This is a genomic window from Streptomyces sp. CB01201 (assembly GCF_002803085.1).
Taxonomy (GTDB): domain Bacteria; phylum Actinomycetota; class Actinomycetes; order Streptomycetales; family Streptomycetaceae; genus Streptomyces; species Streptomyces hundungensis.
The window spans coordinates 170,552-228,222 of record NZ_NNBJ01000006.1; the positions used below are offsets into that span (position 1 = coordinate 170,552).

Sequence of the window (57,671 nt, forward strand, 5' to 3'; positions counted from 1 at the left end):
ACCGGCCCCGGCAGGGCCACCGCCGACGCGTAGGTGTCCTTCTCGCCGTCCAGAATCAGCTGGAAATAGAGCTTGCCACCGGGCTTGATGACCGACCTATAGGCGGTGTCGGCCAGCAACACGGGCCCCTCGGTGTTCCGGGCACCCCCCTTGACGTCCCGTACCCCATCGGGAAACCGGTACGAAGGGGACGGCCCCGCCGCGTGCGCGAGGCCCGGCGCCGCCAGGAGTGCGCCCAGCGCGGCGACCGCCGCCCCGATCCTTCGTGCCGTCGCCCCGGCCCTGCCCTGCCTCGTCCTCACTTCGCCCCGCCCCACCTTTGCCCTCGCAAGTCAGCTATTCGCTCACGTGAACTCGCCGGCGCCCGGGGCCGCCCCCGGGACAGCACGAAGCCCCGGCCACCTCAGTGGCCGGGGCTTCGCAACCGGGTCTTTCGGTCTCACACACCCGAACCTGCGGGCACGGAGTCGGTCGCCTCCGTCCACAGATCCTGCTCGGCGCGATCCGCCTGGATCTGGCGGTACACGAGGAGCCCGCCGATGGCGGCCAGTGCGACCAGGAGGAGCTTCTTCACCGCGCGACCTCGTCTTTCCTTGACGTAAGGGACCTCTGCCGCCCGACTATACACACCGATCGATATCAATCGGTGATGCTCCATCCGTGTGTAGTTCATCGGAAGATCCGCCGATACGGTGCGTCGCTCCTCGCTTCGTCCGCACCCCCCGCACATCATCGGATACAACGCAATTCGGGCAACCCAACAGCACGTACTGCTTACGGAAGAAGCGAGGAAGTCATGGCTACGAGCAAGATCACGACCTGGTGGACCGCACTCATCGGCGCGCTGGTCGCCCTCCTCGCCTCGCTCGGCCTGGCCGGCCAGGCCACGGCCGCCGCCCCCACGGCTTCCGTACCGCAGCACGACACGACGTACAACCGCAGCGAACCGGCCACCTCCCTTGCGCCGAGCGTGCAATGGGCTCTTCCCGCCGCGTCCGCCCTGCCCCCCACGATGAAGCAGCGCATCCGCGCCGAGGCCCACGGCTCTTCCCCCTCCTCCCGCCACCGCGCCGACGTACGGGACGCGGCCGACGACCCGGCGCAGGGCGCCGACGCCGCTGCCGGGGATTCGACCCAGGGCGACGCCGGAGCCGCCGAGGACCCGACGCAGGACCCGGCCGAGGCCCCTTCCCCCTGACCCACCCCCGCTCTGCCCGAGCTGCGAGCCCGGCAACTCCCCCGAGTTGCCGGGCTCTTCGGCGTCCCGGCACCGGTCCGGTGCCCCAGGACCCGTCCCGAGGCCGGCCCCGGTACTCCCCGCGTCACCCTGGCGAAAGCCCGTGAGCCCTGTTGAGGCATCGGCCCCGCGTACGCCCTGAGCCGGATCGACCGCCCGAATCAACCCCGTACGCCCGGGCGGCATCCGACCGCACGAATCAACCCCGTACGCCATGAGCCCGCGCCCCCGTGGAGGACCAAGCCTCCACGACAGACACTCGGCGGCCCGGCCGCCGGCCCGCCGTCGCCCGCCCGCAACCATCCGCACACCCCGAGCCCGCGCACCCCGGAAACGCCGAAGACCCCCGGGCTCTCGCCTCGGGGGTCTTCGTCACTGTGGGGCTAACAGGATTTGAACCTGTGGCCTCATCCTTATCAGGTCGATCGCGGGCCCGCTGGGATCCGCAATGACCCTAGCTTGGACCCGGCGCACTGACCGCTGAGGGTCGCTCTCGTCCGGCTCTGTCCGCCGCTGTTGGTGTCAGCTGTTGGTGTCAGACATCAGTCGGGGACTTGACAGGCAAATGTAGTCGCTTCGCGGGAAGGACCGACCTGCTACGAGCGACGTGCACGAGTACGGGTCTGCGACTTCCAGAGGATGCCAGATCGCTTCCGTTGGCTGAGTGATCTCTTTCGAACGCCTCTGATCGACATCTATGCTCTGGAGGAATCGGCGTACGGGGAGGCCAGCGGGTGCACCGCAAGCAACTGGCGACAGGTGTGCGGATGTCGGCGATGTTGATCGCAGTGGGGCTGTCGATGGTTGGCTGTGGCGGCAGTGACACGGCACCGATCAGCAAGGTGACCAGCTCGCACGCGGCGACTCCCGATTTGGCAACGCCTCTCAACTTTGCCCAGATCAAGCAAGTTGTCGAACTGCAGAGCATGCCCATCGGCTGGAAGCCCGGCGCGCAGCCCCTCTCCGGCCGTGACGTGCCCAAGGACGCACCATGCCGCAAACCCTCGGGGGTCTGCGCGGGGGAGACGAGCACTGTGGTTGTGCAGTACAACAACGCGGACAACACGGGCAACGTCTACTTGGAGGTCCACGCTTACGAGGACAGGGAGGCCGCTCGCGCGGGGTACCAGAGCCGAAGCGCCTCGAGCAACGACAAGAGTGACCGTCAGATCTCTATGCCCACGGTCGGCAATGCCAGCGTGGCGCGTACTGGGGTCAACGTAGCGACCGGAGATCCGTTCACTGCCATTGTGATGCGGGTCGGTACCGTGGCCGCTCTGGTGGTTTACACCCACGAGGGCAAGGTCGATCCGCCCATGCTTTTGTCCCTGGCGCGCCTGGAGGCAGAGCGGATCCAGCAGGTCCAGAGGGGCGGGAAGCCCACCGCTACACTCTCGAATCAGGAAGGCTGAAGTCCTCCCGTAGTCACCCGGTGCCTGGAAGCGCGAGCACGGATACTTGCGTCCTCGCCTGCGCTGGTAAGCATCGGGCTCCCGCACCGTCGTACCACCTTCACCCACCACCCTCCCCAGCTCCCATCCCGTACGCCGTCGACCCACACACCGTGGAGCGGGCGTGGTTCATGGCGTCCAGGTGGAGCGCGCCACTGTACGAACGACCTGGACGCCATGGGCCGCGTCTGCTCGGCTCTGCCTGGGTCGATGGCGTACGGGATGGGAGCACCCCGCGCACGCCACTACGGACCCGCGGACAGGAACGGCGCCCTCTCCCCCCGGTGCCGGCCGATCCCCCGCCGGAGGCATCGTCTTGACCGTGGGCCGCGCTCTGCGGTGATCGCCTCATGGCCTCCGGCCCCATCCACATATGGGCGCGCGTCGGTGCAGCGTGCGCGGAGCGGGCCGAAGGCAGGAGCGCAGCGCGCAGCGGAGCCGGGAGCGCGCCCGGCGGAGCGGAGCGCAGCCGGGGCTTGATGAGGTAGAGAAACCTGTAACGGATCAGGCTCCAGAGAGAAGGAGTGCTAGTAGCTCTGGTCGGCGAGCAGCGCGTCTGAGATGGAGCGCATGTCGTCCGTGATCGCGTTTGCCCTCAGTTCAGCGAAGGCTTCAGCTTTGTGGAGCTTGTTGGCGTAGCCGATGACAGTGGCGCCAGCAGCATGGGCAGCCTGGATGTCAGTGACGGAATCACCGATGAGCGTGCAGGCTGTCACGTCAACGTGCAACAGCTCGGCCGCCTGGATCAAAGGGTGCGGGTTCGGCTTCATCAAGTGTGGCTGCTCGGTCGGTCGCCCCACGATGTCCATCACGTAATCACTCAGCTCGTGCAATGCCAGGAACTCCCGCACACACTCGGCAGAGTTGTTACTCACCACCGCGACGGGCTTCCCTACCTCACGCGTCGCTGCAAGCATGTCGACCGACCCGGAAGTTGGCTTGCCAGCCAGAGCCACCGCTCGTACCTCGGCAGCCGTAAGCGCTCGTTCGACTTCCTGCCCGAGGGCCGAGTCCGCCTCATGCACGATGCGCAGCACCTCGATCGGATCGTCCGTGGCGGCTGCCTTGGCTCCGAGCCCTTCGTCCCTGGTACCTACGAGCTGAGCCAGCTCTCTTGCCACCTTCGAGGCAGGCAACCCCGCGAACACGTCGCAGACAGGGCCATCGAAATCCAAGAGGACAGCTCGGGCCTCGGCCAAGGTCTCAGCCAGCGCATCAGTGCGCATCGAGATCGAAGTCCCTTCCGATGGTGTCCCAGACGCTGTCGAACCACATTCGAGCCTGCTGTACCTGCTGGGCTCCACCGGAGGACTCTCCGTCATTGATGGAGTGATGGAAGAGCGTCGTGTCTTTGCCGACCAGGTCGTAGATCTCGATCGTCTCGCCCTGAGCGACAACCTTGTTCGCCTTGATCGGGTAGTACCCGAAGAAGGCATCCTCGTTGTTGATGATGTAGAGCTTGAAGAACTGCGTGCCGCTGTGGACGCGTACGTCGACCCTCGTCTCGGTCACCAATCCGAGGTGACCAAGCTCAGCGATGGCGTCCCGAATGCTCCGCGTGTAGCCGACCATGATGTCGTGCATCCGGTCGCGCAGCCGCTTGTCATCCGCGCCATCCTTCAGTCGGACCGGTGCAGCCTGCGGTACGGCCATGTCCGGAACGAGTATCCGCATGGTGATGCTCGATGGAGTCAGCCTGCCGACACGGATCTTGTCGAGCGGTTCTTGCAGGGCACCGTGCAGCGTCTCGCTGGAGAACCCGGCGAAGTCAATGGTGACGGCACTCTTCGAGAAGGCCTGCTCAACGTACGGGCGCAGTCCCGCCGGCCGTTCGGTCCGGTTGCGTACGTAGACCCCGCTGCCCTTGCGGGACACGACGAGGCCTTCATCTTCAAGGTCCCGTAGCGCGCGTTGGATGGTCGCCCGCGCGAAGCCGTACAGCTCGGTCAGTTCCTTATGCGAGGGGATTTTCTCCCCAGGCCCGAGCCTCCTTGTCCGAATTGCCGCGCCCAAGTTGCTCGCTACCTGCTCGAAGGGCGGGCGCTCGTCGTCTGGGTCCAAGGGCTCGGGAACGAAGGTCATGGCTTGAGGATATTCGATGGAACGAGCGGATAGCTAGCCAAGTCGGTCAGGCTATTGACATGGCTAGCCAGGTTCCTTACTTTAGAGATGTGACCAACCAGGCTAGCCAAGTTGGTCATCTGTCCCGGGACGGCGTTCCTACCGCCAAGCAGACGCGCCGCCCCTCTACCTCAAGGGAGATCGCATGTTCGGCAGGTCGAAGAGTTCTGGTGAGTCGGGTGGACCGGCCCGCGCTGTGAAGAACGACGAGAAGACCACGTCGTCTGACGTGCGGAGTTGGACGCCTCGGCGTGACTGGCACAGCCCGAGCGGGAAGTACGAGACGCGTTGTGATGCGGACGGCTACAGCCTCAAGGGCCTGCCCCGCAGGAAGGACGCGGAAGCGTTCGCCGAGATCCACAACGCCGAGCGGCACGGCCACTGACCTGATCTCAGTCCAGCCGGGGGCGGCGTTCCTACCGCCAAGCAGACACGCCGCCCCCTCTACCCCTTGAAGGGGAGCCTCCATCATGCCTGCCTCTGCCGTACCCGTGTCGGTCGTCGGCTTACCTTCCGCCAAGCGGGAGCGGATTGTGGTCCGCTCGTCGCGCGGTTGTCCGTCGTGTGGCGAATGGACCTGCGCCGACCCGGATGACTGCCTGCACCTGCTGATGTCCCTCCCGTGGGGTGACTGCGACTTCTGCGCTGGCTCCGGATGGGGCGGAGAGGACACTCCGTCGATCTTCTGCGAGTGGTGCGCCGGTTCAGGCCTGCAAGAGTTCACACTCGGCGACACCCCGCCGCTCTGCACTCGTGCCGCTGAGCGGCTGGCAGCACACATCGACCGCCTGCGGGCCCTGACGGCGGTGGCCGCGTGAGCTACTTCGAGGACCCCCTGCACGCGGCCGAAGCCGCCGACGAAGACCGCACCCGTGCGATCGCCACGTACCTGGACCGGCACGATGTCCGGCCGCACACCGAGTTCTTCACCGTGGTGGATGACGCGATCTACGCGGAGGACTGGGCCAAGCTTCGCGGCCAGTACCCGCCCCTCGGACACGACTACCCGAGGGAGGACGACGCGTAACGGTCTTCCCCGTCGCCCCTGAGGCCGTGGCCGGTGTCGCGGCCTCGATGGGCACCGACCCGATCACCCTCGCCGATCTCCTGCGCGTCGCGAACTCGCCGGGCTTCGACCGCTGGCAGGAACAAGTCCGGCGTACCGGCGGCTGCTCGCACCCGATTCGTCTCCAGGGCCAGACCGTAACCCGAGACCGCGCCAGCGGGGACGTCCTGTACTCGTACTCCACTGCGGACGAGCCCGGCGGCACGCTCCGGGTCGCGTGCGGTAACCGCCGTGCCTCGCGCTGCCCCTCCTGCGCCTGGACCTACGCGGGGGATGTCTATCACCTGATCCGGGCCGGGATCACCGGCGACTCCCGCATGGGTATCCCCGGCGAGATCCGGCACCACCCCGGCGTGTTCGCGACCCTGACCGCGCCTTCGTTCGGTCCGGTCCACAACCAGCCCGACACCGGCCGCTGCCGCTGCGGTGCCCAACACCCCGATGATGATCCGGCGTTGGGTACGGCCCTTCACCCGGAGCGGTACGACTACGCGGGGGCGGTGCTGTGGAACAACCACGCCGGGGACCTGTGGCGCCGCTTCACCATCTACCTGCGCCGTGAAGTCGCCGCCCGCGCGGGCCTGACCCAGACCGCCCTCAAAGAGGCCTGCAGGGTCTCCTTCGGCAAGGTCGCAGAGTTTCAGAAACGCGGCGCCGTGCACTTCCACGCCGTGGTCCGCCTCGACGGACCCGACGGGCCCGACTCCCCGCCCCCGGCCTGGGCGACCATCGCGCTCCTGGACGCTGCCATCAAAGCCGCTGCCGCTCGGGTCGCCGTGCCGGTCGAAGCTAAAGGCGACTTCGCCGCCCGGGTTCTGCGCTGGGGCTCGCAAGTCGATGTCCAGGCGATCGGCGGGTTGGCCGGCGTCGAGCTGACGGATCAGGCCGTGGCGTCATACGTCGCGAAGTACGCCACGAAAGCCGCTGAGGCCACCGAGACGGTGGACCGGCGGATCGGGGAGCTCTGCGAACTCGACAAGCTGCGGCTGCCCGCCCATACCCGCCGGTTGATCGAAGCCTGCTGGCTCCTCGATGACGCCTACCCGGAGCGGATGCTGGCGCGCTGGGCTCACATGCTCGGCTTCCGGGGCCACTTCATGACCAAATCCCGCGCCTACTCCTCGACCCTGACCGAACGGCGCCAAGTCCGCGCGGACTACCGGGCCCGACAGGAACGCCGCGAACGTGGACTCCCCGAAGACCTCGACGACGCGGACTGGTCCACGCTCACCCTCGCCCACTGGACCTACGCCGGACAAGGCCACACCCCCGGCGAATCCTGGCTCGCCGCCACCATCGCCCGCGACATCAAGACCAACCGCGACACCGCACGCGAAGCACTCGCAGACCTGCCCGACATCGACGACATGGAGGTGTGGGCATGAGTGACGACTTCCTGACCGTGCCCGACGTGATGGGCAAGCTCAAGGTCGGCCGGACGGCTGTCTATAACTTGATCCGCACGAAGCGGCTTCCGTCGATCAAGGTCGGTAGCAGCCGCCGCATCCCGCTGGACGGCTACCGGGCCTACGTCGCTTCGCGGCTTGAGTTCGAGGAGGCGGCCTGATGGCGAAGCGTCGCCCCAATGGCGGAGGCACCATCACCAAGCGTGCGGACGGCAGGTACCAGGGGGCCGCGTACGTCACGAACACGGAAGGTCATCGGGTCCGGAAGTACGTGTACGGCAAGACGTACGACGAGACCGCCGAGAAGCTGGGCAATCTCCAGGACCAAGAGCGCAACGGCGTTCCCGTGCCCTCGCGCGCCTGGACACTCGGGGAGTGGCTGAGCTACTGGCTTGAGCACATCGTCCGGGAGAACCTGGAGTTCAACACGTACGCCAAGTACGAGTCGAAGGTTCGGCTGTACGTGGTGCCGCACCTGGGCAAGAAGCCGTTGCCCAAGCTCACCGCTGCTCAGGTCCGCTCGCTCATGGCAGTTCTGAAGAGTGATCAGGTTCCTGCTGCCACCCGGTTCGAAGTGCTGCGGGTTCTGCGGAACGCTCTCAACCGGGCGATCAAGGAAGAGATCCTGACGCGCAACGTCGCCCGCTTGGTCGACATGCCGAAGGTCAGCAAGGGCGATGCCAAGCCCTGGAACGCTCGGGAGGCGGTGACCTTCCTGCACTCGGTGCGGGCTCACCGGCTGTACGCGGCCTGCGTCCTGGTGCTCGTCCTCGGACTGCGGCGAAGTGAGGTCCTGGGGCTGCGCTGGCAGGACATCGACTTCGAGGGCCGCCAGTTCACGCCGGTCAAGCAGGTGCAGCGGGAGCGTGGACAGCTCGTTCTGAAGGATCTCAAGACCGAGTCGTCTCAGGCGGTACTGCCCCTGCCTGAGCTGTGCGCGCGTGCCCTCGAAGAGCGCCGGTACCTGCAAGGGCTGGAACGAAAGATCGCGGGAGAGCACTGGGAGCAGGGACCTGGTGCTGATCTCATCTTCTCGGAACGGCACGGCGGCCCGATCGAGCCGCGCGGCTTCTCCCGCTCCTTTGCCGCCCTCATCAAGCGGGCCGGCGTCCGCACCATCACGGTCCGGCTGGCTCGGCACACCTGCGGCACGCTGCTGGCGTTCCTGAAGGTGCATCCCAAGGTCGCCCAGACGATCCTCCGGCACAGCCAGATCAGCATGACCATGGACGTGTACACCCATGTGGTCGGCAGTGATCAGCGCGAGGCTACGGATCTGCTGGCCGAGCTGCTGGAAGATCCACTCATCGGCTGATGTCAGCCGGAGATGTCAAAGACCCCCAACCATGATCGGTTGGGGGTCTTTGTACTGGTGGGGCTAACAGGATTTGAACCTGTGGCCTCATCCTTATCAGGGATGCGCTCTAACCAACTGAGCTATAGCCCCGCCGCGTCTTGCGGGATGTCCCGCGCGCCGACCTCTGAAGATTAGCGCACGGGACGGCCAGTCCCAAAATCGATAGCCGGACGGCTGTGAACTGCGGCTACTCGTCCTCGGCCAGCGTGAGCTCAACACCGCCCACGAAGCCCGCCGAGAGGTTGTAGATGAACGCCCCCAGCGTCGCCAGCGCCGTGGCCAGCACCACGTCGATCACCGCGATGATCGACGTGAAGAGCAGCACCCGCGGCAGCGACAGGAACGACTGGAGGTCGAAGCCATTGGACTCGTTCGAGCCGGTGGCCTCGCTGATCGTGCCGCCGACCGTGGAGAACACGCCCATCGCGTCCATGACCATCCACAGCACCGCCGCCGCGACGACCGTGCAGAGGCCGAGCGCGATGGACAGCAGGAAGCTGACCTTCATCACCGACCACGGGTCGGCCTTGGCCACCCGCAGCCGCGCCTTGCGCGTACGGGGCGTCGTGCGTGCCCCGGTGCGCGGCCGGCGCACGCCCTCGGCGCCGCGCTGCGGCGCCGGGTAGGCCTGCGGCGGGTGGTAGGGCTGCTGACCGCCGTGCGCCGGCTTCTCGCGCTCGCCGGGCAGAGCCCCGCTCTCATACTCCGCGCGGCCCTGTGGGCCCCGGGTTTCCGTCACCGTTACCCCCTGGGAGTCCGCGGCAGGGCCACGGGCACCGTTCGCTCCGGAAGCGGCCGCTCCGGCGCCCGTGGCTCCACTCACGCTTTACTCCTCGTGCTCCCCGGCCGAAGGCTGGACGCCCTCGGCAGCAGCCTCGGCAGTAGCGCCCTCGGCGTCATCGGCCCCGTCGACCTCTACGGCCTCGCTGCCCGCCTCGGCGTTACGGGCGATACCGACGACGGCATCGCGCTTGCCCAGGTTGATCAGTTGGACGCCCATGGTGTCACGGCCCGTCTCCCTGACCTCGTTGACTCGCGTACGAATCACACCGCCGCCGAGAGTGATGGCGAGGATTTCGTCCGTTTCCTCGACCACCAGCGCGCCGACCAGCGAGCCGCGGTCCTCCACGATCTTGGCGGCCTTGATGCCGAGGCCGCCGCGGCCCTGGACGCGGTACTCGTCGACGGGGGTGCGCTTCGCGTACCCGCCATCGGTTGCGGTGAAGACGAACGTACCGGGCCTGACGACATTCATCGAGAGCAGTTCGTCTCCCTCACGGAAACTCATGCCCTTGACGCCGGACGTGGCACGCCCCATGGGGCGCAGCGCGTCGTCGGTCGCCGTGAAGCGGATGGACTGCGCCTTCTTGCTGACGAGGAGCAGATCGTCGTCCGCCGACACCAGCTCCGCGCCGATCAGTTCGTCGTCTCCGCCGTCCGCGGTCTCGCGCAGATTGATGGCGATGACACCACCCGAACGGGGCGAGTCGTAATCCTTGAGCGACGTCTTCTTCACCAGACCGGCCTTGGTGGCCAGGATCAGGTAGGGCGCCGCGTCGTAGTCGCGGATCGCGAGGATCTGGGCGATCTTCTCGTCCGGCTGGAAGGCCAGGAGGTTGGCGACGTGCTGGCCGCGCGCGTCCCGCCCGGCGTCCGGCAGCTCGTACGCCTTGGCCCGGTAGACCCGGCCCTTGTTGGTGAAGAACAGCAGCCAGTGGTGCGTGGTGGACACGAAGAAGTGGTCGACGATGTCGTCCTGCTTCAGCTTGGTGCCCCGCACGCCCTTGCCGCCGCGCTTCTGCGAGCGGTAGTCCTCGGTCTTGGTGCGCTTGACGTAGCCGCCGTTGGTGATGGTGACGACGATGTCCTCTTCGGCGATCAGGTCCTCGATGGACATGTCGCCGTCGAACGGCACCAGGGCCGAGCGGCGGTCGTCGCCGAACTTGTCGACGATCGCGGCCAGTTCCTCACTGACGATCCCGCGCTGCTTCTCGGGCGAGGCGAGGATCGCGTTGTACTCGTTGATCTTCGCCTGGAGCTCGTCGTGCTCGGCGACGATCTTCTGGCGCTCCAGGGCGGCGAGCCGGCGCAGCTGCATCTCCAGGATGGCGTTGGCCTGGATCTCGTCGATGGACAGCAGGCCCATCAGGCCCTCGCGCGCCACGTCGACCGTGTCACTGCGCCGGATCAGCGCGATGACCTCGTCGATCGCGTCCAGCGCCTTGAGCAGGCCGCGCAGGATGTGGGCCCGCTCCTCGGCCTTGCGCAGCCGGAACTTCGTACGCCGGACGATGACCTCGATCTGGTGCGTCACCCAGTGGCGGATGAACGCGTCGATCGAGAGCGTGCGCGGTACGCCGTCGACCAGCGCCAGCATGTTGGCGCCGAAGTTGGTCTGGAGATCGGTGTGCTTGTACAGGTTGTTCAGAACGACCTTGGCGACCGCGTCCCGCTTCAGGACGATCACCAGGCGCTGACCGGTGCGCGAGGAGGTCTCGTCGCGGACGTCCGCGATGCCGCCGACCTTGCCGTCCTTGACGAGGTCGGCGATCTTCTGCGCGAGGTTGTCCGGGTTGGTCTGGTACGGCAGCTCCGTGACCACCAGGCACTGGCGGTTCTGGATCTCCTCGACGGCGACGACCGCGCGCATCGTGATGGAGCCGCGACCGGTGCGGTACGCCTCCTCGATGCCCTTGCGGCCCACGACCAGCGCGCCGGTGGGGAAGTCGGGGCCCTTGATGCGCTCCATCAGCGCGTCCAGGAGCTCCTCGTGCGAGGCCTCCGGGTTCGCCAGGTACCACTGGGCGCCCTCGGCGACCTCGCGCAGGTTGTGCGGCGGGATGTTGGTCGCCATGCCGACCGCGATGCCGGCCGAGCCGTTGACCAGGAGGTTCGGGAAGCGCGCCGGCAGGACCGTCGGCTCCTGGTTGCGGCCGTCGTAGTTGTCCGTGAAGTCGACGGTCTCCTCGTCGATGTCCCGGACCATCTCCATGGCCAGCGGCATGAGCTTGCACTCGGTGTACCGCATGGCGGCGGCCGGGTCGTTGCCCGGGGAGCCGAAGTTTCCGTTGGAGTCCACCAGCGGCATGCGCATCGACCAGTGCTGGGCGAGGCGCACCAGGGCGTCGTAGATCGAGGAGTCGCCGTGCGGGTGGTAGGTACCCATGACGTCACCGACGACGCGGGCACACTTGTAGAAGCCCTTCTCGGGCCGGTATCCGCCGTCGTACATGGCGTACAGGACGCGGCGGTGGACGGGCTTCAGACCGTCCCGTACGTCCGGCAGCGCACGCGAGACGATGACGGACATCGCGTAGTCGAGGTAGGAGCGCTGCATCTCCGTTTCGAGCCCGACGGGCTCGATGCGCAGGGCGAGGGCTTCCTCGGCGGCGGCTTCGGCCGCCGCGGCTTCAGTGGGCGTGGGAGTGTTCTCGTCGGCCATTGCTGGTTCTCAAGTCCTTTCGAAGCGGTCAGCGACAGACCGAGTCAGATGTCGAGGAAGCGGACGTCCCGCGCGTTGCGCTGGATGAAGGAGCGCCGGGCCTCGACGTCCTCACCCATCAGCACCGAGAACAGGTCGTCGGCCTGGGCCGCGTCGTCCAGGGTGACCTGGCCGAGCACGCGGTGCTCGACGTCCATGGTCGTGATGCGCAGCTCCTCGGCGTTCATCTCGCCCAGACCCTTGAAGCGCTGGATCGAGTCCTCGCGGATCCGCTTGCCGTTCTGCTTGCCGAGCTCCACGAGCGCGTCGCGCTCACGGTCCGAGTACGCGTACTCGAAGTCGTCCCGGCCCCACTTGATCTTGTAGAGCGGGGGACGCGACAGGTACACGTGCCCGGCCTCGACCAGCGGCCGCATGAAGCGGAACAGGAAGGTCAGCAGCAGGGTGTTGATGTGCTGGCCGTCGACGTCGGCGTCCGCCATCAGGATGATCTTGTGATAGCGGAGCTTCTCGATGTCGAAGTCCTCGTGGACCCCGGTACCGAACGCCGAGATCAGCGCCTGGACCTCGGTGTTCTGGAGGATCTTGTCGATCCGCGCCTTCTCGACGTTCAGGATCTTGCCTCGGATGGGCAGGATCGCCTGGTACATCGGGTTGCGGCCGGACTTCGCCGAACCACCGGCGGAGTCACCCTCGACGATGAAGATCTCGCACTTGGTGGGGTCGTTGGACTGGCAGTCCGAGAGCTTGCCGGGCAGCGACGCCGACTCAAGCAGGCCCTTGCGACGCGTCAGGTCGCGCGCCTTGCGGGCGGCGACGCGGGCCGTCTGCGCCTGGATGGACTTGCGGATGATGTCCGCGGCCTCGACGGGGTTGCGGTCGAACCAGTCGGTGAGGTGCTCGTGCACCACCTTCTGGACGAACGTCTTCGCCTCGGTGTTGCCCAGCTTGGTCTTGGTCTGACCCTCGAACTGCGGCTCGCCCAGCTTGACGGAGATGATCGCCGTCAGACCCTCGCGGATATCCTCGCCCGAGAGGTTGTCGTCCTTCTCGCGCAGCAGCTTCTTGTCCCGGGCGTACCGGTTGACCAGGCCCGTGAGCGCGGCGCGGAATCCCTCCTCATGCGTACCCCCCTCATGCGTGTGGATGGTGTTCGCAAAGGAGTAAACGCCCTCGCTGTACTGAGAGTTCCACTGCATCGCGATCTCGGCCGAGAGGAGTCGCTCCTTGTCCTCGGCCTCGATGTCGATCACGGTGGGGTGGATCAGCTCGCCCTTGCGCGAGTTGAGGTACTTCACGAAGTCGACGATGCCGCCCTCGTAGTAGTACGTCACCGAGAGGGGCTGCTGCTCCTCGCCCTCCTCCGCGGAGTCCGCGCCCGAGACCGCCTTGGCCGACTCGCGCTCGTCGGTGAGCGTCAGAGTCAGGCCCTTGTTGAGGAAGGCCATCTCCTGGAAGCGCCGCGACAGCGTCTCGAAGGAGTACTCGGTGGTCTCGAAGATGTCGCCGTCGGCCCAGAAGGTGACCGACGTGCCGGTCTCCTCCACGGCTTCGTTCTTGGCGAGGGGGGCCGTCGGGACACCGAGCTTGTAGTCCTGGGTCCAGCGGTAGCCCTCCGTCCGGACCTCGACCGCGACCTTGTAGGACAGGGCGTTCACGACGGACACACCGACACCGTGCAGACCGCCGGAGACGGCGTAACCGCCGCCGCCGAACTTGCCGCCCGCGTGCAGGACGGTGAGGACGACCTCGACGGCGGGCTTGCCCTCGGAGGGGATGATGCCCACGGGAATGCCACGGCCGTTGTCGATCACTCGTACGCCGCCGTCCGCGAGGATGGTGACGTCGATCGTGTCCGCGTGTCCGGCCAGAGCCTCGTCGACGGAGTTGTCGACCACCTCGTACACGAGGTGATGAAGACCACGCTCACCGGTCGAGCCGATGTACATGCCGGGGCGCTTGCGGACCGCGTCCAGACCTTCGAGGACGGTAATCGCGCTGGCGTCGTACGAGGCGGTGACCTCGCCGTTCTCGCCGACGGCAGTGGACGGGGTGTTCTCGTTGGGGTTGCCGGAATCGGCCACGAAGCGCCCTTTCTGGCACAGCACAAGCCTTCCCCTGTACAGGCCAAGGGCGGCTGCGTCGTTCAGCGATGGTCGGCGCCGGGCGCTGCCCCAGGGCAAGCGTCCGGCCGCGTCTTTCGGTGGGTCCCGCGAGGACGGCGGGATTATTGACCAGTCTACCGGTAGCGCCGACATGAATGGGGGTTTGCCGGTACCTGAGTCCGCATGTGCCGCCCTGGGCGGGCGCCTTCCGACTCCCCATATCCGGGGAGGGGCCCCAAGAGCCTCACACGGGCATTCAGCGCTTCGGCCTGTCAACCTCCGACTACGGTGAGGGACACCTCATGCCGCACACCCGTCACCGGAGCCCTCTGGAGCCTCGTTTTCGCACGTCACAGGGGGTACGTGCCGGGCCCACGCGGAGGCGGGCAGGCGGGCCTCGGCCCGGCGGCCGGCTCAGCCGTAGGTGTCGCCGGGCCCGGTGCTCCCGGGGGCGCGCAGCCTGCCGTAGCGCTGGGGCGGTCCGCTCGGGCCGTAGACCTTGATCAGCCGGACCGTGCCATGGCCGAGATCGGCGTTGATGCGCGCGACCAGCTGGGGCGCGAGCAGCCGCAGCTGGGTCGCCCAGGACGTCGAGTCGCAGCGCACGACGAGGACCTTGTCCTCCTTGTCGTACGGACCCGGAACCGTGTGGTTGGCGAGCTCCTCGCCGACGATCTCCGGCCAGCGGCCGAGCACCCCGGCCACCGCCGTCGGCGTCTCCCAGCCGCTCTCGCTGATCAGCCGGTTGATGGCGGCGCCGAGCGGCAGCGGATCGCGCCCGTCCGCACGCGCGCCGGACCGCAGCCCGCCGCCCCGGCGCGCCTGGTGCCGCTGCTGTGCGGCCTCGCCGCGCGCCCTGGCCTGCTCCCGGGCCGCGCGCAGCGCGACCCGCGCCAGGTCGATGCCGGACGCCTCCGGCACCTTCGGCTGCTCGGCGCCCGACGATGCCTCGCTCATACCCGTGCCACCTCGCCCGCCGCGACCTCGTACCGGGCGCCCGCGAGGATCCCCGGCACGTCGTCGTCCACCGCGGCCGTCACCAGGACCTGCTCACCCGGAGCGACCAGTTCCGCGAGGCGGTCGCGCCGCTTGGCGTCCAGCTCGGCGAACACGTCGTCGAGCACCAGGACCGGCTCGTTGCCCTCGGCGCGCAGCAGGTCGTACGAGGCGAGCCGCAGCGACAGCGCGTACGACCAGGACTCGCCGTGGCTCGCGTAGCCCTTGGCCGGCAGGTCGCCCAGGCGCAGCAGCAGGTCATCGCGGTGCGGCCCGGCCAGCGTCACCCCGCGCTCGATCTCCTGCTTGCGCACCTCCGCGAAGGCCGCGATGAGCTGTTCGTACAGCTCCTCGCGGGTGTGCCCGGTGCCGGGCGCGGACGGCTTGTACTCCAGGGCCAACGGGCCGCCGCCCGGCGCCAGTTGCTCGTACGCCTTGTCGGCCAGTGGCTGGAGCGCGGCGATCAGGTCGAGGCGCTGGGCGAGCAGCTCGGCGCCGGCCTGGGCGAGGTGCTGGTCCCAGACGTCGAGCGTGGACAGGTCCATGCCACGGCCGCCGTGCCGACGGGCCATCGCGGCCGACTTCAGGAGGGTGTTGCGCTGCTTGAGGACGCGCTCGTAGTCGGACCGTACGGCCGCCATCCGGGGCGAGCGTGCGGTGATCAGCTCGTCGAGGAAGCGGCGCCGCTCGCCCGGGTCGCCCTTGACCAGCGCCAGATCCTCGGGGGCGAACAGGACGGTCCGCACAATCCCCAGCACATCACGGGGTCTGACCTGCGAGGACCTGTTGATACGGGCCCGGTTGGCGCGGCCCGGGTTCAGTTCGAGCTCGATCAGCTGGGAGCGCTCGCCCTGGGTCACGGCCGCGCGGATCACGGCCCGCTCGGCGCCCATCCGCACCAGCGGCGCGTCCGAGGAGACCCGGTGGCTGCCGAGCGAGGCGAGATAGCCGACGGCCTCGACCAGATTGGTCTTGCCCTGGCCGTTGGCGCCCACGAAAGCGGTGACGCCCGGGTCGAGCGGAACCTCGACCCGGGCGTACGAGCGGAAGTCGGCCAGCGAGAGATGGGTGACGTGCATGGTGTCGCCGACCTCCCCCGGCTTACCTACTGCTCGGTGCGGCTACTTGGACTCGACCGCGTGGCCGCCGAACTGGTTGCGCAGCGCGGCGATCATCTTCATCTGCGGGGAGTCGTCCTGACGGGACGCGAAACGGGCGAACAGCGACGCGGTGATGGCGGGCAGCGGCACGGCGTTGTCGATGGCTGCCTCCACCGTCCACCGGCCCTCGCCGGAGTCCTGCGCGAAGCCCTTGAGCTTGTCGAGGTGCTCGTCGTCGTCCAGGGCGTTGACCGCGAGGTCGAGCAGCCAGGAACGGATGACCGTGCCCTCCTGCCAGCTGCGGAACACCTCACGGACGTCGGTGACGGAGTCGACCTTCTCCAGGAGCTCCCAGCCCTCGGCGTAGGCCTGCATCATGGCGTACTCGATGCCGTTGTGGACCATCTTCGAGAAGTGGCCGGCGCCGACCTTGCCCGCGTGCACCGCGCCGAAGTCGCCCTCGGGCTTCAGCGCGTCGAAGACCGGCTGGACCTTCGCGATGTTCTCGGCGGTGCCGCCGTACATCAGCGCGTAGCCGTTCTCCAGGCCCCAGACGCCGCCGGAGACACCGCAGTCGACGAAGCCGATGTCCTTGATGCCCAGCTCGACGGCGTGCTTCTCGTCGTCCGTCCAGCGGGAGTTGCCGCCGTCCACGACGACATCGCCGGGGGACAGGAGCTCGCCGAGTTCATCGATCGTGGACTGCGTCGCGGCGCCGGCGGGGACCATCACCCACACCACGCGCGGTCCCTTGAGACTGTCCACAAGCTCCTTGAGGCTGTGGACATCAGCGACGTCCGGGTTGCGGTCGTAACCGATGACGGTGTGGCCTGCGCGGCGGATGCGCTCGCGCATGTTGCCGCCCATCTTGCCGAGGCCGACGAGACCGAGCTCCATCACATGATCCTTTGACGTTGTGGCGTTTCGTACCCACGTCCGAGCCTACGCCGGGACCCTGGTACACACCTGCGGGGTCAGCCGCTCAGACGTACGCCCCGGGTGCCCGGGACGCACGTCCTCAAGCCACTCAGCCGGACAGGCGCACCGGCATGATCAGGTACTTGTACGCGTCGTCCGCCTCGGCGTCCAGGGCGGGCTTGCCGCTCAGCAGGGCCGGCTTGGTCGAGGTGGTGAAGGCGAGCTGGGCGACCGGCGAGTCGATGGCGCTCAGGCCGTCGAGCAGGAAGGTCGGGTTGAAGGCGATCGAGATGTCGTCGCCCTCCAGGTTGGCGTCGACCCTTTCCACAGCCTGTGCGTCGTCGCTGGAACCGGCCTCCAGGATGAGGACGCCCTGCTCGAAGCTGAGCCGCACCGGGGTGTTGCGCTCGGCCACCAGGGCCACGCGCTTGACGGCCTCGACGAACGGCGCGGTCTCGATCACCGCGACCGAGTTGAACTCGGTGGGGAAAAGAGTCCGGTACTTCGGCAGGTCGCCTTCGAGAAGACGTGTGGTCGTGCGGCGGCCGGCGCCTTCGAAACCGATCAGACCCTCACCGGCGCCGGAGCCCGAGAGCGCCAGCGTGACCGTGTCGCCGCTCGTGAGCGCCTTGGCGGTGTCCAGGAGCGTCTTGGCGGGGACCAGGGCGACCGCTGAGGCGTCCGGGTTCTCCGGCTTCCACAGGAACTCGCGGACCGCGAAGCGGTAGCGGTCGGTGGAGGCGAGGGTGACCGTGTCGCCCTCGATCTCGATGCGCACACCGGTGAGCACCGGCAGGGTGTCGTCCCGGCCGGCCGCGATGGCCACCTGGGCGGCGGCGGAGGCGAAGACCTCACCGGGAACGGTGCCCGTGGCGGTCGGCATCTGCGGCAGCGCCGGGTACTCCTCCACCGGAAGGGTGTGGAGGGTGAAGCGGGAGGAGCCGCAGACCACGGTCGCCCGTACACCGTCTGTGGAGATCTCCACCGGCCGGTTGGGCAGGGCGCGGCAGATGTCGGCGAGCAGACGGCCGGAGACGAGCACCGTGCCGTCCTCGTCGACCTCGGCGTCGACCGAGACCCGCGCCGAGACCTCGTAGTCGAAGCTGGAGAAGCTGAGCGCGCCGTCCTCCGCCTTCAGAAGAAGGCCCGCGAGTACGGGCGCGGGCGGACGGGCCGGGAGGCTGCGGGCCACCCAGGCCACCGCCTCCGCGAGTACATCGCGCTCCACCCGGATCTTCACCGGAACCGCCTCCTGCTGTTGCTGGCTCGCCCTGCTGGCTTTCGTCGTCGGCTGTATCGCCGGGGACCAGTCTGACGTACGCCGCTGACAGTCGGTGCGCGTCGGGGTCAAGTCGCGTCGAGCGGCGTCCGGAGCTCCGGCGGCCAGTTGTGCACAGGCCCCACTTCCAAACGGATTCCCAGCTAACTCTAAGTGGGAGTAGTAGTAGGGCCTGTGGAAACCGTGGATAACCCTGTTTGCGCAGGTCAAGCCCGCTTTTTTGTCCACTGCCCCTGTGGGCGGCACCGGTGGACAACTCGGGGTTTCTGTGGACGCCCGAAAGTTCTGCACATCCCGTGCACAGGACAGGGGTAGTTCTCCCCAGCCCTGTCCCCAGCTTTACCCCGGTTCCCCACAGCCCAACCCGTCTCCTTCGTGTGACGGCTTTCACTCGCCCCGGTGACCCCGGGCGTTTCGTTGCCGAACAGTGGACAGGGCTGTGGAGAAGCTGGGGACAACCGATCAAGAGCTGTGGGCCGCCGGTGGACAACTCAATGCACAGGCTGTGGACAGAGGATTCGTCCACAAGCTGTGGAGCAGCGATGCCCACAAATCCACAGGCTGTTGACCTGGGGTGATGGAGTATCAGCCGCCGAGCCTGTGGAAGCAATCTGGACAACTTCGCGGTCCCCAGGGTGTGGACGGAAGAAAGTCCCCAGATCTGTGGAGAACCCCCTCTGACCAGCCGGTATTCGAACACCGGAGTCGTCGTGGACGTCGTACGCACGCTCCCCTGGCCGTCGTACGCGCGGATTCCGGGGCCCCGCGGAGCCCTCTCCGAGCCGTTCCGGCGGCCTCAGGAGGTTCCCCACAAGCCCCGAGCGGGGCCCGGGAACGCCGAAGGGCGCCCGGAGAATCGATCCCCGGGCGCCCTTGAGGGGTGGCCGTGCCGGCCGCGTCAGCCGTTCTTGATGCGGTTCGTGAGTTCGGTGACCTGGTTGTAGATGGAGCGGCGCTCCGCCATCAGGGCGCGGATCTTGCGGTCGGCGTGCATCACCGTCGTGTGGTCGCGGCCGCCGAACTGCGCCCCGATCTTGGGCAGCGAGAGATCGGTGAGTTCCCGGCACAGATACATCGCGATCTGGCGGGCCGTCACCAGGACGCGGCTGCGCGAGGATCCGCAGAGGTCCTCCACCGTCAGACCGAAGTAGTCGGCGGTCGCCGCCATGATGGCGCTCGCGGTGATCTCCGGGGCCGCGTCCTCACCGCCGGGGATCAGGTCCTTGAGGACGATCTCGGTGAGCCCCAGGTCGACGGGCTGCCGGTTCAGCGAGGCGAACGCGGTGACCCGGATCAGCGCGCCCTCCAGCTCACGGATGTTCCGCGAGATCCGGGACGCGATGAACTCCAGCACCTCCGGCGGGGCGTTGAGCTGCTCCTGCACCGCCTTCTTGCGGAGGATCGCGATGCGCGTCTCCAGCTCGGGCGGCTGCACATCGGTGGTCAGGCCCCACTCGAAGCGGTTGCGCAGCCGGTCCTCCAGGGTCATCAGCTGCTTGGGCGGCCGGTCCGAGGACAGCACGATCTGCTTGTTGGCGTTGTGCAGCGTGTTGAAGGTGTGGAAGAACTCCTCCTGCGTCGACTCCTTGCTCGCCAGGAACTGGATGTCGTCCACCAGAAGGATGTCGACATCGCGGTACCGCTTGCGAAAGGTGTCGCCCTTGCCGTCGCGGATCGAGTTGATGAACTCGTTGGTGAACTCCTCGGAGCTCACGTACCGCACCCGCGTGCCGGGATAGAGGCTGCGCGCGTAGTGCCCGATCGCGTGCAGCAGGTGCGTCTTGCCGAGGCCCGACTCCCCATAGATGAAGAGGGGGTTGTACGCCTTGGCCGGCGCCTCGGCGACCGCGACGGCCGCGGCGTGCGCGAACCGGTTCGACGAGCCGATGACGAAGGTGTCGAAGAGGTACTTCGGGTTCAGCCGCGCGTGCGGCTCGCCGGGACCGCCCTGCGCGGGCGCCTGGCCGGACGGCGACGGCGCGAGGTGGCCGGAGCCGCCGCGCTGCGGGGGCTGCCCGTCCGGCAGCTCACGCCGCTCGGAGCGCTGCTCGTGCCGCTGCTGCTCGTACGGCTGCGGCTTGGGCTGCTCGTAGGAGCCCCGGCCCTGGTCGTACGGGTTGTGGTCCTGGTCGTACTGGCCGCGCTCGGGCGGCGGGGGCGAGCGGTAGTCGTGCTGGGGCTGCTGCGGGCGGCCACCGCCGTAGGGCTCGCGCCACTGCTCGCCCGAGGAGTCGCGGTCCTGGAAGCCGCCGAGGCGGGGCTGCTGCCAGAGGTCCTCCTGGGCGCGCGGCCAGGCGCCGGGCTCGGGGCGCTGCTGGTACTCGCCGGGGTAGGCGGGGCGGGCCGTCGGCAGGCCGTCGTCGGAGGGCCTGCCGTAGGGGTCGTCCTGGTAGCGCGGCTGCTGGGAGGGCTGCTGCGGGGCGGGCGGGGAGGGCTCGCCCACCGAGTCGTCGACGGTGATCGCGATGCGGATGGTGCGGCCGCACTCGCGGCTCAGCGTCTCGCTGATCAGCGGGGCGAGCCGGCCCTCCAGGACGCGCTTGCCCCACTCGTTGGGCACGGCGAGCAACGCGGTGTCGGCCACCAGCGCGAGCGGCTGGCAGCGCTCGATCCACTGCTTGTCCTTGGGCTCGATGCCCTGCTGCCCCTCCCCGAGGAGATGCTCCAGCACTCGTGGCCACACTGCGGCAAGATCGGCAGGTACATCAGCCACAGGGCACGCTCTCTCGCAGGTCCCACGAATGTGTGGTTCTCGGGACGGGATGGGATGGCACAGACAGACAGGCAAGGACACAACGGGAAAAGATTGGGAGTTCAGCCACGGTAGTCGGGCCCACTGACGTGGTTCAAGTTGTTGTCCACAGCCTGTGCATACCGGGGCCCGGCGAGCCCCCGGTTTGACCGGATGGCGTAGCCGCGCGTACCGTAACCAGGTCGAGTTGTCGATGGCTGCTGCCGCCTGCCTCCGATGGGCAAAGATCACGATCTGTGATCGTGAAGCGGTGCACACGGGCGTATACGCGAGCTACTCGTGGGCGCACGGTGACAGCCAGGCGATGTCCCGCCGCCAACGAATCATTTCTGGAGCCCCCGAGTGAGCAAGCGCACCTTCCAGCCGAACAACCGTCGCCGCGCCAAGACCCACGGCTTCCGCCTGCGGATGCGTACCCGCGCCGGCCGCGCGATTCTCGCGAACCGCCGTGGCAAGGGTCGCGCGAGCCTGTCCGCGTAAACAGCAAAAGGTCATGACGTGCTGCCTACCGAGAATCGGCTGAGGCGGCGCGAGGACTTCGCGACCGCGGTACGCCGAGGACGCCGGGCCGGTCGCCCGCTCCTCGTCGTCCATCTACGCAGCGGTACAACGGACCCGCATGCGCCTGGGGAGAGCGCTCCCCCGACGCGTGCGGGTTTCGTTGTCAGCAAGGCCGTCGGCGTGGCTGTCGTCCGCAATCTGGTGAAGCGCAGGCTTCGCCACCTCATGCGCGAACGGCTGCCTCAGTTGCCCCCCGGTAGCCTGGTGGTCGTACGGGCATTGCCCGGTGCGGGCGATGCAGACCATGCACAGCTGGCCCGAGACCTGGACGCCGCCCTCGCGCGGCTACTGGGAGGGGGCGCGCGATGAAGTACCCGCTGCTGGCCCTGATCAAGCTGTACCAGTGGACGATCAGCCCACTTCTGGGGCCCGTCTGCCGGTACTACCCGTCGTGTTCCCACTATGGATATACGGCGATCGACCGGCACGGTGCCGTCAAAGGCACCGCCCTGACCGCCTGGCGCATTCTGCGGTGCAATCCGTGGTCGCCCGGTGGCGTGGACTACGTGCCGGAGCGCAAGCGACCTCGGTGGCACGAGGCGCTGCGCGCTGCCTGGCGAGGTGACAAGGGCGGGCAGTCCGCCGCTGAGACCGAGACAAGCCCGGCCGCAGAGACCCCGCCCAATGCTCAAGGAGCCTGATTAGTGGACACGATTGCCAGTCTGTTCAGCTTTATCACCTGGCCTGTTTCCTGGGTCATCGTCCAGTTCCACAAGTTGTACGGCGCGATCTTCGGGCCGGACACGGGTTGGGCCTGGGGCCTGTCGATCGTGTCCCTCGTGGTGCTGATCCGTATTTGCCTGATCCCGCTCTTCGTGAAGCAGATCAAGTCGACCCGGAACATGCAGGCGCTCCAGCCGAAGATGAAGGCGATCCAGGAGCGCTACAAGAGCGACAAGCAGCGTCAGTCCGAAGAGATGATGAAGCTGTACAAGGAGACGGGCACCAACCCGCTCTCCTCGTGCCTTCCGATCCTCGCGCAGTCGCCGTTCTTCTTCGCGCTTTACCACGTGCTCGCCGGCATCGCCAACGGCAAGACCATCGGCGTCATCAACCAGCCGCTGCTGGAAAGCGCCCAGAAGGCCCACATCGTCGGTGCCCCGCTGGCCGCGAAGTTCATGGACAGCGCCTCCAAGGTCGAGAGCCTCGGTGCCTCGCTGACCGATGTCCGCGTCGTCACCGCGATCATGATCGTGATGATGTCGGCCTCGCAGTTCTTCACCCAGCGCCAGCTGATGACGAAGAACGTGGACCTGACGGTCAAGACGCCGTTCATGCAGCAGCAGAAGATGCTGATGTACGTCTTCCCGGTCATGTTCGCCGTGATGGGCATCAACTTCCCCGTCGGTGTCCTCGTCTACTGGCTGACCACCAACGTGTGGACCATGGGCCAGCAGATGTACGTCATCAACCAGAACCCGACGCCGGGTTCCAAGGCCCAGGAGCACTACCTGGACCGCCTGATCAAGAGCGTCAACGCGCACGGCGAGGTGCGGGGCAAGAAGCGCCGCACCATCGTGCAGGCGATCGTGGCCAAGGGTCCGGACCGCAACGACAACGAGCGCAAGTTCATCACCGGTCTCTCCAAGCAGGGCTACGCGGCTCAGGCCGACGGTTCCGTGGTGAAGAGCGACACGGCGCTTCTCGAAGCCGAGGGCGCGGCTCCCAAGCGCCAGCAGCCCAAGCGGCAGACCAAGGCGCAGCGCCAGGCCGGTGCGGTCCAGCAGGACGACGCGGCCGCGAAGACCTCGCTGACCAAGGACGCCGCCGAGACCTCGGATGCGGCGCCCGCGGAGAAGCAGGCCGCGCCGCAGGATGCCAAGCCCAAGCAGGACACCAAGCCGAAGCAGGGCAAGCCCACCGCGGGTCAGGCACGAGCCAAGTCGGGGCAGCGCAAGGGTCAGCAGCGGCCCAAGCACCCGACCAAGAAGTAAGAAGGAGTCCATCCGTGACGGAAGGCACCACCTCCCCGGCCGCTGAGGGCGTCGACACCCTCTCCCGCCTGGAGCAGGAAGGGGAGATCGCCGCCGATTACCTTGAGGGCCTGCTTGACATCGCCGACCTCGACGGCGACATCGACATGGACGTCGAGGCGGACCGGGCCGCGGTCTCGATCATCAGCGACAGCGGACGCGACCTGCAGAAGCTCGTCGGCCGTGACGGTGAGGTGCTTGAGGCTCTCCAGGAGCTCACGCGCCTCGCCGTGCACCGCGAGACCGGTGACCGCAGCCGGCTGATGCTGGACATCGGCGGCTACCGGGCCAAGAAGCGCACGGAGCTCGCCGAGCTGGGCGCCAAGGCCGCGGACGAGGTCAAGAGCACCGGTGCGCCGGTGAAGCTGGACCCGATGACGCCGTTCGAGCGCAAGGTCGTGCACGACGCCGTCGCGGCCGCGGGACTGCGCAGCGAGTCGGAGGGCGAGGAGCCCCAGCGCTTCGTCGTCGTACTGCCCGCCTGAGCGGTCATTGCTTTGTCGGCCCCGTCTGTTCGCAGGCGGGGCCGATCTTTGTCAGCCTGATAGTCAGCCGCCGGAGTGCGGTCACGCATAGGTAGGGAAGGACGGTCCCCGTGACGGAGGCAGAGGCAGCAGCGGAGCTTCCCCAGGCGCCCGAAGAGGCGCGGGAGGTTTTCGGGGAGTTCTTCCCCGAGGCCGTGCGGTATGCGGAGCTGCTCGCGGATGCGGGGGTCAAGCGAGGTCTGATCGGCCCGCGCGAGGTACCGCGCCTGTGGGAGCGGCATCTGCTCAACTGCGCGGTGCTCTCCGAGGTGGTGCCGGAGGGCGTCACGGTCTGCGACGTCGGCTCGGGTGCGGGGCTGCCCGGCATCCCGCTGGCGCTGGTGCGCCCGGACCTGAAGATCACTCTCCTCGAACCGTTGCTGCGGCGCACCAACTTCCTCCAGGAGGTCGTGGAGCTGCTCGGTCTCGACCATGTCACCGTGGTGCGCGGCCGTGCCGAGGAGATGCTGGGCAAGGTCACTCCGGTCCATGTGGTGACCGCCCGCGCGGTGGCCCCGCTCGACCGGCTGGCCGGCTGGGGCGTTCCGCTGCTGCGCCCGTACGGCGAGATGCTGGCGCTCAAGGGCGACACGGCCGAGGAGGAGATCGTCGGTGCCCGTGCCGCGCTGAGCAAGCTCGGTGTGGTGGAGACGTCGGTACTGCACGTGGGCGAGGGCGTGGTGGACCCGCTCTCCACGGTCGTACGGGTCGAGGTGGGCGAGAGCCCGGGCGGTGTGCGGTTCGCCGCGAAGCGCGCCAAGGCGGCCCGGACGAGCCGGACCCGACGTCGCCGCTGAACTCGGCTCACCGTATCGGGCGTTACATGGACAAATGCTCCATAGAAGGCCGTATACGTACGCATTTCGGAGTGTCGTAACGGTCTCTCGGTAGCGCGGATGCATCGTGTTTCACGTGAAACGTCGCTCACTGCTGCATGGAATCATCAGCCGCGGCCGTGCGGCTTCCTCGCCGCGCGACCGCAAGCCGTTCGCGGGGGGCCTCGGGTCCCCCACGAGGGCTACGGAGTTGTCCACAGAGGTGGATTCATCCACAGAAGACCGGGCCTCGCTGGTTCACGACCCCGAAGACATGGGAGGCTCTGTTCATTGCGAGCCTGAAGTCGAGGAGAGTGAATCCTTGCGGTCCGACGCCAACATCGCGGGACCGATGACCGATCCGGTCCCCGGTCCCCGTACCGAATCGGCGGGGGAGGATGTTTCACGTGAAACACCACCCCCGATGGACGACACCCCCATCGGTCGTGCTGCCCAGCTGGCGGTGGAAGCCCTCGGCCGGGCCGGCGAGGGTCTGCCCCGGCCGGAGCAGACCAGAATCATGGTCGTCGCCAACCAGAAGGGCGGTGTAGGGAAGACCACCACCACGGTCAACCTCGCCGCTTCCCTGGCACTGCACGGTGCCCGGGTGCTGGTCGTCGACCTCGATCCGCAGGGCAATGCCTCGACGGCACTGGGTATCGACCACCACGCCGAAGTCCCGTCGATCTACGACGTACTGGTCGAGAGCAGGCCGCTCTCCGAAGTCGTCCAGCCCGTCCCTGATGTGGAGGGCCTCTTCTGCGCCCCGGCCACGATCGATCTCGCCGGTGCGGAGATCGAACTCGTGTCCCTGGTGGCCCGGGAGAGCCGGTTGCAGCGCGCCATCCAGGCGTACGAGCAGCCGCTGGACTACATCCTGATCGACTGCCCGCCCTCGCTGGGTCTGCTGACGGTCAACGCGCTGGTCGCGGGGGCCGAGGTCCTGATCCCGATCCAGTGCGAGTACTACGCGCTGGAGGGCCTGGGCCAGCTCCTGAGGAACGTCGATCTCGTCCGCGGCCACCTCAACCCGACGCTCCACGTCTCGACGATCCTGCTCACCATGTACGACGGCAGGACCCGGCTCGCCTCCCAGGTGGCCGACGAGGTGCGCAGCCACTTCGGCAAGGAGGTGCTGCGCACGAGCATTCCGCGCTCGGTGCGCATCTCCGAGGCACCGAGCTACGGGCAGACGGTTCTCACCTACGACCCGGGCTCCAGTGGCTCGCTGTCGTATCTCGAAGCTGCCCGCGAGATCGCCCTGCGCGGTGTCGGTATGCAGTACGACCCCACGCATGCGCATGTGGTCAGCCAGAACAACCAGCACAGCATGTCGGAGGGGATCCAGTGAGTGAGCGACGCAGAGGACTGGGGCGTGGGCTCGGGGCGCTGATTCCATCAGCCGCGCAGGAGAAGCCGGGCTCTTCGGTGGGGACGGCTTCCACGTCTCCCTCGTCGGTGCCGGTACTGACCGCGGAGCGTGGGGTGGCGGCCGCGAAGGTGGCGACGCTGCCGGCAGCCTCTGTTTCACGTGAAACGGCGCCGGAACCGGAGCCGGAGGAGATCGCCCCCGAGCCGATCAGTCCGGCCGGCGCGTTCTTCGCCGAACTGCCGATCGACTCGATCACGCCCAACCCGCGGCAGCCGCGCGAGGTGTTCGACGAGGACGCCCTGTCCGAGCTGGTCACCTCCATCAAGGAAGTCGGGCTCCTCCAGCCCGTCGTCGTCCGCCAGACCGGCCCCGAGCGCTACGAGCTCATCATGGGCGAGCGGCGCTGGAGGTCCTGCCGGGAGGCAGGGCTGGAGCGGATCCCCGCGATCGTCCGTGAGACGGACGACGAGAAGCTTCTGCTCGATGCCCTCCTGGAGAACCTGCACCGGGCCCAGCTGAACCCGCTGGAAGAGGCCGCCGCCTACGACCAGTTGCTCAGGGACTTCAAGTGCACCCATGACCAGCTGGCCGACCGCATCGGCCGCTCCCGGCCGCAGGTCTCCAACACGCTGCGTCTGCTGCGCCTTTCGGCTCCCGTGCAGCGCAGGGTCGCCGCCGGTGTCATCTCGGCGGGCCACGCCCGGGCCCTGCTGTCCGTGGACGACACCGGGGAGCAGGACCGGCTCGCCCACCGCATCGTGGCCGAGGGGCTCTCGGTGCGGGCGGTCGAGGAGATCGTCAGCCTGATGTCCTCGGAGCCCCAGGCAGCTCCCAAGGCGAAGGGGCCGAGGGCGGGGACACGGGTCGCCCCCGCGCTCTCCGATCTGGCGCACCGGCTCTCGGATCGTTTCGAGACGCGGGTGAAGGTCGATCTCGGCCAGAAAAAGGGCAAGATCGTCGTCGAGTTCGCCTCGATGGAGGACCTGGAGAGGATTCTCGGCACGCTCGCCCCGGGCGAGGGCCGGGTCCTGGAGAAGGGCCTCGCCGAGGACACCTCGGAGGATGGCGAGAGCTGAGTTTCCTGCGGTGCTGCTTGACGGCGGGCCGTGTTCCGGTGCATACCGGAACACGGCCCGCCCTTTGCATGAGGGCGCTGTCCCTGACGTGAGGGGCTGGATACGATGCGTTCTGGTATGGCACATCCACCGTGATCCATCCTCTGAGGGAGGGCGGGGGCCATGCGAACGGTGAGCCGCACTCAATTGGTGACGGCGGGACTCGGTCTCGGGGCCGTCGGCGGATTCGTCGGCAGCCTGTTGCGGGAGCGGAGCGCGCTGTGGGCCGCGCAGGGTGCGGCAGGCGAGGGAAGTGAGGAACAGCCTCCATGGGGCGTCGGCTCGTACCGCTCACGCTGGACAACCTTCCGGACCTCCCCAAGCGCTGCCGTGGCTGCGTCTTCTGGGAACTCGACCCGGTCAGCGGAGAGGCCGCGGTAAAGGCCGGCCGACCCGAACTGGAGAAGGAGGCCTGGATCTCGGGCGTGCTCCTGGAATGGGGCTCCTGCGGCCGGGTCGTCTACGTCGATGACGTTCCGGTCGGCTATGTGCTCTACGCGCCTCCGGCCTATGTGCCCCGCTCCACCGCCTTTCCCACCAGCCCGGTGGCCGCCGATGCCGTGCAGCTGATGACCGCCTGGATCATGCCGGGCTATCAGGGCCAGGGGCTGGGGAGAGTTCTGGTGCAGACCGTCGCGAAGGATCTGCTGCGCCGCAACTTCAAGGCGATCGAGGCGTTCGGGGACGCTCGTTGGACCGAGCCCGCCTGTGTGCTCCCGGCCGACCATCTTCTGGCGGTGGGCTTCAAGACCGTGCGGTCCCACCCGCGGTATCCGCGGATGCGACTTGAGTTGCGGACGACGCTGTCCTGGAAGGAAGACGTCGAGCTGGCCCTGGACCGGCTGCTGGGAGCGGTCCAGAAGGAGCCGGCCCTCAGGCCGTTGTAGCCCGACCGCCGCAGGCGCGTTCCACGTGAAACAACGAACGCGGCGAAACTTACTTCGCGGTGATGAAGTCGTCGAGGTCACGCACCAGCGCGGCCTTCGGCTTGGCGCCGACGATGGTCTTGACGACCTCGCCGCCCTGGTAGACGTTGAGCGTCGGGATCGACATGACGCCGTACTTGGCGGCCGTGTCCGGGTTCTGGTCGATGTTGAGCTTGACGATCTCGATCTCGTCGCCGTGCTCGGCCGCGATGGCCTCAAGCGACGGGGCGATCTGGCGGCACGGGCCGCACCACTCGGCCCAGAAGTCCACGAGAACGGGCTTGCCGCTCTTGAGGACGACCTCGTCGAAGTCGGCGTCGGTTACGTGCTTCAGGGTGCCGGCCACGGCAGTCTCCTAAGGGGTGTTGGGGGGGGAGGAGGGGAGCTGGAAGGGCGGGATCAGACGCCGGCGGCGGCCTTCTCGCTGTCGGCGAGGGCGGCGAGGAAGCGCTCCGCGTCCAGGGCGGCCGAGCAGCCGGTGCCGGCCGCGGTGATGGCCTGTCGGTAGGTGTGGTCGACGACGTCACCGGCGCCGAAGACACCCGTGAGGTTGGTACGGGTCGACGGGGCGTCGACCTTCAGGTAGCCCTCGTCGTCCAGGTCGAGCTGGCCCTTGAACAGCTCGGTGCGCGGGTCGTGGCCCACGGCGATGAACAGGCCCGTCACGGGCAGCTCGGACGTCTCGCCGGTCTTGGTGTTGCGCAGCGTCAGACCGGAGAGCTTCTGGTCGCCGTGGATCTCCGCGACCTCGCTCTCCCATGCGAACTTGATCTTCTCGTCGGAGAACGCACGCTCCTGCATCGCCTTGGAGGCGCGCAGGCTGTCACGGCGGTGGACGATCGTGACCGACTTGGCGAAGCGCGAGAGGAAGGTCGCCTCCTCCATCGCGGTGTCACCGCCGCCGACCACGGCGATGTCTTGGTCCTTGAAGAAGAAGCCGTCGCACGTGGCGCACCACGAGACGCCGCGGCCGGAGAGCTTGTCCTCGTTGGGCAGACCCAGCTTGCGATGCTGCGAGCCGGTGGTCACGATCACGGCCTTGGCGCGGTGGACGGTGCCCGCGGTGTCCGTGACGGTCTTGATCTCACCGGTCAGGTCGACGGCGACGATGTCGTCCGGGACCAGCTCGGCCCCGAAGCGCTCGGCCTGGCCGCGCATGTTGTCCATGAGCTCCGGGCCCATGATGCCGTCCTGGAAGCCGGGGAAGTTCTCCACCTCGGTGGTGTTCATCAGGGCACCGCCCGCGGTGACCGCGCCCTCGAACACCAGCGGCTTCAGCGACGCACGTGCGGTGTACAGCGCGGCCGTGTATCCGGCCGGCCCCGAGCCAATGATGATCACGTTACGGACGTCGCTCACGGGTTTCTTCCTCGTCTCTGCGGACTGCCTACTGCCTGTCGGGGCCCCGGTCCAGGACTCTCACCCCACCCAACGGATCCTACGGGGGATGCATTCCCGAGCCGGACGGGCGGCGCGGTGCCGGGGCCTTCGCGGCCTCTCAGTGCCGAGGATAGGAGTGCGTCAGCAGCAGCTTGCCCTGTGCCGGGGAGCCGGTGTTCTCGCAGGCCGCGTCGATGAGGTACGCCTCCACGTTCGCGGGATTGGCCGGATCGGGCAGCACGACGAGATACACCTTGGTTCCCTCGTATGTGCCCTGCTCGGCGGCGAGAGGGGGCTGGGAGGGGCGTCCCGTGCCCGCCTGGACACAGGGCGGGACGCTGGCGGCGGAGCGTAGGCTGTCCGACGGGTTGTCGCTGTCGGGGGCGTTCTTCGTCGAGGGCGCGATCTGTGCCGAAGGGGCCTTCCCGGAACTCTGGCCGCCGTGCTGCGCCAGCAGCGACTGGACGCTGCTTTCGAGCGTGCCCGAGGAGAACACGGTGCCGCCGGATGAAGAAGCCTGGGAAGAGGCTCGCTCGGCCTGAGGGGACGACGAAGAAGAGTGCATGTTCTGCACGAAGAAGATCCCGGCACCGACGGCGGCGGCGCCGATCACCGCGCTGAGCACGGCGGTCCGGCGACGGCGTGCCCTGGTCGCGCGTCCGGGACCCGTGGTCGCGCGACTGTGCCCGGCGGGGCGTCCGGCCGGAGAGGGGGCCGGGCCGGTGGGCGCCTGAGCGGGGTCGGCCGTCGGTTCGCTCGCCGGGGCGGGCTCGGCCGCCGACTGGCTCGGTGCGACGGCTGTTTCACGTGAAACATGCTTGGTTTCACGTTCATCAGCTTCGGTGGCGGTGTCGGCAGCACCGGGGGCGGTGGAGTTGAGGAGTGCTTCTGCGGCCAGCGCCGCGTCGATGCGCCCCGCCACGTCGGCGGGCATCCGCTGCGGCCCGGGCAGAGTGCCGAGCAGATCACGGATCTCCTCAAGGGAGGCCCGTACATCGGCGCAGAGCGCGCAGCCTTCCAGGTGCCGGCGGACGTCCGCGGTGCGGGACGGCGGCAGAAGGCCTTCCGTGAGCTCGGAGATCTCCGAGACGTCCGGGTGTTGTGTCGTTCCGGTCGTGGTTGTCACGCGTGCCCACCTCCGCCCTTGACGGCAGCCGAATCGCTCGGTCCTGCGTCGTTCGTTTCCGACGCCGGTGGGACGGATGTCCCCGGCGTCCGGTTCCTTCCCCCACCGGACTCACCGCTACCCCCCGTATCGGCGCGCAGATGAGTGAGGAGTGGCAGCAGTCGTGCCCGCCCCCGGGCACAGCGGCTTTTCACCGTGCCGGTGGGGACATCGAGCACTTCGGCCGCCTCGGCCACGGGGTAGCCCTGCATGTCGACGAGTACGAGTGCGGCGCGCTGGTCCGGCGGAAGGGTGCCCAGGGCCTCGATGAGCTGGCGGTGCAGATCCTGGCGCTCGACCGGCGCCTCGGCCGACTCGTGCGGTTCGAGGAGCTGGTCCAGGCGCTCGGCGTCGTCGACCGGGGATGTCTTGCGGGAGGCCGCCTTGCGGGCCCGGTCCAGACAGGCGTTCACCGTGATGCGGTGCAGCCAGGTCGTGACGGCCGACTGGCCGCGGAAGGTGTGGGCGGCCCGGTAGGCGGAGACCAGGGCGTCCTGGACGGCGTCAGCGGCCTCCTCGCGGTCCCCCAGCGTCCGCAGCGCCACCGCCCACAATCGGTCGCGGTGACGCCGCACGATCTCACCGAAGGCATCGGGGTCTCCCGCGACATGGCAGGCCAGGAGATCCTGGTCGCTTATGTCGCCCAGTGTGGCCTCGTCCAACGGTGAGCCTCCCCCTGCCGTTCGGTCAGCCGGCGAACTTCACATCGGTGATGGCCTGCTTGTGCCCCGGGCGACTGTAATCGCCCCCGCCGCCCGAATAGGGCATCGCCGTCATCCAGAGCAGTACGTATCGCGACTTGACCGGGGTGCTCGCCTTCAGAGCGGCCTTGGTGCCACTGGTCTGCACGGTGGCGATCCGCGTCATTGAGCCCACCGATGCCGACGGGGACAGCGAGTCCGCCGCGTACAGCGTGATCGTGGTGTGATCGCCGCCGTATCGCAGCAGTATCGACGCGGTGGAGATGTCCTTGGCCGAGCCGAGGTCGTACACGATCCCCACGCCGGCCTTCACCGACGGAGCCAGGTCCGGGCCGTCGTCGAAGCTCCTGGTGCGCCAGTAGGTCGAGGCGCTGCCGTCGTAGGTCTTGCTCACGTCGGCCGCGTCCTGCGGCAATCCGTCCGGCGCGTACTCCTGGGCGCCCTGGATCGCGAGCGGCAGCGGAGCCTTCGGCTTGTCGCCCTCGTCGCCGCTCTGGTCCGTGGTCTGGGTGTTGCCCGTCTCGTTGGAGCCGCCCTTGTCGTGCTGGAGCAGGGCGTCGGCGAGCTGCCAGCTGCCGAGGCCCAGCGCGGCGATCAGGAGGGCCGAGACGGCCCACTTGAGCGCCTTGCCGGTGCGTCCCTGGAGCGGTGGGGGCGGCGGCGTCACGGCCTGCGCGACGGAGGGGCCGGGACCGGTGGCCGGCCGGCCGTACGTCCCCTGCTGGTAGGTGGTGCGCTGGTACTCGGGCGGCGCGGTGAACGCCGGCTCCGGCGGGCGGATGCGCGGCATCTCCCCGATGGCCTTGACCAGCTCGTCCGGGGTGGTGCACGGCGGTTCCTGGCGGGACGCGGTCGCGCCGTCGTTGACCAGCGCCCGCATGGCCAGCTCGGACAGGCCCCGGTGGACGCCCGCCCGCACCTGGTCGGGGGCGATCAGGCCGACGCCCTTGGGCAGCCCGTGCAGGCCGTAGGCGTCGCTCTCGTACGGCCAGCGCTGGGTGAGCACGGCGTACAGGAGCGCGCCGATGGCCTCGGTGTCGCTGCGCTGCGGGGTGTCGGAGCTGATGCCGCGCAGGGCGGCGGCCACGGCGAGCCCACGGATGCGGTACTGCCCCGTCGAGGTCCGCAGGACCGCGCTCGGGGTGAGCCTGAGATGTGCGAGGCCCTCGCGATGGGCGGCCGCCATGGCCTGGGAGACCTGGGTGACCATCTGGTAGGCGTCGTGCGCCTCCAGCGGGCCGAGCGCCAGCAGGGCGGTGAGTTCGGTCGCGTCCGGCAGCCACTCGTGGACGACGTAGACGAGGTCGTTCTCCTCGACGGCGTCCAGGACCTGCACGAAGCGGGGGTCGCCGAGCAGCGCGGAGGAACGGGCGGCGGCCAGCACGGAACGGGCCCGCGGATGATCGGCGGGCAGCAGGTGGACGCCGACGGCCCGGCGGAGCTTCTCGTCGACGGCACGCCAACTGCTGAAACCGTCCAGACGGGTGACGCACTCCTCAAGACGGTAGCGTCTGGCCAGCTTGTGACCGCTGTGCAGTTCGGGCGTCGCGATGGACGGCTCGGTGGCCTTGCGCTCGCCGCCGCCGCCGTTCGCGCTCTGCTCCGCCGCGTCTGCCGTGTCGATGGACTCCGTCACCCCGTCGGTCGTCGCCTTGTCCGCCTTGGCGGTCAGCGGGTTGTCGCCGCTGTTGTCGGCCACGTCGACGGCAGCCGTGCTACGTTCCGCCACCGTCGCTCCTGCCTCCCCATCCGTTGCGTGCTGTAGGCCAGCCATGCAAAGTCATGCCAATTGTGCCCACAGTCCGGCACTATGCACGACACGCGGTGGCCGTCGATGGTTGTGCGCGGGCCATGGCCTCAGCGGCCGAGCCGCCCCCGGACCATGCCGACCATCGCGTTGAGCTCTTCGATGCGCATCCGCTTGGCCGCGACGAAGAAGACTCCCAGCAGTACGGCACCGCCGACGACCAGTGCCACGACCGATCCTCCCGCACCCTCGCCCAGGAACTTCAGCAGACCGAAGCCCACCACGCCACCGACCACCGCGGCCGGGACCGCGGCGAGGCAGAGGCGGGCGTACGTACGCAGGACGTGCGGGCCGTCCAGGTCGCCGCCCAGCCGGTTGCGCAGCCGCCGCCAGGCCACCCCGACGCCCACGGCGTAGGCCAGGCCGTACGAGGCGGCCATGCCGACGACCGCCCATCGGGCGGGCAGCACTACGTAGCAGGCGGCCGAGGCCGCCGCGTTGACGGCCGCCACGATCACCGTGTTGTAGAACGGCGTGCGGGTGTCCTCATAGGCGTAGAAGCCGCGCAGCACGACGTACTGCACCGAGTACGGGATCAAACCGAGGGCGAACGCCATGAGGATGAATCCCATGGACTGGGCGGCCTGGATGCCACTGGAGGCGTACAGCAGGGTGCACATCGGGACGCCGAGCGCGAGGAACGCGAAGGCGACCGGCACGATCGCGACGGCCGAGTTGCGCAGCCCCTGCGAGATGTCGTCGCGGACCGCGCCCGGGTCGTCGTCGTGCGCGGCGCGCGAGATGCGCGGCAGCAGCGCGGCCATGACCGAGACGGTGATGATGGCCTGCGGCATGCCCCAGATCAGCTGGGCGTTGGAGTAGGCGAGGAAGCCGGCCCCGTCCCGCCCCGACTCCTTGCCCGCCGCCGTGGCCAGCCGTGTGACGACGATGACGCCGGCCTGGTTGGCGAGCACGAACATCACGGTCCACTTGGCGAGCTTGACGGTCTTGCCGAGTCCGTGGCCCTTCCAGTCGAAGCGCGGCCGGAACCGGAAGCCGGTCTCCCGCAGATAGGGGAGCATCGCCAGGGCTTGCACGACGAGGCCGAGCAGGGTGCCGATGCCGAGCAGCTTGACGCCGTCGTGGGGGATCGTCTGGACGCCCATGTGGGACTCGGCGGAGGTGCCGTAGACCCAGATGAACAGGCCGAACGTGCAGATCATCACGATGTTGTTGAGGACCGGGGTCCACATCATCGCGCCGAATTTGCCGCGCGCGTTGAGGATCTGGCCCATCACCACGTGGACGCCCATGAAGAAGATCGTGGGCAGGCAGTACCGGGCGAAGGTGACGGCCACGCTGTTGGCGGCCGCGTCGTTGCCGATGGTGGGCGACATCAGCTGGATCAGCAGCGGCGCCCCGATGACGGCGAGCGCCACGATGGTGCCGAGCGCGACCATGACGAGCGTCAGGAGGCGGTTGGCGTAGGCCTCGCCGCCGTCCTCGTCGTCCTTCATGGAGCGCACCAGCTGGGGCACGAACACCGAGTTCAGGCCGCCGCCGACGGTCAGGATGTAGATCATCGTCGGCAGGGTGAGCGCGATGGTGAAGGTGTCACCGAGCAGGGCGGCACCCAGCGCCGCGGTGATCACCAGGCTGCGTACGAAGCCGGTGAGCCGGGACACCAGGGTGCCCGCGGCCATCACCGCGCTGGACTTCATCAGGCTGGAGGCGCGGCCGGCCGGCTTGCGGGGCGGGGCGGCAACGGGTTCCGGCACCGCGGGGGCCGGGGGCTGGCCCACCTGCTGCTGGTCCCGGTAGAGGTGCGCGAAGGCATCCTGCTCGGGCAGTTCCTCGCCCGCCTGCGTGACCAGGTCGTCGACGCCCACGAACTGAGTGGTCCGCGCGTCGTCGCCGTAGGGCAGATGGCGCGAGGGGCCCTCGGGCTCGGGCGGCGGGGTCTGGGCCCAGATCCGCGGGTCGGGTGCGTACTGCTGCGCGGCGGGCTGCTGGTAGAGCGGCTGCTGATCCGCGTAGGTGCCCGGGGGCGGCGGCGGATGCGCCGCGCGGTCGTAGAGCGCCTCGGTCACCGGGTCCTGGGCGGACAGGTCCTGCGACCGGTACGGGTCGTAGGCGTAGGCGTCCTGGACGTACGGGTCCGGAGCGGACTGCGGCGGCGGGATCTGCCCCGCCTGGGCGGGTGCCGGAGGCGTGCCCCCGGAGGGCGCGGCGCCGCTGCCGCTGCCCTGCCCACGGTCACCGTCGTACGGCGCGTTCATGGTTACCCCACCTCATCGTCCCCGGCCGACCGGCCACGACATAGCTCAATGGTCCACTTTCTCACCCGGGCCGGGCGTGGCCCCGCTTTCCGGACCGGTGTCCGGTGTCGGGTCACTCGGCTGCCCGGGATCGGCGTCCGCCGAACCGTTCGACTGGCCCGGATCGTCGTCGCCCTCGGACTCCTCACGAGCCATGGAACGCTTGCGATGGGTGTACATCCTGATGCCGGCGAGCACCAGGAGCAGGACGCCGCCCGCGATGACCAGCATCACCGTCGGAGTGATCTCGGAGACCTGGACGGTGAACTCCATCGGCTCACCGTACGGCGTGCCGTCCTGGGTGTAGAGCCGCGCTGTCACCGGGACGGGACCGTTGGCGTTGGCGATCGCGGTGAACTTCACCGACTGGCTGCGGTCGCCGTCGACCTTCACCGGCTGTTCACCGACCGCGTCGCCGTCGGCGCCCAGCTGCAGGCGGGTGGGGCTCTTCGGCTGGATCTTGAGCACCAGGTGATCGACGCCCTGCACCAGTTTGTTCTGCACGGTGACGGCGATGGTCGCGCTGCGCCCGGACATGGTGGCGGTCGACTTCTGGATGAGATGGACCTGATCGGCCAGGCCGTCCAGGTAGAGCTGAACGCCCGAGCGGTAGTTCTGAGCGCCGCCCGAATCGCCGCGCCACGACGTGGACATCTCGCGGTTGATCGCGTTGCCGAAGGGCGTGACCACCCGGTCGGGCGCAGTCAGGATCACCTTGAACCGCTCCAGGGTGCCCTGGGTGTCCTTCATGTCCTGGAAGGCGTCGAGCGGCAGTTCCTGCTGGCGCAGCGCGTCGGGGTAGGCGCCCGCGCCGGGCACCCGCGTCGTGGCGAGCGGATCGGGCTTGGTGGCGGCCGCCGCGCCGAGGTCGACGAGGGGCTGGGTCCAGCGCTGGGGATCCAGCGCGTGCAGTGCGGTGGCCATCGTCTGGGCCTGGCTGACGGTCGGCATGCGTTGCGGGGCGACGACGATGCTGCGCTGCTTGTCGGTGTCCTGGAGCGTCGTCGCGAGAGTCTGCGCCAGGAATTCCTGCACGGCCAGGGTCGAGGTGTTCGCCAGGGACATGTCCCCCTGGAAGGCGGTGGAGAGCCGGGCGTCGGCGACGATGGCGTTGGCACCACCGCCGATCGGCCTGGCCGCCGTGGGCGTGTAGGCCAGCGCGCCGTCGCGCAGGCTGTCGCTGCGCGCGATCACGTTGTGCGCGCCGGCCGAGGTGGCCACGTCCACGATCGACGGGTCGACGGCGCCGTCCACGGGCCAGGCGTAGTCGACCGACGGGGTCACGTGCAGGATCGTGTCGACGGTCTTCTGTGCGACCTCGGTGGCGCTCTGCAGATGACCGAGGGAGCCGGGGACGTCCCGGCCGTGGTGGGCGAGCGAGGCGAGATCCGGGTCGGCGAATGGCAGCGCGACCACCTTCTCGCCCTGGACCGAGGCTTCCAGCTGGCTCAGCCACGCCTTGGCGACATCCTGGCCGGTGCCGTTGACCAGGCTGTCGCCGACCTTGATCTTGTAGTTCCGGGTCATCGCGTCGACGGTGGCCAGCAGGTCGGGGTCGATCACCCAGGTCACGGGCAGCTGCTTGCCGAGCGAGACCATCTGCTCAAGGCGGCCACCGGGCCCGATGTCCCGGGCCAGGGAATCATCGGCGAACACCGGCGTCTGCTGGGCGTCCGAGCCGGTCTGGGCGGTGAGGTGGGACGAGGAGATCAGCGGCCACAGGAAGGTGAGCTGGCTCTTCTTGCCGTCGACGGCGTCCGGCTGCCAGGGCAGGAGCGTGTGCTGGATGCCGAGCATCTGGTCGTAGTGCTGGTTCGCGGTCTGACCCGACAGGGACACGCCGAGCTGATACACCCCGTCGTCGCCCAGGCCCAGCTTGGCCACGGGCACCGAGAGCGTGAAGTCCTGGCTGGTCCCCGCGTTCAGCTTGGCGAACTTCACCGTCGGGCCGTCGCTGAGTTCGGCGCCGTCGGTCGCCGAACTGGTGGCGCTGTGACGCGCCGCCTCGTCGATCGCCGAGCGGCCGGAGAGCTTCTGGCCCACCCGCAGTCCCACATGGGCGCTGGTGACGGCCTGGTTGCCGGTGTTGGTCACCGTGCCGGAGATCGTCAGCGTGTCGCTCTTGACCGGCGCCTGAGGGGCCACCGAGTCGAGCGAGACCTGGACGCTCTGGCCGCTCACCGCGTCCGTGGCAGCGTGTGCCGCCGAGGTGGCCGTGGCGGACAGCAGACCGGCGAACAAGGGGGCGCCGACGAGCAGTGCCGCCGTACGCCGGAGCCACCGGCGGGCAGGAGAGGGAGTCATCCCCTGGATATCTGCCGCCTCGGCCACGCGCTCGCCCGTCCCTCGCTGTCGTCGCTGTCGGTTGCTGCGTCCACGCATGGTAACGATGCGGACTGTGGCGAAGTGCCGCGGACTGCTCCACATGATCGGAAGAGTGCCGCACGGACGGGCGGCCGCGCATACCGGGTCCCGCATTAAACGGTGACGACCCGGTCGGTCGGGCCACGTACCCTTTTCTGTTGTGCCGAACGCCAATGAAGACAATCCCAGTGCACTGAGCCAGGTGCAGCGCCGCGCGGTGAGCGAACTGCTGCGGGTGTCCCCCGTCGCGGACGACCTCGCCATCCGATTCGAGGAGGCGGGGTTCTCGCTCGCCCTCGTCGGCGGCTCGGTCCGGGACGCTCTGCTCGGGCGGCTCGGAAACGACCTGGACTTCACCACGGACGCCCGTCCCGAGGACGTGCTGAAGATCGTGCGGCCGTGGGCCGACGCGGTCTGGGAGGTCGGGATCGCCTTCGGCACGGTCGGCTGCCAGAAGGACGGCTACCAGATCGAGGTCACGACCTACCGGTCCGAGGCGTACGACCGCACCTCGCGCAAGCCCGAGGTGTCCTACGGCGACTCCATCGAGGACGACCTGGTGCGACGGGACTTCACCGTCAACGCGATGGCCGTGGCGTTGCCGCAGAAGGAGTTCGTCGACCCGTACGGAGGCCTTGAAGACCTCGCGGCGCGGATGCTGCGCACGCCCGGGACGCCTGAGGAGTCCTTCTCGGACGACCCGCTGCGGATGATGCGAGCCGCGCGCTTCGCCGCCCAGCTGGACTTCGAGGTGGCTCCCGAGGTCGTGACCGCCATGACGGACATGTCCGCCCGTATCGAGATCGTCTCGGCGGAACGGGTACGGGACGAACTCAACAAGCTGCTGCTCTCGGCCCACCCGAAGAAGGGGCTGCGGCTCCTGGTGGACACGGGTCTGGCCGAGCACGTCCTGCCGGAGCTGCCCGCCCTGCGGCTTGAGAGTGACGAACACCACCGGCACAAGGACGTCTACGAGCACTCGCTGACCGTGCTGGACCAGGCGATCGATCTGGAGCAGGACGGCCCGGACCTCGTGCTGCGCCTCGCGGCGCTGCTGCACGACATCGGCAAGCCGAGGACGCGACGCTTCGAATCGGACGGACGGGTCTCCTTCCACCACCACGAGGTGGTCGGCGCGAAGATGACCAAGAAGCGGATGACCGCGCTGAAGTACTCGAACGAGATGGTCAAGGACGTCTCCAAGCTGGTCGAGCTGCATCTGCGCTTCCATGGGTACGGCACCGGGGAGTGGACCGACTCGGCCGTGCGCCGGTACGTCCGTGACGCCGGGCCGCTCCTCGACCGGCTGCACAAGCTGACCCGCTCGGACTGCACCACGCGCAACAAGCGCAAGGCGAGCGCGTTGTCCCGTGCCTACGACGGCCTGGAGGACCGCATCGCGGAGCTTCAGCAGCAGGAGGAGCTGGACTCGATCCGCCCCGACCTCGATGGCAACCAGATCATGGAGATCCTGGGGGTCGGCCCGGGGCCGGCGATCGGCGAGGCGTACAAGCACCTGCTGGAACTGCGCTTGGAGAACGGGCCGATGGAGCATGACGCGGCGGTCGCGGCCCTGAAGGAGTGGTGGGCCTCGCGGGGCTGAGGTCTGTTTCACGTGAAACATGACGTGACGGCGAGAGGCGGGGGGCGGTGTTTCACGTGAAACACCGCCCCCCGCCTCTCTATCGCTCGGCCACCGACACCTGCCGCCTCGGCGTATCCCTCAGGTGCGCGAGAAGCGGATCATGAATGCGGCCACCGCCGTGTAGAGGAGAGCCACGGTGACGACGAGGGGGGCGGAGCGGCCGTCTGCCGGAAGCATCAGGGCAGCGACCGCGGCGGCCCCGACGAACGCCATGTTGAACAGGACGTCGTAGAGGGAGAAGATCCGGCCGCGGTAGGAGTCGTCCACCGTGGACTGGATCACCGTGTCTGTAGTGATCTTCGCGCCCTGGGTGATGAGGCCCAGGACGAATGCGGCGACCAGCATCGGCGTGGGTGCGAAGGGCAGGCCGAGCGCCGGTACGAGGACGGCGGCGGCCGCCGAGCACACCACGATCCACCGGAACGGGCCGAGCCGCGCGACCGTCCACGGGGTCAGGACGGCCGCCGCGAAGAAGCCCGCCCCCGAGACGCCGACGGCGAGTCCGAGCAGCGCGAGGCCGCCCGTACCGGTGTTCCGCTCCGCCCCGTCGGTCCAGGCGTACCGGCACAGCATCAGGAGCATCACGGTCAGGGCGCCGTAGCAGAACCGCATCAAGGTCATTGCGGTGAGCACCAGGGCCGCCGGCCTGCGCCGGCTCAAGTGCCGTACGCCGTCGGCGAGTCCGCGGGCCGTCGAGCTGAGCACCGCGGCGAGGCCGGGCCGGGCGCCGGTGGGATCGGGCCCGAGCAGGCCGGGGGGAAGGCGCAGCGAGGCGAGGGAGGCGCAGAGATAGAGGACGGCGCCGAGAAGGACGGTGGCGGCGTCCGCGTCGACCACCAGTCGCAGGGCGAAGGCAAGGCCACCGCCCGCGGTCGCCGCCAGCGTTCCGGCTGTCGGGGAGAGCGAGTTGGCCATCACGAGGCGCTCGGCGTCGACCACCCGGGGCAGGGACGCGGAGAGCCCGGCGAGGACGAAGCGGTTGACGGCCGTCACGGCCAGTGCGGAGGCGTAGAAGAGCCAGTCGGGCGCGGATCCGAGCACGAGCAGTGCCGTGCAGCCGGCGAGGAGGGCCCGCAGGAGGTTGCCGTAGAGGAAGACCGAGCGCCGTCGCCAACGGTCGAGCAGAACTCCCGCGAACGGCCCCACCAGCGAGTACGGCAGGAGCAGGACGGCCATGGCGGAGGCGATCGCGCCGGGGGATGCCTGTTTCTCGGGGGAGAAGACGACGTAGGTGGCCAGGGCGACCTGATAGACGCCGTCCGCGGCCTGGGACAACAGGCGTACCGCCAGCAGATGCCGGAAGTGCTTCAGACGCAGGAGCACGCATAGGTCACGTACGACGGGCATGTGAGCAAGCGTCACATATGAAAAGGGTCCCCGTGCGCCAGCTGGCACACAGGGACCCTCAGCCGTTCAGGATGCGAGCTCTAGCGCTCGACCTCACCCTTGATGAACTTCTCGACGTTGGCGAAGGCCTCGTCGTCGAAGTACTGCACCGGCGGGGACTTCATGAAGTAGCTCGACGCCGACAGGATCGGACCGCCGATGCCGCGGTCCTTGGCGATCTTCGCGGCGCGCAGCGCGTCGATGATGACGCCCGCGGAGTTCGGGGAGTCCCAGACCTCAAGCTTGTACTCAAGGTTCAGCGGAACGTCACCGAAGGCGCGGCCCTCAAGGCGCACGTACGCCCACTTGCGGTCGTCCAGCCAGGCGACGTAGTCCGAGGGGCCGATGTGGACGTTCTTCTCGCCCATGTCGCGGTCCGGGATCTGCGAGGTGACGGCCTGCGTCTTCGAGATCTTCTTGGACTCCAGGCGGTCGCGCTCCAGCATGTTCTTGAAGTCCATGTTGCCGCCGACGTTGAGCTGCATGGTGCGCTCAAGACGGACACCGCGGTCCTCGAACAGCTTCGCCATCACGCGGTGCGTGATGGTGGCGCCGACCTGCGACTTGATGTCGTCGCCGACGATCGGGACGCCGGCCTCGGTGAACTTGTCCGCCCACTCCTTGGTGCCGGCGATGAAGACCGGGAGGGCGTTGACGAACGCGACCTTGGCGTCGATGGCGCACTGCGCGTAGAACTTCGCCGCGTCCTCGGAGCCGACCGGCAGGTAGCAGACCAGAACGTCGACCTGCTGGTCCTTGAGGACCTGGACGACGTCCACGGGAGCCTCGGCGGACTCCTCGATGGTCATCCGGTAGTACTTGCCGAGACCGTCCAGGGTGTGGCCGCGCTGGACCGTGACGCCCTTGTTCGGGACGTCGCAGATCTTGATGGTGTTGTTCTCGCTGGCGCCGATGGCGTCCGAGAGGTCGAGGCCGACCTTCTTGGCGTCGACGTCGAACGCGGCGACGAACTCCACGTCACCGACGTGGTAGTCGCCGAACTGGACGTGCATCAGACCCGGGACCTTGGTGGCCGGGTCGGCGTCCTTGTAGTACTCGACGCCCTGCACCAGCGAGGCGGCGCAGTTGCCCACGCCGACGATGGCTACGCGAACCGAACCCATTCCGGTTGCTCCCTGTTCGATCTCTTCGAAGTCCTGCGTACGCAGGGCCTTCAGTTGGCGGTGTCCTCGGACGGATCCGGCCGGGTGCTGTCCCGGTGCCGGGGCAGACCGCCCGTCTCTCCTGATGTGTGGTCCTGCTGAGCGGAGCCGGTGGCGGGGCCGGATCGCTGATCCCGTCCCGCCCGCTCGCTCTCGATGAGCTCGTTCAGCCAGCGCACTTCGCGCTCCACGGACTCCATGCCGTGACGCTGTAGCTCAAGCGTGTAGTCGTCCAGGCGCTCGCGCGTACGGGACAGGGAGGCACGCATCTTTTCGAGGCGCTCCTCCAGCCGGCTGCGACGACCTTCCAGCACGCGCATCCGCACCTCTCGCTCCGTCTGGCCGAAGAAGGCGAAACGGGCGGCGAAGTGCTCGTCCTCCCAGGTGTCGGGGCCGGTGTGGGAGAGCAGCTCCTCGAAGTGCTCCTTACCTTCCGCCGTCAACCGGTAGACGATCTTGGCGCGGCGCCCTGCGAGTGAAGCGGCAAGCGCATCCTCCGGAGCGCTGCCCGGCTCCTCGATCAACCAGCCGTTGGCGACCAGCGTCTTGAGGCAGGGATAGAGGGTCCCGTAACTGAAGGCCCGGAAGATTCCCAGCGAGGTGTTGAGCCGCTTGCGCAGCTCATAACCGTGCATCGGGGCCTCGCGGAGCAGTCCGAGTACGGCGAATTCGAGGATGCCGGAGCGTCTGCTCATCCTTCGCCTCCTCGGTCGTCGGGGACCTTTATGCCGTGCTGATGTATCGACTCGATACATCAGCACGATAGGGCCGCGTCGCGGCTGCGACAAGAGGGACCGTGGTGAACGGCGTCACATCATCAATTCACAGGAGGCAAGTTGCCTGATTTGGGGTGAACTTCGGCCCTAGGGAGGTTTTGAGCGTGCGTAGTCTGTGCGCCATGCAGATCACTGTGTGCCGAGTGACGTCAGGGGGCGTCGGCGTGTTCAGCGTCATCGGCACACGGGATGCAGCGCGGCCGGCTCCTTCCGAGGACCGGCTCGTGCACTGGGGGGACAGGAACTCAGCTGCCGTTTCCAGGCGCTTTCGCCTGCCCGAGGAGTAGTCGTTCGATGAGCGAGCACCGTCGCAAACCGCCGCAGCCTCAGGGCGGTGGACGTGCCGCGGCCCGACGCGCCGCGCAACAGCCCTCCGGACGCCGGGCGGCCCGGCCGGCGGCCGGATCCCAGGAGTCGTCGGCCCAGTCGCCGTCCGGTTCGTACGGATCGACCTCGGCCTCACCCGCGGATGAGCCCGCGTACGGCGGACGCGCCGAAGCACGGCGGGCCCAGCGGGGCGGCGGCCGCAGGCGCGGCCCCGACGGTGCGGGGCCTCCCGGGGGTCCGGGGCGCCGAGCGGGCCGGGGTGCCGCGGGTGGCGGTCGGCCGGGAAAGAAGCGGTTCATCGACTATCCGCGGTTCGGCCGGCAGGGATGGCGGCGCTGGGTACCGTCCTGGAAGCTCGTCACCGCCTGCGGCCTGGGTTGCTTCGGGCTGCTGATCGCCTTCATCGGCATCGCGTACTACCTGGTGGCCATTCCGGATGTTGCCCGGGCCGCCACGGCCCAGAACAACGTCTACTACTGGGCCGACGGATCCCAGATGGTAGCTACCGGCGGTGAGGTCAACCGGCAGATCATCACGTACGAGCAGATCCCGGCGGCCATGCGGTACGCGGTCATCTCGGCTGAGAACAAGACCTTCGAGACGGACAGCGGTGTCGATCCCCAGGGCATCGCCCGTGCCCTGGTGAACATGGCCAAGGGCGGCCAGACGCAGGGTGGTTCGACCATCACCCAGCAGTACGTGAAGAACGCCCGTCTCGACGACCAGTCACAGACGATCTCCCGTAAGTTCAAAGAGCTCTTCATCTCCATCAAGGTCGGCGCGACCAGGCCGAAGAGCGAGATCATGGCCGGGTATCTGAACACCGCGTACTACGGCCGCGGCGCATACGGCCTGCAAGCCGCCGCCCGCACGTATTACAGCAAGGACGCCAAGGACCTCGACCCGAGCCAGTGCGCCTTCCTCGCCTCGCTCCTGAAGGGCGCCACCTACTTCGACCCGGCCGGCGCCCCCGAGATCGACCCGGCGGCCACGGCCGAGCAGAACACCAAGAACGCCAAGGAGCGCTGGGGCTGGATCCTCGACCAGGAGGTCAAGGACAAGCACCTGAGCCAGACGGATCGGGACAAGTACCGGATCTTCCCGATGCCCGACAAGCCGAAGAAGAACGCGAACCTCAGCGGCCAGATCGGCTATCTCGTGTCGCTGGCGCAGGCCTCGGCGAAGAACAGCAACCCGGACATCGACCTGGCCAAGGGCGGCTACCGGATCTACACGACCTTCGACAAGAAGAAGGTCCAGGAGATGGAAAGCGTGGTCAAGGAGGTCCGGGACAAGAACATCGACCCGCAGAAGCGACCCAAGAAGGACACGTTCGTCCAGTTCGGCGCCGCTTCGGTGGATGTCAAGACCGGGGCCATCGTGGCCATCTACGGCGGTGAAGACGCGACCAAGCACTTCACCAACAACGCCGACGAGACCGGTGCCCAGGTCGGCTCGACCTTCAAGCCCTTCGTTCTCGCGGCCGCAATGCAGTACGGAAAGCGCGACCCGAGCAAGCCGGCGTCGCAGAGCGATTCGTCCCGCACCCCCGTCTCGCCGGACAGCATCTACAGCGGCAAGAACAAGCTGAAGATCAAGAACTATGACGGGACCGTCTGGAAGGACGAGCACGGCGGCGAGTGGCTCCAGACCAACGATGGCGACCAGTCCTACAACCCGCCGAGCTTCGGCATCGACCTCCGCTACGCGATGCAGGAGTCGGTCAACTCCCCCTTCGTCCAGCTCGGCATGGACGTGGGCACGGACAAGGTGAAGCAGGCCGCCATGGCCGCGGGGCTGCGGGACAACAAGACCAGCATGGCCTCCTCCAGCGTGCCCTCGTTCTCGATCGGTACGTCGTCGCCCAGCGCGATCCGCATGGCCGGCGCCTACGCCACCTTCGCCGCCAGCGGCACACAGCGCGACCCGTACTCCGTGACCAAGGTCCTCAAGAGCGGGACCACCATCTACGACCACAAGGACCACGAAACAACCAAGTCCGCCTTCCCCGCTGCCGTGGCCAACAACGTCACCGACGTCCTGAAGGGAGTAGTCGACAAGGGGACCGGCACGAACGCCAAGCTGCCTGGGCGTGAGGTGGCGGGCAAGACCGGTACCACTGACGGCAACCGGTCGGCATGGTTCGTCGGCTACACCCCGCAGTACTCGACCGCCGTCGGCATGTACCGCCTCGACGACAACGAGACCAGCAAGGGGCGTGAGTTCCTGAGCATGCGAGGAACCGGCGGCCAGGCCAAGATCCACGGTGCCTCCTTCCCGTCGACCATTTGGCACGACTACATGGAGCAGGCGCTCGGGAACTCCCCCGCCGAGTCGTTCCCGGCCGCGGAGAAGATCGGCGACAAGGTGTACGGCGGCGGGATGTCCCCCAGCCCCACCCCCTCCCCGACCCCGAGCGCCCCGGCTCCTTCGCCCTCCCCGTCCCTCAAGCCGTCGCCCAGCCCCTCGCTCACCCCGTCTCCGAGCCCCAGCGCCTCCTGTAGCAAGTGGGACTGGACCTGCGGCAACAACACGGGCGGTGCCAACGGGGACCCGGCGACCGGTGGAACGGATGGCGGGCCGCCACCCAGCCCGTCACCCAGCAAGTCGAAACCGGGCAACGGTCCTGGCGGTGGCGGAACCGGTGGCTGGTTCGGCAATACCGGCGGTTAGATCGGCCGACTGACGGCGGGGGCGGTGTTTCACGTGAAACACCGCCCCCGCCGTTTCACGTGAAACAACCTCCTCGTTTCACGTGAAACACGGGCGATCCCCGTATCCACAGCCCTGTACGGCAGGATGTCCGGCATGACGAGCGAGACGAGCCCCCGTGTGTACGAGGACCGACGCGAAGCCTTCGCGGAACCCGTCGTGCGCCCCACGGAACAGGACGAGGTCGCCGCTGCCGGCAGCCAGCTGATCGGCGGCCCGCTCGGGCGCTGGGCCAAGCCCGGCCGCCACTGGCTCACCCCGATCCGGGTCGTGGTGCTCGTCGCGATCGGTATGTTCGCCCTGGGGATGGCCCAGAAGCTGCCCTGCTACGACTGGGCGTGGTTCCGGGGCGCCAATTCGCAGTACACCCACGCCTGCTATTCGGACATCCCGCATCTCTACTCGCTGCGCGGCTTCGCCGACAATCTGGTGCCGTACTTCGACCGGCTCAACGGCGACATGAACTACCTCGAATACCCGGTGCTGACCGGACTGTTCATGGAGGTCGCCTCCTGGCTGACACCGGGGAGCGGAGACATGCAGCACCGTGAGCAGATGTACTGGATGGTCAATGCGGGGATGCTGATGGCCTGCACGGCCGTCATCGCTGTCTGTGTCACCCGGACCCACCGCCGTCGCCCCTGGGATGCCCTGCTCGTCGCGCTGGCCCCGGCCTTCGCGCTCACGGCCACGATCAACTGGGATCTGTTCGCCGTCGCCCTCACCGCGGCCGCGATGCTGATGTGGTCGCGCGGGCGGACGCTCGCCTTCGGCATCCTGATCGGCCTCGCCACGGCGGCCAAGCTCTACCCCGTACTGATTCTCGGGCCGCTACTCGTGCTGTGCTGGCGGGCCGGAAAATGGCGGGAGTTCGGGGCCGCGGCGCTGGGTGCCGCCGGTGCCTGGCTCGTCGTGAACCTGCCGGTGATGATGCTCGCACCCGAGGGGTGGAAGAAGTTCTACACCTTCAGCCAGGAGCGGTCCGTCGACTTCGGTTCGTTCTGGCTGATCATTTCGCAGCGTACGGGCAAGGGCCTGGACACCGACCTGGTGAACACGCTGGCCATGATCCTCATGGTGCTGGCCTGCGCGGGAATCGGAGTCCTCACCCTCACCGCGCCGCGTCGCCCGCGTCTTGCGCAGCTCGCGTTCCTCGTCGTCGCGGCGTTCATCCTCACCAACAAGGTCTACTCACCGCAGTACGTGCTGTGGCTGATCCCGCTGGCCGCGCTCGCCCGGCCTCGCTGGCGCGACTTTCTGATCTGGCAGGCCGGGGAAGTCGTCTACTTCCTCGGGATCTGGCTGTACCTCGCCTACACGATGAGCGGCGAGAAGCATCAGGGACTGCCCCCCGAGGGCTATCAACTGGCCATCGCGGCACACCTGTTGACCACGCTGTATCTGTGCGCCGTCGTGGTGCGCGACATCCTGCTGCCGGACCGGGACGTCGTACGCCGGGACGGTTCCGACGACCCGTCGGGCGGTGTCCTCGACCGGGCCGAGGACGTGTTCGTCCTGGGCCACGCGGCGCACCCCCCGCGGCACGCGGCCCTGTTCGAAGAGGGGCCACGGGTCGACTGGGGTATGCGGACTCCGGCCCCCTGAGGGAGTGCGTACAGGGCTCGGGCCCCTGATCGACGGCGGCTGTCGTCGGCCAGGGGCCCGATGTCATGCGTGCCCGTAGGGCAGGTTCCTAGCGCTCGATGAGGCGGTCGAACTGCGTCGTGGTGTGCCGCAGATGGGCCACCAACTCGTCCCCCACGTGCGGCTCCTGGGAGTCCGACGGCACGAACAGGATCGAGACCTGCATGTGCGGCGGCTCGGCGAACCAGCGCTGCTTGCCGGCCCAGACGAACGGTGACAGGTTGCGATTGACGGTGGCCAGTCCCGCACGGGCCACGCCCTTGGCACGCGGCATCACGCCGTGCAGCGCCTTCGGGGCCTCCAGGCCCACCCCGTGCGAGGTGCCGCCGGCGACCACGACCAGCCAGCCGTCGGAGGCGACCTTCTGCTGGCGGTAGCCGAACCGATCGCCCTTGGTGACGCGGGTGACGTCGAGGACGGATCCCCGGTATTCGGTCGCCTCGTGATCGCCGAGCCACAGCCGCGTACCGATGCGGGCCCGGAAGCGGGTCTGCGGGAACTGCTGCTGGAGCCGGGCCTGCTCCTCGGAGCGCAGGTGGCTGACGAACATGGTGTGCAGGGGCAGCCGGGCCGCGCGCAGCCGGTCCATCCACGCGATGACCTCTTCGACGGCGTCCGAGCCGTCGGCGCGGTCCAGCGGAAGGTGCAGCGCAAAGCCTTCGAGGCGCACGTCCTCGATGGCGGAGCGGAGCATCCCGAGCTCCTCCTCCTTCACGCCGTGCCGCTTCATCGAGCTCATGCACTCGATGACGACACGTGCGCCCACCAGCGCGTGGACGCCGTCCACGGAGGAAACCGAGCGGATGACCCGGTCGGGCAGCGGCACCGGCTCCTCGCCGCGTCTGAACGGCGTCAGGACGAGCAGATCGCCGCTGAACCAGTCCTTGATCCGGGCGGCTTCGTAGGTGGTGCCGACCGCCAGGATGTCCGAGCCGGAGCGGGACACCTCGTCCGCGAGCCGCTCGTGGCCGAAGCCGTAGCCATTGCCCTTGCAGACCGGGACGATGCCCGGGAACTGGTCGATCACGGACTTCTGGTGCGCCCGCCAGCGAGCGGAGTCGACATAGAGGGTGAGCGCCATGGCCGTCCGGACCTTTCTGATGGCTGCGATGTGTGGGAGGTACGAGGAACGAGGTTACGCAACCGCTCAGCGGCGCGACATATACATGTCCAGCGCCTTGTGGAGGAGCTTGTTCAGCGGGAAGTCCCACTCGCCGAGATACTCGGCCGCCTCACCACCGGTGCCCACCTTGAACTGGATGAGACCGAAGAGGTGGTCCGTCTCGTCCAGGGAGTCGGAGATGCCGCGCAGGTCGTAGACCGTCGCGCCCATCGCGTACGCGTCGCGGAGCATTCGCCACTGCATCGCGTTGGACGGCCGCACCTCGCGGCCGATGTTGTCGGACGCGCCGTAGGAGTACCAGACGTGCCCGCCGACGACGAGCATCGTCGCGGCCGAGAGGTTCACACCGTTGTGGCGCGCGAAGTACAGCCGCATCCGGTTGGGGTCCTCGGAGTTGAGGACCGTCCACATGCGCTGGAAGTAGGACAGCGGACGCGGCCGGAAGTGGTCGCGCACCGCGGTGATCTCGTACAGGCGCTGCCATTCGGCGAGGTCTTCGTAACCGCCCTGGACGACTTCGACGCCGGCCTTCTCGGCCTTCTTGATGTTGCGGCGCCACAGCTGGTTGAAGCCCTTGAGGACATCGTCGAGCGAGCGGTTGGCCAGCGGCACCTGGAAGACATAGCGGGGCTGTACGTCGCCGAATCCGGCGCCGCCGTCCTCCCCCTGCTGCCAGCCCATCTTGCGCAGCCGGTCGGCCACTTCGAAGGCGCGCGGCTCGATGTGGGTGGCCTCGACATCGCGCAGGCGCTTCACATCGGGGTCCTGGATGCCGGACTTGATGGCCGCCGAGTCCCAGCGGCGGATGACGACCGGGGGGCCCATCTTGACCGAGAACGCGCCCTGCTGCTTGAGGTGGGCGAGCATCGGCTTCAGCCACTCGTCCAGGTTGGGCGCGTACCAGTTGATGACGGGGCCCTCGGGCAGGTACGCCAAGTAGCGCTTGACCTTGGGGAGCTGGCGGTACAGAACCAGGCCGGCGCCTACGAGCTGGCCGGTCTTGTCGAACCAGCCGAGGCTCTCCGAACGCCACTCCGTCTTGACGTCAGCCCACGCCGGGACCTGGCAGTGGCTCGCCGCGGGCAGGGTCTGGATGTACGCCAGATGCTGCTCACGGCTGATGGTCCTCAGGGTCAGGCTCATGCAGGGCGCTCCTCGGCAGGTGTGTCCCCATGGGTACAGGGGCTCCGGCTCTCGTGCCGAAGCCTACTTGGCCACAGGAGCGCCCCGGATGGCCGTACGGCTCGGCGTCGTACGGGATTTCCGGTGGGGACGGGGTCGCGCGGCCGTCAGCCGCCGACGACACCGCCGAAGAGGCCGCCGTGCGCCATGCCGAGGAAGAACCCGACGGCGGAGGCGCCGAGCCCGAGGATCAGCAGGAACCGTTCGCGCGTCGTCGCCGAGACGAACTGGCCGTAGGCGCCCGTGAGGATGCCGAGCAGACCGGCCCACGAGCTGACCAGGTGGAGGTTGTAGAACCACGCGGTGGTGAAGGCCAGCACGCCCAGGACGACCGTGACGGCCGCGAGGGTGTCCTGGAGCGGATGCGGCTTGCCGTCGGTGGCGAAGAGGGAGACGGGGGCATTCGGTCGCACTGCTTGTGCCATGGGGCACCTCCTGGCGGAAGGCGGCGCCGGGTGACGCCGCACACACCCGATCTGTACAGATTGCGTCCCCTGCCCACCGGATTTCAACCGGAAGCGGGTCAACAGGTACTCTGGACGGTCTGCACGGGTGTCAGCCGTGCCCGCATGCCCTCCCGCTCCTCACGGAGGGGGATTGTCAGTGGGGGCCGATACCGTTGCTTACGCATCACGACCCTCCTGCCACGGAACGACCGTGGCCGCTGAGTCCAAAGGAGGTGGGTTCCACATGCGTCACTACGAGGTGATGGTCATCCTCGACCCCGATCTGGAGGAGCGCGCTGTCTCTCCCCTGATCGAGAACTTCCTCTCCGTCGTCCGCGAGGGCAACGGAAAGGTCGAGAAGGTCGACACCTGGGGCCGTCGGCGTCTCGCCTACGAGATCAAGAAGAAGCCCGAGGGTATCTACACGGTCCTCGACCTGCAGGCCGAGCCTGCGGTCGTCAAGGAGCTCGACCGTCAGATGAACCTGAACGAGTCGGTCCTCCGGACCAAGGTCCTCCGTCCCGAGACCCACTGAGCTTCCGCTCAGCGGTAATCGGGTTCGAGTAGCAACACAGCAGCCAGCAGCAATCCCCGCCGAGAGGTTCATCCATGGCAGGCGAGACCGTCATCACGGTCGTCGGCAATCTCGTCGACGACCCCGAGCTGCGCTTCACCCCCTCCGGTGCGGCCGTCGCGAAGTTCCGTGTCGCGTCCACTCCCCGCACCTTCGACCGTCAGACCAATGAGTGGAAGGACGGCGAAAGCCTGTTCCTGACGTGCTCGGTCTGGCGTCAGGCGGCGGAGAACGTCGCGGAGTCGCTTCAGCGAGGCATGCGCGTAGTCGTGCAGGGTCGGCTGAGGCAGCGGTCCTACGAGGACCGCGAGGGCGTCAAGCGCACGGTCTTCGAGCTGGACGTCGAGGAAGTCGGCCCCAGCCTCAAGAACGCCACGGCCAAGGTCACCAAGACCACCGGTCGCGGCGGCCAGGGTGGATACGGCGGCGGCGGTGGCGGTCAGCAGCAGGGCGGCGGCAACTGGGGTGGAGCCCCCAGCGGCGGCCAGCAGAGCGGCGGCGGTGCTCCCGCCGACGACCCCTGGGCCTCCAGCGCACCCGCCGGTGGCGGACAGCCGCAGAGTGGCAGCGGTGGCGGCTGGGGCGGAAGCTCCGGCGGCGGCTACTCGGACGAGCCGCCCTTCTAGGGCACTCGTCATCCCCACTTCTTGATCACACAGGAGAAACACCATGGCGAAGCCGCCTGTGCGCAAGCCTAAGAAGAAGGTCTGCGCTTTCTGCAAGGACAAGACCGCTTACGTGGACTACAAGGACACGAACATGCTGCGGAAGTTCATTTCCGACCGCGGCAAGATCCGTGCCCGCCGCGTTACCGGCAACTGCACGCAGCACCAGCGTGACGTCGCCACGGCCGTCAAGAACAGCCGTGAGATGGCGCTGCTGCCCTACACGTCCACCGCGCGATAAGGGAAGGGTGACCGAAAAATGAAGATCATCCTCACCCACGAGGTCTCTGGCCTCGGCACTGCCGGCGACGTCGTTGACGTCAAGGACGGCTACGCTCGCAACTACCTGGTCCCGCGTGGTTTCGCGATCCGCTGGACCAAGGGTGGCGAGAAGGATGTCGCGCAGATCCGTCGTGCGCGCAAGATCCACGAGATCGCGACCATCGAGCAGGCCAACGAGGTCAAGGCCCGTCTCGAAGGCGTGAAGGTGCGTCTGGCTGTTCGCTCCGGCGACGCCGGCCGTCTCTTCGGCTCCGTCACCCAGGCCGACGTCGCTTCGGCGATCAAGGCTGCCGGTGGCCCGGACGTGGACAAGCGCCGCGTCGAGCTCGGTGCGCCGATCAAGACCCTGGGTGCTCACCAGGTGTCCGTGCGTCTGCACGCCGACGTTGTCGCGAAGCTTGGCGTCGAGGTCATCGCCGCCTAAGCGCTGCACAGCACAGCAAGAAGGGCCGTACCCCTCGGGGTGCGGCCCTTCTTCTCATCCACCGTGCCGTTCCACGCCTCTGTTCCACGTGTCCGTTTCACGTGAAACAGCACATCCGGCGTGCGGTCAGCGCATCGCGCCCGTGACCAGCCAACGCCCGGAGCGGGCCCGCCGGCCGAGCGTCAGCATGCGGACCGCCATCATCAGCGCCATGGCCCACCACAGTGCGGTGAGGCCGCCGCCGAGGGGTGGCACCAGGAGCGCGACGGGAGCGAAGACGACCAGGGTCACCACCATGGCCCGGGCCAGGTAGGGCCCGTCACCCGCGCCCATCAGTACACCGTCGAGCACGAAGACCACCCCGGCGACGGGCTGGATCAGGGCCACCACGAGCAGCGCGGGCGTCAGGGTGTGCTGGACGGTGTGGTCGCTGGTGAAGAGCGGAACGAACAGCGGACGGGCCGCCACCACCAGCAGACCGAGCAGCACACCGAAGGCGACGCCCCACTCCACCATGCGGCGACAGGCCTGCTTGGCTCCCTTGGCGTCGTCCGCTCCCAGATAGCGGCCGATGATCGCCTGTCCGGCGATGGCGATCGCGTCGAGCGCGAAGGCCATCAGGTTCCACAGGGAGAGGATGATCTGGTGCGCGGCGATGTCGACGTCTCCGAGCCGGGCGGCGACAGCGGTGGCGATCATCAGGACGGCCCGCAGCGAGAGGGTACGCACCAGAAGCGGGACGCCGGCCTGTGCGCTGTTCCTGATGCCCGCGAGATCGGGCCGCAGGGAGGCCTGGTGGCGCCGGGCTCCGCGTACGACCACGAGGAGATAGACGGCGGCCATGCCGAACTGCGCGATGACGGTGCCCCAGGCAGACCCCGCGATGCCGAGCCCGGCGCCGTAGACGAGCCCCACGTTCAGGACACCGTTGGCCGCGAAGCCCCCTATGGCCACGTACAGCGGCGTCCGGGTGTTCTGCAGACCGCGCAGGACGCCGGTCGAGGCCAGCACGACGAGCATGGCGGGGATGCCGAGCGCGGAGATGCGGAGATAGGTGACGGCGTAGGGGGCCGCGGTGTCCGAGGCGCCGAACAGACCGACCAGCCAGGGGGCGCTGGGCAGTACGGTGGCGACCACCACGGCGCCCAGGAACAGGGCCAGCCAGATGCCGTCCATCCCCTGGCGGATCGCGGCCCGCAGATCGCCGGCTCCGACGCGGCGGGACACGGCGGCGGTGGTGGCGTACGCGAGGAAGACGAAAATGCTCACGGCTGTGGTGAGCAGTGGCGCGGCAATACCCAAACCGGCCAGTTGCGGGGTGCCGAGGTGGCCCACGATCGCGCTGTCGGCCATCACGAAGAGCGGCTCGGCGACGAGGGCGCCGAAGGCGGGAACGGCGAGGGACACGATCTCGCGGTCGTGTCGACGCCGGGAGATCCGCCAGTCGTTCTCCGGTGCCGTGGGGGCCTGTTTCATGGGGTCAATCTAATCTTCCACAGGTAATGGATGCAATGGGTTAGTGGTCCTTACTTCGGGACTGCTCTCCGGTTCTTGCGGGCGCCACCCGCCGGGATCTTGAGCCAGTCGGGAAAGTTTTTCTCCCCCACAGCCGGTGGACGGAGAAAGCGCAGGTCAGAGCAGCCATGGGTGAGGCGCTATGACTTTGTCCACAGTGCTGTCCCCCGGTCCGTGCACAGGTTCCGGAGACTTCTCCACAGCATCCGGTCGTTCGTCCACATGCCCTGTGGATAACCAGATTGGCTGACGCCGCTCACGGGCCTACCGTGGTCCGGCGCCCGACGCGCCCGAACCGGAGTCGGGCACATCGATTTGTCAGTGTCGTGCCGTAGAAAGAGTGGCACGGCTAGGTCCGCTGAGCGGACGGGAGGAGGTGGCCCGGTGAGCATTCCCGAGCCGTTGGACGAGCCCTGGGCCGACACCGGTCCAAGTGACCGTCTGCCTGTTTCCCGCCAGCGCGGCGACAGCGAGGCCCGTGGCCGCGGTCGTGGCAGAGGCCGTGACGACCAGCACGACCGGGGGCAGGACGACTGGGACGGCGGGTCCTCCGGCTTCGAGCGCGTACCGCCCCAGGACATCGACGCCGAGCAGTCGGTGCTCGGCGGCATGCTGCTCTCCAAGGACGCCATCGCGGACGTCGTGGAGATCATCAAGGGCCACGACTTCTACAAGCCGGCCCACGAGACGGTCTACACGGCCATCCTCGACCTCTATGCCAAGGGCGAGCCCGCCGACCCCATCACGGTCGCCGCCGAGTTGGTCAAGCGCGGCGAGATCACCCGGGTCGGTGGCGCCTCCTATCTGCACACGCTGGTCCAGTCGGTCCCGACCGCGGCCAACGCCTCCTACTACGCGGAGATCGTCCACGAACGGGCGGTTCTGCGACGGCTCGTCGAGGCCGGTACCAAGATCACGCAGATGGGATACGCGGCGGACGGCGATGTCGACGACATCGTCAACTCCGCGCAGGCCGAGATCTACGCGGTCACGGAGCAGCGCACCAGTGAGGACTACCTGCCCCTCGGCGACATCATGGAGGGCGCGCTCGACGAGATCGAGGCAATCGGCTCACGCAGCGGCGAGATGACCGGAGTGCCCACCGGGTTCACCGACTTCGACTCGCTCACCAACGGTCTGCATCCCGGCCAGATGGTCGTCATCGCCGCCCGTCCCGCCATGGGTAAGTCCACCCTGGCGCTGGACTTCGCCCGCGCCTGTTCGATCAAGCACAACCTGCCCAGCGTGATCTTCTCGCTCGAAATGGGGCGCAATGAGATCGCGATGCGTCTGCTGTCGGCCGAGGCGCGGGTCGCGCTCCATCACATGCGCTCCGGCACGATGACCGACGACGACTGGACGCGGCTGGCCCGCCGCATGCCGGACGTCTCCCAGGCGCCGCTCTACATCGACGACTCGCCCAACCTGTCGATGATGGAGATCCGCGCCAAGTGCCGCCGCCTGAAGCAGCGCAACGATCTCCGCCTCGTCGTCATCGACTATCTGCAGCTGATGCAGTCGGGCGGTTCCAAGCGTGCCGAGAGCCGCCAGCAGGAAGTCTCGGACATGTCGCGAAACCTCAAGCTCCTGGCCAAGGAGCTCCAACTGCCGGTGATCGCGCTCTCCCAGCTGAACCGTGGCCCCGAGCAGCGCACCGACAAGAAGCCGATGGTCTCCGACCTGCGTGAATCCGGCTCCATCGAGCAGGACGCCGACATGGTCATCCTCCTCCACCGTGAGGACGCCTACGAGAAGGAATCGCCCCGCGCGGGCGAGGCCGACCTGATCGTGGCCAAGCACCGTAACGGCCCGACCGCGACCATCACCGTCGCCTTCCAGGGCCACTACTCGCGCTTCGTGGACATGGCAGCGACCTGATCGCGGGGCGTCGTCGGCGCTCAACTACCGTCTCCACACGTGGACATGGACATGGACGGCTGGCTGGCCGACACGCGGGCGTCCTACGACACCGTCGCCGCCGACTACGCGGCGCAGGTACGCGACCTTCTGAACGAGACGCCCTACGAGCGATCGGCCCTGGCCCTGTTCGCGGAACTGGTGCTGGCGTCCGGTGGCGGGCAGGTCGCGGACGTGGGGTGCGGACCCGGAAGGATCACGGCCCATCTGCGAGGTCTCGACGTCGACGCCTTCGGCATCGATCTGTCGTCCGCAATGGTCGAGACGGCGCGGCGTGAACACCCCGGTATGCGATTCGAGGTCGGCTCCATGACGGAACTGGACCTCGCCGCAGCCTCGTTGGCGGGACTCGTGGCCTGGTACTCGTTGATCCACATCCCGGACCAGGAGATCGGTCCGGTCCTGGCCCAGTTCCGGCGGGTCGTGCGCCCTGGTGGCCTTGTGCTGCTCGGCTACCACGTGGGGTACGGGGCCCGGCTGAAGACGCGCGGCTATGGGGGCCACCCCATGAAGGTCCTGGTGCATCGTCGTCAGCCCCTGCACATGGCTGCCTCGCTCGACGGCGCCGGCTTCACGGTCGAGGCGCAGATGACGCTCACCTCGGCCGAGAGTCCGCTGGGCGCGATCGTCTTCGCACGCAGACGTCCCGACGGGACGGGAACGGAAGGTCTCCCGTCGCATTCGGCGTGATCAATTGGCTTTTCCTCAAGCCGAGTTGGCTGCCGTGGCGATCCCGTGGGGCGGATCCGGGGGAGGCGACGGCGGGTCGGAGCGGGCGACTCCGGGCGAAAAGCGGTCGCCTCGGCCCGGCTGCGCGGCTAGACACTAGCCCTATGACCTCACCTCATGCGCCTGTGTCACCAGCCCCCTTCGCGGACCTCCTGCCGTCAACGGAACGTGCGCTCCTGCACCGCATCGCCGTAGCCCAGGCCGAAGGGCGGGCGCCCTCGCTGGTCGCGGCCGTGGCGCGGGACAGCCGGATGATCTGGTCCGGTTCACGGACCTCCGTGGACGGGCACGGCCCGGACGCCGACGTCCAGTACCGCATCGGCTCCATCACCAAGACCTTCACCGCCGTGCTGGTGCTGAGGCTGCGTGACGAAGGGCTCCTGGACCTCGGGGACCCGCTGGAGAAACACCTCCCCGGCACCACGTCGGGCGGCGCGACCATTGCCCAACTGCTCTCCCACACCGCCGGGTTGGCCGCCGAAGCGCCCGCTCCCTGGTGGGAACGGACGCCGGGTGATCTCCGCCCGGAGCTGAGCGATGTGCTGGGGGACCAACCGCAGCCGCACCCCCCGGGCCGGCTGCACCACTACTCCAACCCGGGCTACACGCTGCTGGGTTCCCTGGTGGAAGCCGTACGGGGAGTGCCCTGGGAGGAGGCGCTGCGGACGGAGATCCTCGAACCCCTGGGCATGGACCGCACGACCACGCAGCCGGTGCATCCCCACGCCGGCGGCTGGGCCGTTCACCCATGGGCCGATGTGCTGCTGCCGGAGCCGTCCGAGGACCTCGGCCTGATGGCCCCGGCCGGGCAGCTGTGGTCGACCGCGGCGGACCTCAGTCGCTTCGCCGTCTTCCTCGCGGCGGGGGATGAGCGAGTGCTGAGCGCCGAGTCGGTGGCGGAGATGCGCACCCCTGCCGTTGCGCCGGAGACGGGCGACTGGGACGCCGGCTACGGCCTCGGTATGGCGCT

52 protein-coding genes and 1 tRNA gene (2 of these 53 running past the window's edge) are annotated in these 57,671 nt (G+C 68.3%); 26 read left to right on the top strand and 27 right to left on the bottom strand.

Translation table 11 applies throughout. The annotated features are described in order from the left end of the window. Together CG740_RS14880 and CG740_RS40930 are read right to left on the bottom strand one after the other, a co-directional pair. Positions 1–302, bottom strand: partial view of a hypothetical protein gene (locus CG740_RS14880; RefSeq protein ID WP_159030301.1) — the 5' end (the start) only. The gene continues 1,012 nt to the left of window position 1, outside the view; the window shows 302 of its 1,314 coding nt (coding positions 1–302); it begins with the start codon at positions 300–302; the stop codon falls past the left edge of the window. Positions 303–439: 137 nt separating this feature from the next. Next, positions 440–574 (bottom strand): DLW-39 family protein, encoded by a 135-nt coding sequence (locus tag CG740_RS40930; protein ID WP_003958712.1) that lies wholly within the window; start codon positions 572–574, stop codon positions 440–442. 222 nt (positions 575–796) lie between these two features. Between CG740_RS40930 and CG740_RS14890 the strand changes: the two genes are divergently transcribed. Continuing rightward, positions 797–1,198, top strand: a complete 402-nt coding sequence (locus CG740_RS14890; protein ID WP_100575602.1) for a DUF6344 domain-containing protein — start codon at positions 797–799, stop codon at positions 1,196–1,198. 773 nt (positions 1,199–1,971) lie between these two features. Further along, positions 1,972–2,649, top strand: a complete 678-nt coding sequence (locus tag CG740_RS14895) for a hypothetical protein (protein ID WP_159030302.1) — start codon at positions 1,972–1,974, stop codon at positions 2,647–2,649. Between the two features lie 566 nt (positions 2,650–3,215). Here CG740_RS14895 and CG740_RS14900 read toward each other — a convergent pair. Next, on the bottom strand, positions 3,216–3,914 hold the full coding sequence (locus CG740_RS14900) for an HAD family hydrolase (RefSeq protein ID WP_100575604.1): 699 nt from the start codon (positions 3,912–3,914) through the stop codon (positions 3,216–3,218). After that, complete coding sequence (locus CG740_RS14905) at positions 3,904–4,770, bottom strand: GntR family transcriptional regulator (protein WP_100575605.1); 867 nt, start codon at positions 4,768–4,770, stop codon at positions 3,904–3,906. The genes CG740_RS14900 and CG740_RS14905 overlap by 11 nt, the downstream gene beginning before the upstream one ends. 184 nt (positions 4,771–4,954) lie before the next feature. Between CG740_RS14905 and CG740_RS14910 the strand changes: the two genes are divergently transcribed. The 5 genes from CG740_RS14910 to CG740_RS14930 all read left to right on the top strand — a co-directional run bounded on the left by CG740_RS14910 (position 4,955) and on the right by CG740_RS14930 (position 8,596). Further along, positions 4,955–5,194, top strand: a complete 240-nt coding sequence (locus CG740_RS14910; protein WP_159030303.1) for a hypothetical protein — start codon at positions 4,955–4,957, stop codon at positions 5,192–5,194. A 429-nt stretch (positions 5,195–5,623) separates the two neighbouring features. Continuing rightward, the gene (locus CG740_RS14915) at positions 5,624–5,836 is read left to right on the top strand and encodes a hypothetical protein (protein ID WP_100575607.1); all 213 of its coding nucleotides are present in this window, start codon (positions 5,624–5,626) and stop codon (positions 5,834–5,836) included. 26 nt (positions 5,837–5,862) lie between these two features. After that, positions 5,863–7,260 carry a replication initiator protein RepSA gene (repSA, locus tag CG740_RS14920; protein ID WP_324901107.1) on the top strand — a complete coding sequence of 466 codons (1,398 nt, stop codon included), beginning with the start codon at positions 5,863–5,865 and terminating at the stop codon, positions 7,258–7,260. Beyond that, entirely contained in the window at positions 7,257–7,442 is a 186-nt protein-coding gene (locus CG740_RS14925; RefSeq protein WP_100575608.1) for a helix-turn-helix domain-containing protein, read from the top strand. The genes repSA and CG740_RS14925 overlap by 4 nt, the downstream gene beginning before the upstream one ends. After that, complete coding sequence (locus CG740_RS14930; protein ID WP_100575609.1) at positions 7,442–8,596, top strand: tyrosine-type recombinase/integrase; 1,155 nt, start codon at positions 7,442–7,444, stop codon at positions 8,594–8,596. The genes CG740_RS14925 and CG740_RS14930 overlap by 1 nt, the downstream gene beginning before the upstream one ends. 55 nt (positions 8,597–8,651) lie before the next feature. Here the strand turns inward: CG740_RS14930 and CG740_RS14935 are convergent. The 9 genes from CG740_RS14935 to dnaA form a co-directional block, all read right to left on the bottom strand. Continuing rightward, positions 8,652–8,728, bottom strand: a tRNA-Ile gene (locus CG740_RS14935). Between the two features lie 97 nt (positions 8,729–8,825). Then, the gene (locus CG740_RS14940; RefSeq protein WP_234376262.1) at positions 8,826–9,377 is read right to left on the bottom strand and encodes a DUF3566 domain-containing protein; all 552 of its coding nucleotides are present in this window, start codon (positions 9,375–9,377) and stop codon (positions 8,826–8,828) included. 87 nt (positions 9,378–9,464) lie between these two features. Continuing rightward, on the bottom strand, positions 9,465–12,080 hold the full coding sequence (gyrA, locus tag CG740_RS14945) for a DNA gyrase subunit A (protein ID WP_100575611.1): 2,616 nt from the start codon (positions 12,078–12,080) through the stop codon (positions 9,465–9,467). A 44-nt stretch (positions 12,081–12,124) separates the two neighbouring features. Further along, the gene (gene gyrB / locus CG740_RS14950; RefSeq protein ID WP_100575612.1) at positions 12,125–14,188 is read right to left on the bottom strand and encodes a DNA topoisomerase (ATP-hydrolyzing) subunit B; all 2,064 of its coding nucleotides are present in this window, start codon (positions 14,186–14,188) and stop codon (positions 12,125–12,127) included. A gap of 411 nt (positions 14,189–14,599) precedes the next feature. Next, positions 14,600–15,142: a DUF721 domain-containing protein gene (locus tag CG740_RS14955; RefSeq protein ID WP_100575613.1), complete on the bottom strand. Its 543-nt coding sequence runs from the start codon at positions 15,140–15,142 to the stop codon at positions 14,600–14,602. Then, complete coding sequence (gene recF, locus CG740_RS14960) at positions 15,139–16,260, bottom strand: DNA replication/repair protein RecF (RefSeq protein ID WP_100575614.1); 1,122 nt, start codon at positions 16,258–16,260, stop codon at positions 15,139–15,141. Before recF ends, CG740_RS14955 begins: the two co-directional genes overlap by 4 nt. 42 nt (positions 16,261–16,302) lie before the next feature. Beyond that, complete coding sequence (gene gnd, locus CG740_RS14965) at positions 16,303–17,178, bottom strand: phosphogluconate dehydrogenase (NAD(+)-dependent, decarboxylating) (protein WP_100575615.1); 876 nt, start codon at positions 17,176–17,178, stop codon at positions 16,303–16,305. A 130-nt stretch (positions 17,179–17,308) separates the two neighbouring features. Continuing rightward, complete coding sequence (gene dnaN / locus CG740_RS14970; protein WP_100575616.1) at positions 17,309–18,439, bottom strand: DNA polymerase III subunit beta; 1,131 nt, start codon at positions 18,437–18,439, stop codon at positions 17,309–17,311. A gap of 937 nt (positions 18,440–19,376) precedes the next feature. Continuing rightward, positions 19,377–21,191, bottom strand: a complete 1,815-nt coding sequence (dnaA, locus tag CG740_RS14980; protein WP_100575617.1) for a chromosomal replication initiator protein DnaA — start codon at positions 21,189–21,191, stop codon at positions 19,377–19,379. A 381-nt stretch (positions 21,192–21,572) separates the two neighbouring features. On the opposite strand from dnaA, the gene rpmH reads away from it, so the two are divergent. From rpmH to CG740_RS15025, 9 genes are all read left to right on the top strand, one after another. Next, a complete protein-coding gene (gene rpmH / locus CG740_RS14985; protein WP_006381191.1) occupies positions 21,573–21,710 on the top strand; it encodes a 50S ribosomal protein L34 in 138 nt (45 codons plus the stop codon). 18 nt (positions 21,711–21,728) lie between these two features. Further along, entirely contained in the window at positions 21,729–22,100 is a 372-nt protein-coding gene (gene rnpA / locus CG740_RS14990; protein WP_100575618.1) for a ribonuclease P protein component, read from the top strand. Continuing rightward, positions 22,097–22,432 (top strand): membrane protein insertion efficiency factor YidD, encoded by a 336-nt coding sequence (gene yidD / locus CG740_RS14995; RefSeq protein WP_078966182.1) that lies wholly within the window; start codon positions 22,097–22,099, stop codon positions 22,430–22,432. Before rnpA ends, yidD begins: the two co-directional genes overlap by 4 nt. A gap of 3 nt (positions 22,433–22,435) precedes the next feature. Then, positions 22,436–23,725 (top strand): membrane protein insertase YidC, encoded by a 1,290-nt coding sequence (gene yidC / locus CG740_RS15000; protein WP_100575619.1) that lies wholly within the window; start codon positions 22,436–22,438, stop codon positions 23,723–23,725. Positions 23,726–23,739: 14 nt separating this feature from the next. Next, the gene (locus CG740_RS15005; protein ID WP_100575620.1) at positions 23,740–24,249 is read left to right on the top strand and encodes a Jag family protein; all 510 of its coding nucleotides are present in this window, start codon (positions 23,740–23,742) and stop codon (positions 24,247–24,249) included. 110 nt (positions 24,250–24,359) lie between these two features. Next, positions 24,360–25,085, top strand: coding sequence for a 16S rRNA (guanine(527)-N(7))-methyltransferase RsmG (rsmG, locus tag CG740_RS15010; protein ID WP_100575621.1), 726 nt, complete (start codon positions 24,360–24,362; stop codon positions 25,083–25,085). A 292-nt stretch (positions 25,086–25,377) separates the two neighbouring features. After that, the gene (locus CG740_RS15015) at positions 25,378–26,454 is read left to right on the top strand and encodes a ParA family protein (RefSeq protein WP_100575622.1); all 1,077 of its coding nucleotides are present in this window, start codon (positions 25,378–25,380) and stop codon (positions 26,452–26,454) included. Next, entirely contained in the window at positions 26,451–27,551 is a 1,101-nt protein-coding gene (locus CG740_RS15020; RefSeq protein ID WP_100575623.1) for a ParB/RepB/Spo0J family partition protein, read from the top strand. Before CG740_RS15015 ends, CG740_RS15020 begins: the two co-directional genes overlap by 4 nt. A gap of 308 nt (positions 27,552–27,859) precedes the next feature. Continuing rightward, positions 27,860–28,477: a GNAT family N-acetyltransferase gene (locus tag CG740_RS15025; RefSeq protein WP_100575624.1), complete on the top strand. Its 618-nt coding sequence runs from the start codon at positions 27,860–27,862 to the stop codon at positions 28,475–28,477. Positions 28,478–28,526: 49 nt separating this feature from the next. Here CG740_RS15025 and trxA read toward each other — a convergent pair whose 3' ends face one another. The 7 genes from trxA to CG740_RS15060 all read right to left on the bottom strand — a co-directional run bounded on the left by trxA (position 28,527) and on the right by CG740_RS15060 (position 38,158). After that, complete coding sequence (gene trxA, locus CG740_RS15030; RefSeq protein WP_100575625.1) at positions 28,527–28,862, bottom strand: thioredoxin; 336 nt, start codon at positions 28,860–28,862, stop codon at positions 28,527–28,529. A 53-nt stretch (positions 28,863–28,915) separates the two neighbouring features. Next, on the bottom strand, positions 28,916–29,875 hold the full coding sequence (trxB, locus tag CG740_RS15035; protein WP_100575626.1) for a thioredoxin-disulfide reductase: 960 nt from the start codon (positions 29,873–29,875) through the stop codon (positions 28,916–28,918). A 139-nt stretch (positions 29,876–30,014) separates the two neighbouring features. Next, entirely contained in the window at positions 30,015–31,022 is a 1,008-nt protein-coding gene (locus CG740_RS15040) for an anti-sigma factor family protein (protein WP_100575627.1), read from the bottom strand. After that, the gene (sigM, locus tag CG740_RS15045; RefSeq protein WP_100575628.1) at positions 31,019–31,723 is read right to left on the bottom strand and encodes an RNA polymerase sigma factor SigM; all 705 of its coding nucleotides are present in this window, start codon (positions 31,721–31,723) and stop codon (positions 31,019–31,021) included. Before sigM ends, CG740_RS15040 begins: the two co-directional genes overlap by 4 nt. 25 nt (positions 31,724–31,748) lie before the next feature. Beyond that, a complete protein-coding gene (locus tag CG740_RS15050) occupies positions 31,749–33,491 on the bottom strand; it encodes a protein kinase family protein (RefSeq protein ID WP_100575629.1) in 1,743 nt (580 codons plus the stop codon). 128 nt (positions 33,492–33,619) lie between these two features. After that, a complete protein-coding gene (gene murJ / locus CG740_RS15055) occupies positions 33,620–35,788 on the bottom strand; it encodes a murein biosynthesis integral membrane protein MurJ (protein WP_100575630.1) in 2,169 nt (722 codons plus the stop codon). A 45-nt stretch (positions 35,789–35,833) separates the two neighbouring features. Next, positions 35,834–38,158, bottom strand: a complete 2,325-nt coding sequence (locus CG740_RS15060; RefSeq protein WP_100575631.1) for a DUF6049 family protein — start codon at positions 38,156–38,158, stop codon at positions 35,834–35,836. A gap of 193 nt (positions 38,159–38,351) precedes the next feature. Here CG740_RS15060 and CG740_RS15065 point away from each other — a divergent pair, with 193 nt between their 5' ends. Next, a complete protein-coding gene (locus CG740_RS15065; protein ID WP_100575632.1) occupies positions 38,352–39,794 on the top strand; it encodes a CCA tRNA nucleotidyltransferase in 1,443 nt (480 codons plus the stop codon). 120 nt (positions 39,795–39,914) lie between these two features. On the opposite strand, the gene CG740_RS15070 is transcribed toward CG740_RS15065, so the two are convergent. The 3 genes from CG740_RS15070 to CG740_RS15080 all read right to left on the bottom strand — a co-directional run bounded on the left by CG740_RS15070 (position 39,915) and on the right by CG740_RS15080 (position 43,080). After that, the gene (locus CG740_RS15070; protein WP_100575633.1) at positions 39,915–41,183 is read right to left on the bottom strand and encodes an MFS transporter; all 1,269 of its coding nucleotides are present in this window, start codon (positions 41,181–41,183) and stop codon (positions 39,915–39,917) included. Between the two features lie 80 nt (positions 41,184–41,263). Then, positions 41,264–42,346 carry an inositol-3-phosphate synthase gene (locus tag CG740_RS15075; RefSeq protein WP_100575634.1) on the bottom strand — a complete coding sequence of 361 codons (1,083 nt, stop codon included), beginning with the start codon at positions 42,344–42,346 and terminating at the stop codon, positions 41,264–41,266. 50 nt (positions 42,347–42,396) lie between these two features. Further along, complete coding sequence (locus tag CG740_RS15080) at positions 42,397–43,080, bottom strand: PadR family transcriptional regulator (RefSeq protein WP_100575635.1); 684 nt, start codon at positions 43,078–43,080, stop codon at positions 42,397–42,399. A 375-nt stretch (positions 43,081–43,455) separates the two neighbouring features. Between CG740_RS15080 and CG740_RS15085 the strand changes: the two genes are divergently transcribed. Next, positions 43,456–46,161: a transglycosylase domain-containing protein gene (locus CG740_RS15085; protein ID WP_100575636.1), complete on the top strand. Its 2,706-nt coding sequence runs from the start codon at positions 43,456–43,458 to the stop codon at positions 46,159–46,161. A gap of 135 nt (positions 46,162–46,296) precedes the next feature. Next, complete coding sequence (locus CG740_RS15090) at positions 46,297–47,805, top strand: glycosyltransferase family 87 protein (protein ID WP_100575637.1); 1,509 nt, start codon at positions 46,297–46,299, stop codon at positions 47,803–47,805. Positions 47,806–47,893: 88 nt separating this feature from the next. On the opposite strand, the gene CG740_RS15095 is transcribed toward CG740_RS15090, so the two are convergent. From CG740_RS15095 to CG740_RS15105, 3 genes are all read right to left on the bottom strand, one after another. Further along, positions 47,894–48,925 (bottom strand): alanine racemase, encoded by a 1,032-nt coding sequence (locus CG740_RS15095; protein WP_100575638.1) that lies wholly within the window; start codon positions 48,923–48,925, stop codon positions 47,894–47,896. Between the two features lie 66 nt (positions 48,926–48,991). Beyond that, positions 48,992–50,110, bottom strand: a complete 1,119-nt coding sequence (locus CG740_RS15100; protein ID WP_100575639.1) for a lipid II:glycine glycyltransferase FemX — start codon at positions 50,108–50,110, stop codon at positions 48,992–48,994. A gap of 146 nt (positions 50,111–50,256) precedes the next feature. Further along, positions 50,257–50,574, bottom strand: a complete 318-nt coding sequence (locus tag CG740_RS15105) for a hypothetical protein (RefSeq protein WP_100575640.1) — start codon at positions 50,572–50,574, stop codon at positions 50,257–50,259. Between the two features lie 265 nt (positions 50,575–50,839). On the opposite strand from CG740_RS15105, the gene rpsF reads away from it, so the two are divergent. The 4 genes from rpsF (at position 50,840) to rplI (ending at position 52,540) form a co-directional block, all read left to right on the top strand. Next, positions 50,840–51,130, top strand: a complete 291-nt coding sequence (gene rpsF, locus CG740_RS15110; RefSeq protein WP_100575641.1) for a 30S ribosomal protein S6 — start codon at positions 50,840–50,842, stop codon at positions 51,128–51,130. A 74-nt stretch (positions 51,131–51,204) separates the two neighbouring features. Next, positions 51,205–51,795 (top strand): single-stranded DNA-binding protein, encoded by a 591-nt coding sequence (locus tag CG740_RS15115; RefSeq protein ID WP_100575642.1) that lies wholly within the window; start codon positions 51,205–51,207, stop codon positions 51,793–51,795. Between the two features lie 43 nt (positions 51,796–51,838). Continuing rightward, positions 51,839–52,075, top strand: coding sequence for a 30S ribosomal protein S18 (gene rpsR / locus CG740_RS15120; RefSeq protein ID WP_005315025.1), 237 nt, complete (start codon positions 51,839–51,841; stop codon positions 52,073–52,075). 18 nt (positions 52,076–52,093) lie between these two features. After that, positions 52,094–52,540: a 50S ribosomal protein L9 gene (gene rplI, locus CG740_RS15125; protein ID WP_100575643.1), complete on the top strand. Its 447-nt coding sequence runs from the start codon at positions 52,094–52,096 to the stop codon at positions 52,538–52,540. 126 nt (positions 52,541–52,666) lie between these two features. On the opposite strand, the gene CG740_RS15130 is transcribed toward rplI, so the two are convergent. Beyond that, positions 52,667–54,016, bottom strand: coding sequence for an MATE family efflux transporter (locus tag CG740_RS15130; RefSeq protein WP_100575644.1), 1,350 nt, complete (start codon positions 54,014–54,016; stop codon positions 52,667–52,669). Between the two features lie 423 nt (positions 54,017–54,439). Here CG740_RS15130 and dnaB point away from each other — a divergent pair, with 423 nt between their 5' ends. From dnaB to CG740_RS15145, 3 genes are all read left to right on the top strand, one after another. After that, positions 54,440–55,933 (top strand): replicative DNA helicase, encoded by a 1,494-nt coding sequence (gene dnaB / locus CG740_RS15135; RefSeq protein WP_100575645.1) that lies wholly within the window; start codon positions 54,440–54,442, stop codon positions 55,931–55,933. Positions 55,934–55,978: 45 nt separating this feature from the next. Further along, a complete protein-coding gene (locus CG740_RS15140) occupies positions 55,979–56,662 on the top strand; it encodes a class I SAM-dependent methyltransferase (protein WP_100575646.1) in 684 nt (227 codons plus the stop codon). 143 nt (positions 56,663–56,805) lie between these two features. Further along, a protein-coding gene (locus CG740_RS15145; RefSeq protein WP_100575647.1) for a serine hydrolase domain-containing protein crosses the window boundary here: on the top strand, positions 56,806–57,671 show its 5' portion. Its footprint extends 538 nt past the window's final position; the window shows 866 of its 1,404 coding nt (coding positions 1–866); the start codon lies at positions 56,806–56,808; its stop codon lies off the right edge, out of view.

Bases quoted from the DNA above. Each gene is read 5' to 3' on its own strand.
- CG740_RS15090 (WP_100575637.1), top strand. From the start codon at position 46,297: ATGACGAGCGAGACGAGCCCCCGTGTGTACGAGGACCGACGCGAAGCC.
- CG740_RS14900 (WP_100575604.1), bottom strand. From the start codon at position 3,914: ATGCGCACTGATGCGCTGGCTGAGACCTTGGCCGAGGCCCGAGCTGTC.
- CG740_RS15070 (WP_100575633.1), bottom strand. From the start codon at position 41,183: ATGCCCGTCGTACGTGACCTATGCGTGCTCCTGCGTCTGAAGCACTTC.
- CG740_RS15130 (WP_100575644.1), bottom strand. From the start codon at position 54,016: ATGAAACAGGCCCCCACGGCACCGGAGAACGACTGGCGGATCTCCCGG.
- CG740_RS14890 (WP_100575602.1), top strand. From the start codon at position 797: ATGGCTACGAGCAAGATCACGACCTGGTGGACCGCACTCATCGGCGCG.
- rpsF (WP_100575641.1), top strand. From the start codon at position 50,840: ATGCGTCACTACGAGGTGATGGTCATCCTCGACCCCGATCTGGAGGAG.
- CG740_RS15140 (WP_100575646.1), top strand. From the start codon at position 55,979: ATGGACATGGACGGCTGGCTGGCCGACACGCGGGCGTCCTACGACACC.
- CG740_RS15105 (WP_100575640.1), bottom strand. From the start codon at position 50,574: ATGGCACAAGCAGTGCGACCGAATGCCCCCGTCTCCCTCTTCGCCACC.
- CG740_RS15085 (WP_100575636.1), top strand. From the start codon at position 43,456: ATGAGCGAGCACCGTCGCAAACCGCCGCAGCCTCAGGGCGGTGGACGT.
- CG740_RS14955 (WP_100575613.1), bottom strand. From the start codon at position 15,142: ATGAGCGAGGCATCGTCGGGCGCCGAGCAGCCGAAGGTGCCGGAGGCG.
- CG740_RS15015 (WP_100575622.1), top strand. From the start codon at position 25,378: ATGGGAGGCTCTGTTCATTGCGAGCCTGAAGTCGAGGAGAGTGAATCC.
- murJ (WP_100575630.1), bottom strand. From the start codon at position 35,788: ATGAACGCGCCGTACGACGGTGACCGTGGGCAGGGCAGCGGCAGCGGC.
- CG740_RS14905 (WP_100575605.1), bottom strand. From the start codon at position 4,770: ATGACCTTCGTTCCCGAGCCCTTGGACCCAGACGACGAGCGCCCGCCC.
- gyrA (WP_100575611.1), bottom strand. From the start codon at position 12,080: ATGGCCGACGAGAACACTCCCACGCCCACTGAAGCCGCGGCGGCCGAA.
- CG740_RS15100 (WP_100575639.1), bottom strand. From the start codon at position 50,110: ATGAGCCTGACCCTGAGGACCATCAGCCGTGAGCAGCATCTGGCGTAC.
- gnd (WP_100575615.1), bottom strand. From the start codon at position 17,178: ATGGAGCTCGGTCTCGTCGGCCTCGGCAAGATGGGCGGCAACATGCGC.
- recF (WP_100575614.1), bottom strand. From the start codon at position 16,260: ATGCACGTCACCCATCTCTCGCTGGCCGACTTCCGCTCGTACGCCCGG.
- rpsR (WP_005315025.1), top strand. From the start codon at position 51,839: ATGGCGAAGCCGCCTGTGCGCAAGCCTAAGAAGAAGGTCTGCGCTTTC.
- CG740_RS14910 (WP_159030303.1), top strand. From the start codon at position 4,955: ATGTTCGGCAGGTCGAAGAGTTCTGGTGAGTCGGGTGGACCGGCCCGC.
- CG740_RS14930 (WP_100575609.1), top strand. From the start codon at position 7,442: ATGGCGAAGCGTCGCCCCAATGGCGGAGGCACCATCACCAAGCGTGCG.
- CG740_RS15025 (WP_100575624.1), top strand. From the start codon at position 27,860: ATGGGGCGTCGGCTCGTACCGCTCACGCTGGACAACCTTCCGGACCTC.
- CG740_RS15095 (WP_100575638.1), bottom strand. From the start codon at position 48,925: ATGGCGCTCACCCTCTATGTCGACTCCGCTCGCTGGCGGGCGCACCAG.
- CG740_RS15075 (WP_100575634.1), bottom strand. From the start codon at position 42,346: ATGGGTTCGGTTCGCGTAGCCATCGTCGGCGTGGGCAACTGCGCCGCC.
- CG740_RS15115 (WP_100575642.1), top strand. From the start codon at position 51,205: ATGGCAGGCGAGACCGTCATCACGGTCGTCGGCAATCTCGTCGACGAC.
- rplI (WP_100575643.1), top strand. From the start codon at position 52,094: ATGAAGATCATCCTCACCCACGAGGTCTCTGGCCTCGGCACTGCCGGC.
- CG740_RS14925 (WP_100575608.1), top strand. From the start codon at position 7,257: ATGAGTGACGACTTCCTGACCGTGCCCGACGTGATGGGCAAGCTCAAG.
- yidD (WP_078966182.1), top strand. From the start codon at position 22,097: ATGAAGTACCCGCTGCTGGCCCTGATCAAGCTGTACCAGTGGACGATC.
- CG740_RS15080 (WP_100575635.1), bottom strand. From the start codon at position 43,080: ATGAGCAGACGCTCCGGCATCCTCGAATTCGCCGTACTCGGACTGCTC.